The organism is Streptomyces thermoalcalitolerans (assembly GCF_039525155.1).
GTDB lineage: Bacteria > Actinomycetota > Actinomycetes > Streptomycetales > Streptomycetaceae > Streptomyces > Streptomyces thermovulgaris.
This window is the reverse complement of record NZ_BAAAHG010000007.1, coordinates 114,362-165,208: the sequence shown is the minus strand read 5'-3', so window position 1 is coordinate 165,208 and position 50,847 is coordinate 114,362. Positions and strand designations below refer to the sequence as shown.

Below are 50,847 nucleotides of genomic sequence, written 5' to 3'. Positions count from 1 at the left end.
CACGCCTCCGGGGGGCACGCCTCCGGGCGGGGCCCCCACGCCGCCTCCGCCCGGTGCGCCGGGTGCCGCGGGCGCTTATGTGCCGACCCAGCTCGTGCCGTCGCTCGGTCCCGGCGGCCCCGGTGGTGCGGGCGGCCCGACTCCGCCTCCGCCGCCGGGAGCGCCGAACCCGCCGGGCGGCACGCCTTCGGGTGGCGTTCATCACGCGGCCACGATGCTCGCGGATCCCGGCCGGACCGGCGGGGGGACACCTCCGCCCCCGCCGGCTCCGCCCAGTGCCCCTCCGGGCGCTCCGGGTGCCCCGGGGGCGCCGGGCGCACCTCAGCCGCCGGGCCCTCCGGGTGCCGTGCACCGTGCGGAGACGATGCTGGCCCCGCCCCCGCCGGGCGCTCCCGGCATGCCTCCGCCGCCTCCGGGGGCTCCCGGTGTGCCGCCGGGTGCGGTGCCACCGCCCGGCCCGCCGCCCATGCCCGGGCACTCCCTGCCCGGTCAGCCGCTCGCTCCCGGTCAGCCGCCCTCGGCCTACGGCTACCCCCAGCAGGGGCAGCCGATGGTCGGCCCCGGCTATCAGGCCGTGCTGCGCTACCGCGCGCAGGACGGTTCCGAGCAGCAGCTGATCCGGCGTTCCGCGCCGGGCATGCCGCATCCGGAGTGGCAGATCTTCCACGAGCTGCGGGCCATGAACGTGCCCCCGGACCAGGTGCTGGAGCTGCACACGGAGCTGGAGTCGTGCCGGCTGCCGGGCGCCTACTGCGCGCGGATGATCCGTGAGCAGTGGCCGCAGGCGCGCATCACGTCGATCGCGCCGTACGGCACCGATCACGCGAGCCGCCGGCAGGGCATCGAGCAACTCCTCGCCCACCAGGGCGAGCTGCACCAGGTGGCGGACGGGCCGGCCCGTCCGGGGCCGGTGCGTGCGCCGTTGCCGCCGGTGCAGCCGGCGCCGCCGGTCCCGCCGGAGGGCATCGCCCATGAGCTGGGTGCGGCCTTCGGGCCGGGCATCTTCCGGTTCGAGCAGGCCGCGGTCTCCCGGCAGGGCGTTCCGCCGATCGTGGCGCACACCTTGGTGGTGGCGGGGCTGCCGCTCGACATGGGGCCGTTCTTCTGGGCGCAGGCCCAGCCGGGGCGGCCGGTGCCGACGCTGGCGGAGCTGGCCGCCGAGCGCGGGGTGCAGGCGGCGCCGGACGCGGGCTCGTACCTCGTCGTGGGCAGTGACTTCGGCAAGGCGATCTGTGTGCAGTACGGCACGGCGAACATCGTGGCGGTGCCGGTGGAGGCGGGGCCGGGCGGTGGGCCCGTGCCGCCGCAGTTCGTGAACACGGGGCTGCCGGAGTTCGTGCGCTGTCTGGCGCTGCTCGGGCGGATGTGGCGGCTGCGCTACGGGCTGACCCAGGAGCAGGCGGGCCGCTGGACCGTCGACTTCCAGGCGCAGTTGGCGTCCTTGGACCCGGCGGCGCTGAGTTCGCCCGAGAGCTGGTGGTCGGTGGTGCTGGAGCAGATGTGGGACGGGCTGCTGTGAGGCGTCCCGGCTGACGGCCGCACCTCGTGCGGACGGGCCGGGCCCGGTTCTTGCGACCGGGCCCGGCCCTTTTTGCGCCTGCTGTGGGTCTGCTTTGTGTTCGCGTGTTCGTGCCCGCGTTCGGGTCCGTCCGTGTGTCCGCAGGTGTGTCCGCAGGTGTGTCCGCAGGTGTGTCCGCAGGTGTGTCCGTGGCCGTGCCCGTCGCCGGCGAAGCGACCCGCCGCGCGCCCGGAGTGTCGCGTTATGAACATCAACGCCCCATACATCAAGATATGCGCGAAATCATCATGTCGTATTCCGTTGGTGTTCCGTTCGTGCCGTCCGGCGGTGTTCCGGGAGCGTCCCGGCAGTGCGCCGGCGGTGTTCCGGCGGAGAGGGGTCCAGGATGAGCAGCGCACCGGGGTCGCCGTACGGCTTCGCGGTCGTACGGGGGCGCGGCTACCGTCCCGCCCAGGTCGACGCGTACATGGCTGCCCTCTCCGACAACCGGGACGCCGCGTGGGAGCGTGCGGCGCGGCTGACCGTCCTCGCCCGGGAGATGGAGACGGAGCTGGCCCGGCTGCGCGAGGCGGTGGAGGGGCTGGGCCCTCAGACGTACGAGAGTCTCGGCGAGCGCGCCGGGCGGCTCTTCGAGCTGGCGCAGGAGGAGGCGCAGGCGGTGCGCAAGAGCGCGCGGCGGGCGGCGCAGCGTCTGATGGAGACGGCACGGGCCGACGCGGAACGCGTCCTCGCCGCCGCCCGGGCGCAGGCCGACGCCGTGCGCACCCGGGCCGACGAGCAGGCCGAGCGGTGCCTCCTCGCGGCGCGGACGAAGGCCGACGAACTGCGGGCCACGGTCCGCCGGGAGGCGAAGGAACGCCGCGGCGAGGCGCTGGCCGTGCTGCGGGAGACGCGGCAGTACGCCTCCGGGATGCTCGCCGCGCAGGCCAGGGAGCACGCCGAGCGGTGGGCGGAGGCGGAGCGGGTGCGGGCCGAGCGGGAGGCCGCTCTCGAGGCGGAGCACGCCGCCCGCGCGGCGGCGGCCGAGGAGGCCCTGTACGAGGCGGTGCGGGCCCTGGCCGAGGCCGAGCAGGCGGCGCTGCGGGGGCAGCAGGAGGCACGGGCCCGGGCGGCGGAGGTGCTGGCCGAGGCCCGGCTGCGGGACGAGTGGATCGCCGGGGGGACGGAGCGGACGCCGCGCGAGCGCGGCGAGGGATGGGGCGACGGTGCGGGGGCGCAGGCCGGCACGGTGGCGCGGAGCGGTGTGACGGGACGCTGACCGGGCGGACGAGGGGCGGGCGGCCGACGACCGAGGGGCGGGCGGCCGACGACCGAGGGGCGGGCGGTCGGCGTACCGGGGGCGGGCGCTGCCCTGTGCGGGGCCTTTCCCGCGCGCCGGTTTGTCGTGGAGCGGCCGTGCGCTTGACCTTCACGCGGCGGGAGGGTGAAGACTTCCGGTGCGCCGATGGGGGGAGGCAACCCTGAGACGGGATCCGCCCTGCGGTGGAGAACCCCTAGGGGAAGCTCCGTACCCGAGGCTGGGGAGGGGTCGTCCCGCCGGATGACGTGCGGGGGCGGGAGTGTCCTTAACCTGGCTTTACACCGCAGGGGGGGCGGTGTGCCGCACCGACGGGGGTGGGGTTTTCCCCAGCAGAAGACTGCGCTGGGCACCAGCGCGCCAGGGGGCCTTCGCCGAGCAGACTCGACGGCGCAGCGATGCGCAGACGGCTGCGCACACCACTGCACAGACCACTGCACAGACGACTTCGCAGACCACGCGTCCGCAACCGACACGATCCACCGACCGACCGACTTAGGAGACTTGACGTGACATCGGCTGTGACCATTCCCAGGCACGGGGGTACTGGAAGGACTACGGCCGTTGCCGCGCGGGCGCGGCAGGTCGTGAAGGCCTACGGGGCCGGGGAGACCCGTGTCGTCGCCCTGGACCACGTCGACGTGGACATAGCCCGGGGCCAGTTCACCGCGATCATGGGGCCCTCGGGGTCCGGCAAGTCCACGCTGATGCACTGCCTCGCCGGTCTCGACACCGTGACCAGCGGGCAGATCTTCCTGGACGACACCGAGATCACCGGGCTGAAGGACAAGAAGCTCACGCAGCTGCGCCGGGACCGGATCGGTTTCATCTTCCAGGCGTTCAACCTGCTGCCCACGCTGAACGCGATCGAGAACATCACCCTGCCCATGGACATCGCCGGCCGGAAGCCGGACAAGGAGTGGCTGGACCGGGTGGTGGAGACCGTGGGGCTCGCCGGCCGGCTCAAGCACCGGCCCAACCAGCTCTCCGGCGGTCAGCAGCAGCGTGTCGCCGTGGCCCGTGCCCTGGCCGCCCGGCCCGAGATCATCTTCGGTGACGAGCCGACCGGGAACCTGGACTCCCGTGCGGGCGCCGAGGTGCTGGGCTTTCTGCGCCGGTCGGTGGACGAGCTGGGGCAGACGATCGTGATGGTCACCCACGACCCGGTGGCCGCCTCCTACGCCGACCGTGTGCTGTATCTGGCCGACGGCCGGATCGTCGACGAGATGGACAAGCCGACGGCCGATCAGGTGCTGGACCGCATGAAGGACTTCGACGCCCGGGGGCGCACGTCATGACCGTCCTGAAGACTTCCCTGCGCAACTTCCTCGCGCACAAGGGGCGCATGGCGCTGTCGGCCGTCGCCGTGCTGCTGTCGGTGGCGTTCGTCTGCGGGACGCTGGTGTTCACCGACACCATGAACACGACGTTCGACAAGCTGTTCCAGGCGACGGCGTCGGATGTGACGGTCAGCGCCAAGGACGCCTCCGACAGCGGTGAGACGACCTCCAGCAACGGCCGGCCGCCGGTGATACCGGCCTCCGTGCTCACCGAGGTGCGCGCGGTGGACGGCGTGAAGTCGGCCGAGGGCGCGGTGTTCTCGACCTCGGTGACCGTCGTCGACGGCGACAAGGACAGCCTTTCGCCGTCCAGCGGCGCGCCGACCATCGTCGGCAGCTGGAACGCCAACGAGGCCCGCACGATGGAGATCACCTCCGGTGCGGCGCCCAAGGGCGCGAACCAGGTGATGGTCGACGCCGACACCGCCGACAAGCACGGCCTGAGGCTCGGTGACGAGGTGGGCGTGATCACGGCGGTCGGCACGCACACCGCGAAGGTCTCCGGCATCGTCAGCTTCACCGTCACCAACCCCGGTGCCGCGGTCTTCTACCTGGACACCGAGACCGCCCAGCGGGTCCTGGTCGGCAGGACCGGTGTCTACACCGACATCAACGTCACCGCCGCCGACGGTGTCAGCGACACGCAGCTGAAGAAGAACGTGGTGGCCGCGCTCGGCGGCGACTACAAGGTGCGGACCGCCGAGGAGGTCGCCGACGCCAACCGGAAGGACGTCGAGAGCTTCATGAGCGTCATGAAGTACGCCATGCTCGGCTTCGCCGGGATCGCCTTCCTCGTCGGCGTCTTCCTGATCATCAACACCTTCTCCATGCTGGTCGCGCAGCGCACCCGGGAGATCGGCCTGATGCGGGCCATCGGCTCCTCCCGCGGGCAGGTCAACCGCTCGGTGCTGGCCGAGGCGCTGCTGCTGGGTGTCGTCGGCTCGGTGCTCGGTGTGGGGGCGGGCGTCGGTCTGGCGGTCGGGCTGATGAAGCTCATGGGCCTGATGGGCATGAAGCTGTCCACGGACGATCTGACGGTGGCCTGGACGACTCCCGTGGTCGGGATGCTGCTGGGCATCGTCGTCACCGTGCTGGCCGCCTATCTGCCCGCACGGCGGGCCGGCCGGATCTCCCCGATGGCCGCGCTGCGTGATGCGGGCGCCCCGGTGGACGCCAAGGCCGGCTGGGTGCGGGGTGTCGTCGGTACGGTCCTCACCGCCGCCGGAGGGTTCTCCCTCTACCTGGCGGGCACCGCGGACAAGGCGTCCGACGGCTCGCTGTGGCTGGGTCTGGGCGTGGTGCTGTCCCTGGTCGGCTTCGTCGTCATCGGCCCGCTGCTCGCCGGCGGTGTGGTCCGGGTCCTGGGCGCGCTCCTGCTGCGGGTCTTCGGCCCCGTCGGCCGGATGGCGGAGCGCAATGCCCTGCGCAATCCGCGCCGTACCGGCGCGACCGGTGCCGCGCTGATGATCGGCCTCGCGCTGGTGGCGTGCCTGTCGGTGGTCGGCTCCTCCATGGTGGCCTCCGCCACCGAGGAGCTCGACAAGGCGGTCGGCACGGACTTCATCGTCCAGAACGACATGGGCCAGCTGATCACCCCGCAGGCCGTGCGGGCGGTGGAGGCGGTGCCGGAGCTGGAGCGGGTCACCGAGTACAAGCTGGCCGAGGCCGCCCTCACCACGCCCGACGGCAGGACGCTGAGGAAGCAGACGCTCTCGGCGGCCGACCCGACGTACGCGACCGATCTGCGGGTGAAGACCGTCGAGGGCGAGCTGAAGGACGCCTACCGGCCCGGCTCGATGTCCGTCCCCGAGAAGTTCGCGAAGGACCACGGCATCGGCATCGGCTCGAAGATCAAGGTCGCGTTCGAGGGCGGCTCGACGGGCACGCTGACGGTCCGGGCGATCACCAGCAGCGAGGGCATGATCGACGCGGGGGCGAAGTACCTGTCGATCGACACGCTCGCCCGGCACGTCCCGGACGAGAGGATGCCGCTGACGGCGATGGTCTTCGCCTCGGCGAAGGACGGGCAGAAGGACGCCGCGTACCGGGCGCTGAAGGACGCGCTGCACGACTACCCGCAGTACACGGTGCGCGACCAGACCGACTACAAGGAGGCGCTGCAAGACCAGGTCGGCCAGCTGCTGAACATGGTCTACGGCCTGCTGGCCCTGGCGATCGTCGTCGCGGTCCTGGGTGTGGTGAACACCCTGGCCCTGTCGGTCGTGGAACGGACCCGGGAGATCGGCCTGATGCGGGCCATCGGCCTGTCGCGCCGGCAGCTGCGCCGCATGATCCGCATGGAGTCGGTCGTGATCGCCCTCTTCGGTGCCCTGCTGGGCCTCGGGCTGGGCATGGGCTGGGGCGCCACCGCCCAGCAGCTGCTGGCCCTGGAGGGCCTGAAGGTCCTCGACATCCCGTGGCCGACGATCATCGGGGTCTTCATCGGATCGGCGTTCGTGGGCCTGTTCGCCGCCCTGGTCCCGGCGTTCCGGGCGGGCCGGATGAACGTCCTGGAGGCGATCGCCACGGACTGACCCGTCATGGCGGGGGACGGGGCCGCGGCCGGGGCGGGCCGCGGCCCCGAGGACGGGCGGAGCAGGGGCGGCGGGGTGAGGCACCCCGCCGCCCCTCTGCGCGTCCGTTGTGTGTCCGTCTGAACGCCCCCTTGTTTGAATGTGTGTTCGACAGTGGTCGGGTGTGGGACGTTGTCCACAGCCCCCGCGACCACCGCCCCGGGCGTCGTACGCTGAAGGGACCCCGGCCCGCCGCGCGAGTCGGGCCCTTCGTGTTGCCCATCTCCGGACGGAAAACAACCCCCCATGACCCTGCACGGTCTGCTCGACGCCGTCGTCAAGGACCCCGCCCTCGCAGAAGCGATCACCGCCGCGGCGGACGGCAACCGCATGCACATCGACCTCGTCGGCCCCCCGGCGGCCCGCCCCTTCGCGGTCGCCGCCCTGGCCCGTGAGACCGGCCGCCCCGTGCTCGCGGTCACCGCGACCGGCCGCGAGGCCGAGGACCTCGCCGACGCCCTGCGCTCGCTGCTGCCCCCGCACGGCGTCGTCGAGTACCCCGCCTGGGAGACCCTCCCGCACGAGCGGCTCAGCCCGCGCAGCGACACCATGGGCCGCCGTCTGGCCGTGCTGCGCCGTCTGGCCCACCCCGACCCCGACGACCCGGAGACCGGCCCGGTCTCCGTCGTCGTCGCACCCGTGCGCTCCGTCCTCCAGCCGCAGGTCAAGGGCCTGGGCGACCTGGAGCCGGTGTCCTTGAAAAGCGGGCAGAGCGCCGACCTCGACGATGTCGTCGAGGCCCTGGCCGCCGCCGCGTACTCCCGGGTGGAGCTGGTGGAAAAACGCGGCGAGTTCGCCGTGCGCGGCGGCATCCTCGACGTGTTCCCGCCCACCGAGGAACACCCCCTGCGCATCGAGTTCTGGGGCGACGACGTCGAGGAGATCCGCTACTTCAAGGTCGCCGACCAGCGCTCCCTGGAGATCGCCGAGCACGGCCTGTGGGCCCCGCCCTGCCGTGAGCTGCTGCTCACCGAGGACGTCCGCGCGCGTGCGCGCGAGCTCGCCGAGCAGCACCCGGAACTCGGCGAACTGCTGGGCAAGATCGCCGAGGGCATCGCGGTCGAGGGCATGGAGTCCCTGGCGCCGGTCCTGGTCGACGACATGGAGCTGCTGCTCGACGTGCTGCCCGAGGGCGCCATGGCCGTCGTCTGCGACCCGGAGCGGGTGCGCACCCGCGCGGCCGACCTGGTGGCCACCTCCCAGGAGTTCCTGCAGGCCTCCTGGGCGGCCACCGCCGGCGGCGCACAGGCCCCCATCGACGTCGGCGCGGCCTCCCTGCGGTCGATCGCCGACCTCCGCGACCACGCGCGCGAGCTGGGCATGATGTGGTGGACCGTCTCGCCGTTCGCCGCGGACGAGACGGCCTACGACGGCGACGAGGACGAGGGCGCGGACACCCTCAAGCTGGGCATGCGCGCGCCCGAGACCTACCGCGGGGACACCGCGAGGGCGCTCGCCGACACCAAGGGCTGGCTCGCGGACGGCTGGCGCGCGGTCTTCGTCACCGAGGGCCACGGCCCGGCCTCCCGCACCGTCGAGGTGCTCGGCGGCGAGGGCATCGCCGCCCGCCTGGACGTGGACCTGAAGGAGCTGTCCGCGTCGGTCGTGCACGTGGCGTGCGGCTCCGTCACCCACGGCTTCGTCGACCCGGGCCTGAAGCTGGCGGTGCTCACCGAGACCGACCTGACCGGCCAGAAGACGGCCGGCCGCGACGGCGCCCGGATGCCGGTGCGCCGCCGCAAGAGCATCGACCCGCTGACCCTGGAGCCCGGCGACTACATCGTCCACGAGCAGCACGGCGTGGGCCGCTACATCGAGATGGTGCAGCGCACCGTGCAGGGCGCCACCCGCGAGTACCTGGTGGTGGAGTACGCCCCGGCCAAGCGCGGCCAGCCCGGCGACCGCCTCTACATCCCCACCGACCAGCTGGAGCAGATCACCAAGTACGTCGGCGGCGAGGCCCCCACCCTGCACCGGCTCGGCGGCGCCGACTGGACGAAGACCAAGGCACGCGCGAGGAAGGCGGTCAAGGAGATCGCCGCCGACCTGATCAAGCTCTACAGCGCGCGCATGGCCGCACCCGGGCACGCCTTCGGCCCCGACACGCCCTGGCAGCGCGAGCTGGAGGACGCCTTCCCGTACACGGAGACCCCGGACCAGCTCACCACGATCGCCGAGGTCAAGGCGGACATGGAAAAGCCGGTCCCGATGGACCGCCTGATCTGCGGCGACGTCGGCTACGGCAAGACGGAGATCGCGGTCCGCGCCGCCTTCAAGGCGGTCCAGGACGGCAAGCAGGTGGCGGTGCTCGTGCCCACCACGCTGCTGGTGCAGCAGCACTTCGCGACGTTCTCCGAGCGGTACGCGCAGTTCCCGGTGAACGTCAAGGCGCTCTCCCGCTTCCAGACCGACGCCGAGGCCAAGGCGGTCCTGGACGGGCTGCGGGACGGCTCGGTGGACGTCGTGATCGGCACCCACCGCCTGTTCTCCTCGGAGACCAAGTTCAAGGACCTGGGCCTGGTCATCGTCGACGAGGAGCAGCGCTTCGGCGTCGAGCACAAGGAGCAGCTGAAGAAGCTCCGCGCCAACGTCGACGTCCTGACGATGTCCGCCACCCCCATCCCCAGGACCCTGGAGATGGCCGTGACCGGCATCCGGGAGATGTCGACGATCACCACGCCCCCCGAGGAACGCCACCCGGTGCTGACGTTCGTCGGACCGTACGACGAGAAGCAGATCGGTGCGGCGATCCGCCGTGAGCTGCTGCGCGAGGGCCAGGTCTTCTACATCCACAACCGGGTGGAGTCCATCGACCGCGCCGCGGCCCGGCTGCGCGAGATCGTCCCCGAGGCACGGATCGCCACCGCCCACGGCCAGATGTCGGAGGCCGCCCTGGAGCAGGTCGTGGTCGACTTCTGGGAGAAGAAGTACGACGTGCTGGTCTCGACGACGATCGTCGAGTCGGGCATCGACATCTCCAACGCCAACACCCTGATCGTGGAGCGCAGCGACACCTTCGGCCTGTCCCAGCTGCACCAGCTGCGCGGCCGGGTGGGCCGCGGCCGCGAACGCGGCTACGCCTACTTCCTGTACCCGCCGGAGAGGCCGCTGACGGAGACCGCCCACGAGCGCCTGGCGACCATCGCCCAGCACACGGAGATGGGCGCGGGCATGTACGTGGCGATGAAGGACCTGGAGATCCGGGGTGCCGGAAACCTGCTGGGCGGCGAGCAGTCCGGGCACATCGCGGGCGTCGGCTTCGACCTGTACGTGCGCATGGTCGGCGAGGCGGTCGCGGACTACCGGCGGCAGCTGGAGACCGGTGAGATCAAGGAGGAGGAGCCGCCGCTCGAGGTCAAGATCGAGCTGCCCGTCGACGCGCACGTCCCGCACGACTACGCGCCCGGCGAGCGGCTGCGCCTGCAGGCCTACCGGTCCATCGCCTCCGCCAACTCCGAGGAGGACATCAAGGCCGTCCGCGAGGAACTCACCGACCGCTACGGCAAGCTGCCCGAACCGGTGGAGAACCTGCTGCTGGTGGCCGGGCTGCGCATGCTCGCCCGCGCGTGCGGAGTGGGCGAGATCGTGCTGCAGGGCACCAACATCCGCTTCGCCCCGGTGGAGTTGCGCGAGTCGCAGGAGCTGCGCCTCAAGCGCCTCTACCCCGGTTCGGTGATCAAGCCGGCCGTCCACCAGGTCCTCGTGCCCCGCCCCAAGACCGCGAAGGTCGGTGGCAAGCCCCTGGTCGGCCGGGAACTGCTCGGCTGGGTGGGCGAGTTCCTGACATCGGTCCTGGGGTCGTAGGCCCTGGGGGCGTACGTCCTGGGGGTCGTATGCCCTGGGGCGTGGACCGCACTGCATCCACACCCGGTTCGCGCCGCATCCGCGCCCCGTGCCCCGGTCCCCGTGCGGGACGAACATCACCCCGGTTAACGTGGGAAGTTGTGACAAGAGGACCGCACCAGAGGCGGGACCGGGCATATGAGGAGAGGGGCGCGGAGTGAGGCGACTGAGGTGTCCGAGGGGCGGGGCGGTCGTGGCCGCTGTCGTGGCACTGACCGTGACCGGCTGCACGGAGGACACCGGCGGCCCGGGCACACCCGAGAAGACGGCGGCCGGCGCGGCGCTCGCCGCCGTCGAGGAACTGCCCGTCAAGGGACGGGCACCGAAGACCGGCTATGAGCGGGAGAAGTTCGGCAGGGCCTGGGCGGACACCGACTCCAACGGCTGCCGCACCCGCGACGACATCCTCAAACGGGACCTGGAGCAGGTCAGGTTCACCGACGGCACCTGCAAGGTGTCCTACGGCGTCCTGGCCTCGGACCCGTACTCCGGCAAGGAGATCGTCTTCCGGCGCGGCCACAGCCAGATCGACATCGACCATGTCGTCGCCCTGTCGGACGCCTGGCAGAAGGGCGCCAAGTACTGGGACGCGAGCAAACGCATAGCCCTGGCCAACGACCCGCTCAACCTGCTCGCCGTGGACGCGCGCACCAACCGCGCCAAGGGCGACGGCGACACGGCGACCTGGCTGCCGCCCAACAAGGCCTACCGGTGCCAGTACGTCGCCCGGCAGGTCGCCGTGAAGAAGAAGTACGAACTGTGGGTCACCGCTGCGGAGAAGGCCGCGATGAAGAGGGTCCTGTCCACCTGCCCCGACCAGAAGCTCCCCTCCGGCGGCACCCCGACCAAGGCACCGGAACGGTTCCGCGCCCAGTGAACTGACACCACCCGCACACGGACCACACCGGAGCCCGCCAGGCCATGCCTCCACCACGGGCCACGGGCTTCGCCCGGTACCACGGCCTCACCTTACGGATTTACGGATGGCACCCCCGGCGGACACGCGCCGTGGTCGACCAGTCCCCGGAAACTCGGGCAGGACGTCACAGAAAAAAGCTCCGGCCGGAAAAGAGCTGCCGGCTGAGGATTTCCTCTGCGAGCTGCTCATGACCAGGAGTTCAAGGAGATACGGGGGATCGAAGGCTCTCTGGAATGCTGAGGTTGGACGATTCGAGGATGAACTGATGGAGTGCCTGTAGGTCCTCTGCAGACTCTCGTTCTGCGGGGCATCGAGGAGATGACGAGGTCGGCGGGATCTATCTGGTAGCAGACTGGGTGGCCGGCTTCGGGTCGACTGAAAAGGCCCTTGAGGGGTTGACTCTCGGGGTTGCGCCGACGGTTGCGGTGGAGGGGTAACAGCTGGATGGTCTGGTGCTGAGTGGCGGCAAAACGAAGGGCGATCAATGATGATCAAATACTTCGATCTGCAGGAGTGTGGGCACCGTGAACTGGCATGATGAGGCTCTGAACCAAGTGCAAAGCAGGGAAGACCTGGCTGACTACCTGGCCCGTATGGCGGAAATGGTTCGAAGTGGAGATATGCCGGCAGAGAACATTACTGCGGATTCTCTGATCGATGCTGCTGCGCGATGGACCAGGTCCATGGATGGATTCTTCAAAAACATCGTGAAGGAACCGGTTCCTGAGGAACCGGACTGGTCGATGATCGCCGCAATTTTTCATGCGGCCCTCATTTACGAGTAGATTCTGTTCGTGCTCGTTTGACGTCAGGCGGTTGGGGTTACAGCGGGCGTGACGAAATATCCGCCAGTCCTTCAGGCGGGTGAAGGCACGCTCGACCAGGCTGCGCAGGCGGACGTGCGGTTGACGGGTTTCCGGTGCACGGTGGGCCGGCGTCCGCAGTGCTGTTTGAACTGGGCCACCACGTTGTTGTGCGTGCCGGTCAGGGTCGGCACCGCCGTCGAGCCGCCCCTCACGCCCACCAGCGAGCCGTCCGGAGTGCGGCTGCAGGACGCCGCACCGTCGGAGGCCACGTCGTTTCCGGCGCCGCTGTACTTGAACGAGAAGACCTCCGTGCCCGTCTCGTCCTTGGCGTTCAGGACACGGTCCAGGCCGTCGTAGGTGTACGTCCAGTCGCCCTTGGTGATCACACGGTTGAAGGCGTCGGACTTGAGCAGTGTCTGCTCCCCGCCCTCGTCCCTGATCGAACGCAGCGTGCCACGCGGGATGTACGCGTACGTGGTCGCGGACGCCCCGCCGCGCAGGTCGTCGTCCTCGGCGTCAGAAGCTCGGCCGGACGCCGGCTGAGGACGCAGCGGGGGCGGTGACCCTCTGTGGGGGATGTATGGTACGGCGGTCCTGGTCGAATACATGTGCGTGTACGCGCGTTCCTGGGAAGCAAAGGTGAAGACTGTGAAGCACGACCTGGTCGTCGGGTGTACGACTCGAGCAACAGCAGACCCCGTGCCCAGGTTGTTCTTCCGGAGGGGCGCCGACGGCCGTATCCGCGGTGAGGCTCGGGTCGTTGGGCGCAACGCCGTCGCTTGCGCCGGACTTCCGGCGGGGCAGGCGCGCCGGCCGGCTGTCGGCGGTGGTCTTCGCCGCGGTCGGCACGGTGCTGCACTGATCGTCCGTCAGGTCGTCCGGGGCGGTGCGCGATGAAGAGTCGGCGTGACGAGCGCGATCGTGAGAAGAAGACCACCGCCTCCCCGGCCAGGATGCCGGTCGCCCGTGCGATGGCGGCGGCAGCCGGTGTGCTGCGAGGCCGTGGTGCCTGGGTGGCGGGCGGTGTGGCGGCAGCCGTGGCACTCGGGCTGGTGGGCGCGTGGTTGTTCACCGACGAGGAGAAGCCCGGCCCCCCTGATCCGCGGGCACGTCAGTACAAGGAGTTCGACGCGTGTCTGCTGACGGACGAGAAGGGCATCGCCCAGGGGACGCTCGCCGCCTCGGTGTGGCAGGGGATGCAGAAGGCGTCCCTGGAGACCAGGGCCCGGGTTTCCTATGTGCCGGTCATGGGGCCGCAGTCGGTGGCCAACGTGCGGCCGTTCTTCAACAGCCTGATCCAGCGTCAGTGCGATGTCGTCGTGGCGGTCGGTGCTCCGCAGACCCAGGTGACGAGAACCGACGCCGGCCAGCACGCCAAGGTGCGCTTCGTCGTGGTCGACGGAGGTTCGGCGGAGAAGGCAGGGAAAGCGGAGAAGACGGAGAAGGCGAAGGAAGCCGGGAACGTCACTGTCGCGCAGCCTGGTGAGGAGCTTGAGGCGACGGTGGCGGATGTGATCAGACATGCCGTGCGGGCGTCCGGTATGTGACCCAATGCCCTTACAGCGCAAGGCAGTTGGTAAAGATCATCTAAAGATGTGGATCTCGTGTAGATACTTTGTTTGACCCATGGAAAAGCTTTCGAAGCTTTGTTGGCTTCGCGAGTAAAGGCTGTCCATGCGTGTCCGCTGGGTCCGCGGCCCTCGCCTGTTCCCGCCGGGCCCCGGAGGCCGGCGCAGGGTGAGGGTCACGGCTCTGTCTGTCCTGGTCTCCTTCTCGTTCATGCTCACCACCGAGACGGCGGCGGCCACCGGTGCCACCCTGCCGGCGGTGAGCATGCCCGAGTGGTCTCTGTCCGGTTTGTGGAAATGGGCCAATGAGTCCCCGTTGAAGACGCCCGACCAGCAGGGCGGAACCGCGCGGGGCAAGAGCCACCACGCCTCGACCGCGGCCACCAGCGCCGAGGGAGGCGTCGGGCGCAAACCCGGCAAGGGCCGGGGCGAGTTGGACCCGTACAAGCGCCCGGTACGCCAGGTCGAGAAGACCACGACGGCCAAGGCCTCGGGCACGGCGGAGAGCTTCGACCCCCGGACCAGCAAGCGGGACGCCAAGAAGTCCACGGCGACGTCGGACTACTACGTCAACGCCGACGGTTCCACCACGATCCGGCACTACACGACCCGCACCAACTTCAAGGCGGCGGACGGATCCTGGAAGCCGATCGACGTCAGCCTGGTCGAGAACGAGCAGGGCCGGTTCGAGCAGAAGGCCAACTCCTTCGACATCGAGTTCGCCACGAACGCCACCGACCAGCGGCTGGTCTCCCTCGACTTCGGAGGCGGCCGTCGCCTGGCGTACACGCTGCGCGGCGCGCAGAACACCACGGCGGTCAAGGACGACAACGGAACTCTCCGTTACGCCGACGTGCTTCCCGACACGGACGTGCAGCTCGTCCCCATCGCCGACGGCGTCAAGGAGAACCTGGTCCTGCACTCCAGGGACGCGGCCAACTCCTGGGTGTTCCCGCTCGATTTGAAGGGCCTGACTCCGCACATCGCGGAGGACGGGAGCGTGAAGTTCACGGATGCCGACGGCAAGGTGGCCGCCGGCGTCCCTCACGCCTTCATGCAGGACTCCCGGATCGACCCCCGCTCCGGTGAGGGCGTCCGCTCTCAGCAGGTCTCGTACGAGCTGACCACGGTGGACGGCAAGCCGGCGCTGAGGCTGACCGCCGACCGGGACTGGCTGGACGACCCCGAGCGGGTCTATCCCGTCACCGTCGACCCGACGACCGTCGTCGCCAGTCAGTCGACGTACGTGCAGAACAACTACAGCGCCGACCGCTCGGCCGAGGACCAGATCAAGGTCGGCTCGTACGACTCGGGCACCAACAAGGCGAACTCGTTCCTGCAGTTCTCGTCGCTGAGCTCGAAGATCGCCGGCCAGAAGGTGTCCGCGGCGACCCTCAACGTCTGGGCGCTGTGGTCCTCGACGTGCACCGCCAAGCCGTTCTACGTGCACCCGGTGACCCAGTCGTGGTCCCCGTCGACGACCACGACGTACCCGGGTCCGTCCTACGGCTCCGCCATCGGCTCCGCCACGGTGAATCCGGGTGCCTCGTGCACCAACACCAGCGGCAGCACCAGCGTCGGGGTGAAGATGCCGGTGACGCTGTCGACATCGTGGTTCACCCAGGTCGCCACCGGCGGGCCCAACTACGGTCTCGCCCTTGTCGCACCGACCAACGACGCCCTGCACTGGAAGAGGTTCCACTCCGACAACTCGGCCACCGCCGCCTGGCGCCCCTCGCTGGACCTGACCTACGCGCCGAACACCAAGCCGCAGGTCACCGCCCAGTACCCGCCGGAGAACTTCCAGGCCAACACCCTCCAGCCCGAGCTGCTCGTCTACGCGCACGACGCCGACAAGTGGCCGAACTCCGCACTGTCGTACCTCTTCGAGGTGTACGACGCCGACAGCGGCAGCACCACCCCCGTCGCCACCTCCGGCACCCTGTCCAAGGGCAGATGGAAGATCCCCGCGGGCAAGCTCAAGTGGTCGAAGAACTACGAGTGGTACGTGGGGGCGAGCGACGGCTACGAGGAGGTGACGTACTCCAGCCGCTTCACCACCGCCGTACCGCAGCCGCCGGTCACCTCGGGTCTGGCCCAGAACACCGACGGCCATGACTTCGACCCCTCGGACGGCAACTACACCACCGAGGACACCGACGCGGACGTGGAGGTCATCGGCCCCTCGCTGGAGATCGACCGCTCGTACAACAGCCTCGACCCGCGCATCGACGGGGCCTTCGGCGCCGGCTGGTCGACGGTCGCCGACATGAAGGCGACCGAGGTGAAGGACCCGGCGGGCACGGTCACCAGTGTCGTCGTCACCTACCCGGGCGGTGAGCAGGTCGCCTTCGGCCGCAACAGCGACGGCACCTTCCAGCCCCCGCTCGGCCGGTACGCCCGGCTCCAGTCGGTGACCGGCGGCTACACGCTGACGGACAAGGACTTCACCGAGTACGCCTTCAAGCAGGCGACCGCCAAGGCGGGCACCTACGCGATATCCAGCATCAAGGACTACGCGGGCCGCACCGAGACGTTCACCTACAACGCGTCCAAGCAGCTGGTCAAAATCACCAACGAGACGTCCAGGCGGTCACTCAGCCTGACGTGGTCGACGCCCTCCGGCGCCACCGCCGCGCATGTCGCCACCGTCTCCACCGACCCGGCGGTCGCGGGCGATCCGTCCACGGTCCAGACCTGGACCTACGGCTACTCCGGTGACCAGCTCACCTCCGTCTGCCCGCCCGCGACCCCGACCAAGTGCACCACCTACACGTACGCCACCGGCAACCACTACCGCACCACGGTGCTGGACGCCGACCCGTACGCGTACTGGCGGCTCGGCGAGGAGGCCGGCGCGACCGTCGCCAAGGACAGCGTCGACACCAACCAGGGCCGGTACAACGGCCTCTACCACAATGTGACGCTGGGCAGTTCGCCCGTCCTCGCGGGCTCCACCCAGAAGACGGCCACCTTCAACGGCACCACGTCGTACGTGGAGATGCCGAGCGCCCCCGGCGCCACGCCCTCGTACATGACGGTGTCCTTGTGGTTCAGGACCACCAAGGCCGGAGGCGTCCTCTTCTACTACGGCGACAAGCCGCTGAGCGACCCCGACCCGGTGGGGAACACGACGAAGAACACCCCGGCGGTGTACATCGGGACCGACGGCAAGCTGCGCGGCTGCCTGGCCATGTCGCCCAGCTGCAACCCCACCATCGTCTCCAGCGCCACGGTCACCGACGGCCAGTGGCACCAGGCGGTCCTCACCGGCCAGGCCACCAGCCAGACCCTGTACCTCGACGGCGTGGCCCAGGGCTCGCTGAGCGGCACCATCAACGACTGGGACCAGCCCTACATCTCGCTCGGTGCGGGGGTGAACACCCAGGGCTGGCCCGCGATGAACCCAAACGACCCGCTCGGGCACTACTCCGGCCAGATGGCCGAGGTGGCGATCTACTCCGAGCCCCTCGACCCGTCGGTGATCACCGCGCAGTACCAGGCCGCCAAGCGGTCCGCCGGTCTGCTCAGCAAGATCACCACGCCCGGAGGGAGGGTCCACGCCCAGGTCGTCTACGACACCAGCGACGACCTGGTCCAGCGGGTCACGGACAGTGACGGCGGCACCTGGAAGCTCAACCCGCCCACGGTCACCGGTTCCTCGCAGGTCTACCGCTCGGCGGTGATGGGCTCCGCCCCGGCCGGCTACTGGCGTCTGGCCGACACCCTCGGCGCGCCGCAGGCCGCCAACGAGGTGAACACCGGGTTCGGCACGTACAACTCCGTCACCCAGGGTGTGGCGGGTCCGTTCGGCACCGGTGACGTCACGGCCGCGTCCTTCAACGGCACCTCCTCGTACGCCGAGATCCCGTACAGCCCCTGGCACGGCTCGCCGGAGCGTGCCGTCGAGCTGTGGTTCAAGACCGACAGCCCCGGTGTGATCCTGTCCGACCAGTCGCAGCCACTGACCGAGCCCACTCCGTCCGGCAGCTGGCACCCGCTGCTGTACGTGGGCGCCGACGGCAAACTGCACGGTCACTGGTGGAGCGGCTCGGGGACCGGCGGCAGCTCCTTCGGTTCGACGAAGACCGTCAACGACAACGCGTGGCATCACGCGGTCCTGTCCCTCAAGGGCACGACCCAGACCCTGTATCTCGACGGCGTCAAGCAGGCCGACTACACCGGTCAGGCGAACGACCAGACCAACGCCCACACCTACATCGGTGGCGGCTTCGCCAAGAACTGGTACAGCTCCCCCGGTGACGTGAGCTTCTTCAAGGGCTCCATCGCCGAGGTCGCCGTGTACGACCACCCGCTGACCGAGGATCAGGTCGAACAGCACTGGTCGGCCTACAAGGCGTCCTCCGGCATCGCTCCGGTGCGCACGGTCACGCTCACCGACCCGACCGACAAGACGCTGACGTACGTCTACGACGCGGAGATGGGCAACCGCCTGCTGGCCGCGATCGACACCAACGGCAAGCGGACGACGTACGGCTACGACACGGCGGGCTTCCTGCACACCGTGACCGACGCCAACGGAAACCGCAGCATCACCGGCCACGACATCCGCGGCAACGTGGTCTCCCAGACCGACTGCCAGGACACGGCCGCGAACAAGTGCTCCACCGAGTACTACACGTACTACCCGGACGCGACCACCGCGTTCCCGCCGATGGATCCCAGGAACGACCTGGTCCTGACCGAGCGGGACGGGCGTTCCACGTCGGCGACGGACGACACCTACCTGACCAAGTACACCTACGACACCCACGGCAACCTGCTGTCGGTGACCAGCCCGCCGGTGGCCGGTCACCCCAACGGCCGCACCGCCACCACGACCTACACCACGTCGTCGACTCCCGCGGCGGAGGGCGGAACGGCCACGGCGCCGCCGGGCCTGGTGGACACGGTCACGACACCGGGCGGCAAGAAGACGAAGTACGTCTACTACTCCAACGGCGACCTCGCGGAGACCATCGACGCCAACGGCGCCAAGGTGAAGTACACGTACGACAACCTGGGCCGGCGGATCACGCAGACGGAGATGTCCGACGCCTACCCGGACGGTCTGACCACCACGTGGACGTACGACAAGAACGACCAGGTGGTCACCGAGACCGGCCCCCCGGTCACCAACCGCGTCACCGGTGCGGTCCACCGGGCGAGAACCGCCACCGTCTTCGACGACGACGGCAATGTCCTCTCGCAGACCGTCACCGACCTGACCGGTGGTGACGCCTCGCGCACCACGACGATGACGTACGACGCCCACAACCGTCTCGCCTCGCGGACGGACCCGGGCGGCGGCACCACGTCGTTCGAGTACGACGTCTACGGCAACAAGGTGAAGGAGACCGACCCCGAGGGGAACGTCAACGTCTACACCTACGACGCCGAAGGGCGGCCGCTGACCACCAGCCTGCTCAACTACACCGGGGACCCGAACAACCCCCAGGAGCCGACCACGCTGGTCCAGGAGTCGCGGGCGTACGACCCGGCCGGCCGGCTCGCCTCCATCACCGACTCGATGGGCTGGGTGACGGCGTACACCTACACCGACAACGGCCTGCCGGCCACGATCGTGCGCAAGGACCCGGTGAGCGGCGAGCAGTTCGTCGAAGAGTCCAACACGTACGACATGGCCGGGAACCTGATCAAGCAGGTGTCCAACGACGGCCAGACCACGACCGTCTTCACGGTGGACGCGGCCGACCGCATCACGTCGACGGTGCTCGACCCGGCCGGACTCAACCGCACCACGAAGGTCTCCTACGACCCCGACGACAACGTCGTGTCGGAGACGGAGACCGATCCGACGACCGGTGAGGTCAGCACGACGGACACGCTGTACGACAACCTGGGCAACGTCACCGGCACCACGGTGCACGACGGAACCACCGCGCCCGTGGCCCGGTGGAAACTGTCGGAGACCAGCGGCCTTGTGGCCCAGGACTCCTCCGGCGGCAACCGCGAGGTGACCCTCGGCAGCGCCGTCACCCGCTCCACCGAGAAGGGCGGCTCCGCGGTCTTCAACGGCACGGCGAACGCCTACGGACAGGCGGACGGCCCGGCGGTGAACACCAGCGGCAGCTTCACCGTCGCGGCCTGGGTCAAGCTCGGCTCGACGAGCGTGAACAGCACCTTCGTCGCCCAGGACGGCAAGGCGGCCAGCGGCTTCCAGCTGTACTACTCCACGGCGTTCGGCTGGACCTTCAACCGCCACGCCACCGACACCGACGACACCGTGATCGTCCGGGCCTCCTCCGGCACGTCGGCGGTGACGACCGGCACCTGGACCCACCTGGCCGGCGTGTACGACCAGGCCGCCGGGACGCTGAAGCTGTACGTCAACGGAAGCCAGGCGGGGACCACGACCGCCTTCACCTCCCCCTGGGAGGCCACCGGCCCGCTGCAGATCGGACGGCGCCTGTACAAGGGCACCTACGGCGAGAACGCCCAGGGCTCGATCGCCGATGTCCAGATCTACAGTGAGGCGCTGACCGCGTCCCAGGTGTCCGCCGTGTACGGCGGCACCCTGCCGGCGGAGGGCAGCTCGGTCCGCACCACCACCTGGAAGCTGGACCAGCGCGGTCTGCCGGTGTCGATGACCGACCCGGACGGCAACACCACCGACTACGGGTACGACGAGGCCGGTCAGCAGACCACGGTCACCGAACCCGTCGTCAAGGCCGAGACGGGCGGGGGCGAGCCCGTCGACGTACGTCCGGTCTCGATGACGGGGTACAACACCTTCGGCGAGGTGACCGAGACCTCCGACCCGCTCGGCAACGTCACGGTTATTGCCTACGACGCCGACGGCCAGGAGACCTCGACGAGGCTGCCGAACTACACCCCGCCGGGATCCACGACGCCGATCACGGCCACGTCCTGGAACGAGTACAACAGGCTCGGCCAGGTCACGGCCGAGGTCGACCCGCTGGGCAACCGCACGACCTACACGTACACGCAGCTCGGCGATGTCGCCTCGGTCACGGAGCCCGGCGGCGGCAGGACGACGTTCACGTACGACACCAACGGCGACCTGCTGTCGACGACCCGGCCCAACGGGGCGCGCGAGGAGTCCACATGGGACTACCTGGGGCGTGAGCTGACCAGCACGGACATCGTGCGTCAGCCGACCCAGCGGGCGTACACGACGATCAACGAGTACAACGCGCCCGGCGGCGAACTGTCCCGGACGGTGAGCCCGACGGGTGTGTCGGAGTCGTACAAGTACAACGCCCTCGGCGAGCTCATCGAGGTGACCGACGGCGCGGGCAACGTGTCGAAGTTCACCTACACCATGGACGGTGAGGTCCTCACCGCGACGGACCCGGACGGCACCAGCACCAGGAACACCTACGACGGTTACGGCCAGCTGATCGCCACCAGCGACCTGGACAAGACCGGCATGGTGCTGCGCACCAGCCGTGCCGGCTACGACCGGATGGGCAACCCGGTTTCGGTGACCGACTACCGCGGTCACACCACCACGTTCACCTACGACGCGACGGGCCTGGTGACCAAGGCGGTTCAGCCGGTCTCGGCGACCGAGTCGATCACCACGACCTTCGGCTACGACGCGGCGGGCAACCGTACGCGCTTCACCGACGGCCGGGGCAACCCGTTCATCACCACGTACAACAGCTGGGGGCTGCCCGAATCGCTGATCGAGCCGTCCACTCCGGCCCACCCGGACCTGGAGGACCGCACCTTCACCACGGTGTACGACGCGGCGGGCCGGGTCAAAGAGCACCGCTCCCCGGGCGGTGTGGTCGTCACCAACGAGTACGACGCCAAGGGCCGGCTGATCCGGCAGACCGGCAGGGGTGCGGAGGCCGAAACGGTCGACCACACCTACCAGTACGACTCCGACGACCGTGTCACCGCCGTCGCGGGGACGGGTGAGGATCTGAACACCTTCACCTACGACGACCGGGGTCTGCTGCTGTCGACGTCCGGTCCGTCGGGCACCTCGTCGTTCACCTACAACGGCGACGGGGCGATGACGTCGCAGACGGATGCGTCGGGCACGTCGACCTACGCGTACGACTCGGCGGGCCGGCTGAAGACGGTCAACGACGGGGCGACCGGCTCCACGATGACCTACAGCTACGACGCCAACAGCAATGTCACGGAGATCGACTACGGCGCGGGCAAGTCCCGGCGGACGTTCTCCTACGACGCGCTGGGGCGGCTGACCAGCGACAAGCTGCTCTCGCCCACCGGCAAGGTGCTGGCCTCCTTCACCTACGGCTGGGACGCCAACGACAACCTGACGTCGAAGACGACGACCGGTGTGGCGGGGGCGTCCGCGAACACGTACACGTACGACTGGGCGAACCGGCTGACCTCCTGGAACAACGGGATGACCCTGGAGGTCTACGGCTACGACGCCTCCGGCAACCGCACACGCGTGGGCGGCGACACGTACACGTACGACGCGCGCAACCGTCTCACCTCGGACGGGCACAACACGTACACGTACACCCCGCGTGGCACGCTGCGTTCGATCACGGACGAGGGCGGGGAGCAGACACTGCTCAAGGCCGACGCCTTCAACCGTGTGATCAGCGAGGGCGACCGGACGTACACCTACGACGGTCTGGACCGTGTGCTGAGCGCCAAGGACGAGACGGGCACGGAGGTCTTCTCGTTCAAGTACAGCGGCGCCGGAAACGACGTGGCCTCCGACGGTGCGGCGTCCTACAGCCGCACTCCGGACGGCTCGCTGGTGGGCGTGAGGGCCGGCTCGACGGCGGTGCTGGCCCTGACCGACATCCACGACGACGTGGTGGCCCAGTTCACCGACTCCAGTGAGGTGCTGACCGGCTCGACGACCTACACGCCGTTCGGCACGGTCGTCCTCTCGGCCGGGATGCAGGGGCATCTGGGCTACCAGTCCGGCTGGACCGACCCGGCGACGGCGAAGGTCAACATGGCCGCGCGCTGGTACTCACCGCAGACCGGCCAGTTCAACAGCCGGGACACCGTCAGCAACGACCCGCTGCCGGCGTCGGTGAACGCGAACCAGTACGCGTACGCCAACCAGAACCCGATGACGGGTGTGGACCCGACCGGTCACTTCTTCAGCTTCGCGAAGAAGGCCCTCAAGAAGGTCACCAAGAAGGTCAAGAAGGCCGCCAAGAAGGTCACGAAGACCGCCAAGTCGGCCTGGAAGAAGACCAAGAAGGTGGTCAAGAAGGCCGCCAAGAAGGTCAAGAAGACCGTCAAGAAGGTCAAGACCGCGGTCAAGAAGACCGTCCGCAAGGCACAGCGCACGGTCCGCAAGGCGGTGCGCTATGTGAGCGACGGCGTCAAGAAGGTCAAGACATACGCCAAAAAGACCTATAAGAAGGTCAAACGCACGGTCCACAAGGTCGTTAGCCACGTCAAGAAGACGGTGAAGAAGGCCGCCTCGGCCGCCAAACATGTGGCAGGGAAGGCGGTCAAGGGCGCCAAGAAGGCGGCCGCGAAGATCCGCAGCGGTGCCAAGAAGGCGGTCAAGGCCACGGCCAACTTCGTCAAGCAGCACGCCGCGACCATCGCCTCGGTCGCGGTGGGCGTGGCGGTCTTCGCCGGCTGCACGGCAGCTACGGCCGGTGCCGGTGCGATCGGCTGCGCGGCCCTGGCGGGCGCGGCAGCCAACGGCGTGGGCTACCTGATGAGCGACGGTCCCAAGACCGTCGGCGGCTTCGTCGGCGCGGTCGCCCTCGGCGCCGCCACTGGTGCCGCGGGCGGCGCGATCGGCGGGGCGGCCTCCGGCGCGGTGGGCCGCCTGCTCGCCAACGTCGGCGGCAAGGCCGCGCAGGGTGCGGCCATGGGTGCCGCAGGTGGCGCCGCGGAAGGCGCGGTCGGCTACGGCATCTCCTGCGCGGCCAGTGAGGAGGGCTGCAGCGCGAGCGGGGCGGCGAAGGCCACGGCGGTCGGTGCCGCGACGGGCGGCGTCTTCGGCGCGGCGGCCAGCAAGTTCGGCCGCAAGGGCTGCACGCCGCACAGCTTCACCGGTTCCACCGGCGTCCTGATGGCCAACGCCACCACCAAGCCGATCAGCGAGGTCAAGGTCGGGGATTACGTCCTGACTGCCGAGCCCGGCAAGAAGAAGAAGGAGAAGCACCGGGTCAAGGCGGTAATCGTCACCAAGACCGACCGCGACTATGTCGACATCGTCGTCGCCACCAAGGCCGGTCCGAAGACGATCCAGACCACCAAGCACCATCAGTTCTATGAGGTCAGCCGCAACACCTGGACCCAAGCTGGCGACCTCAAAGCTGGCCACACACTCCAGAACGCCGACGGTGGCCCGACCAAGATCGTTGCAGTCAAGGCATACACGGCGACCCGTGTCACCTACGACCTGAGCATCGATGGCCTGCACACATACCATGTGGAGGCTGGCACCGTTTCGGTGCTCGTACATAATCGCAACCCGGACGTCTGCCCAACTAATATCACGATTAGTTGGGAGCCAGATATGCCCAGGTCTCAGTTCAAGATCAAGGCAAACGCACTTAAGCAACTCAGTGACGAAGGGAAGCTTTTCAAAGCCCCTAATCCGCTTCCGCCGCGAGCTGGCATTGAGCGGGGGTATAAGCAGGAATTCTTCAGGAAGGTTTATGCCCTGTATAAAGATAGGAATCCGGAGTTTGTTGCAGCGGCCCGCCGGAGGATCTTCGGTAGAATGAACCCAGATCATGTCTGGGAACTTCAGCTGGGCGGTCCTGATACTGTAGACAACCTCCATATGCTTGATGCCACCACCAATCAAGCCATAGGTAAGCAGATTAGACTACAGATCATGAATCTGCCGGATTATACGCCCATAACTATTACTATTCAGGGGCCCCAGTGATTGCGGATGAGTTCAAGCGGACTCTTTCGAGGGTTCGTGAGGCCATTGATTCCAACAGTGAGTTGAGTATCTTCAACTCTGTTCCGGCTGGCGTTTCTCGGCGGCCGGAGTTGGATGCTCCGGAGGAGTACCTGGACTTCCTGATGGTTGCCGATGGAGCCATCATGGGAGCAGTAGTGATCCTTGACAGGAAGTCTGTCGTGCAGGCGCAGAAATGGATTTCGCCAGGCATGGTCGAGGTTCCTGAGGATCCAGGTAGCTGGTTCGTCGTCGGAAAGATCAATGAGAACCCTGTGCTGATCAACCGGCAAGACGGATCGATCTGGGCCTACCCTGACATGCTGACCACCTGGTGGGAGAGTCGTCGATTCGAGAGAATGGCGGACAACCTTGCTGAGTTTGTACTGCGGTACGGGCTCGGCCCTGACTACCTGAGAATCACAAATTCCCCGGAGTCTGATGAGTGGTGGCAGCTGTTGCGTCAGTTGGGGTATGTGTAAAGGCTCCACGGGACTGGAGGTCGCAGGTTCTCTCCCCTTCTGGTCCTTGTCAGGGTGTGAGCAGGCCTTCAGATAATGCCGGGAGCTGAGTGATCCTGTTCCAGCAGCGGCGCCTAACGCCAAGGCAGAGCCTTGGTAGTAATATTTGCGGCATCGCTGCAGGCAATCCGTTGTTCACTGCCTTCTTGACGTAGCTGCCAGGAGGTTTGGTAAACCTTCCTGACCTTCGCCTTGGAATGGCCCGTCGGTTTCATCGGCGGGCCATTCGGGTTACTTAGGTTGAACTCGTGGAGTCTGTCGGTAGCTCGTGACGGTTCTTGATCGCTGCAGTATGACGTCAGCATGCGGTACGTACATGGGGCAGACCGAAGCTCGGGAACAGCAGAAGTGGGAACGGGTGCCCCTTTAGGCGGCTGAGCGGTCTTTCCGAGGTCTTCCCAGCGCAGGTTGAGGGGTTTGTCCTTGCAGAGCGCGGCGTGAAGGGCGAGTTCGAGCAGGGCGTGCAGCCTGTGGCCTTGGGGCGTGGTGAGGAGCCTGCGGGGTTCGTCGACGGTGAGGGAGCCGAAGCACTGGGGCTGCGGGGTGCCGGCGCGGACGTTACGAGTGACGTTGGAGGGGATCTTTTCTTCGCGGACGGCCTGTTCCAAGGCGGACTTGAGCACGGAGTGGATGTGGGTGAGCGTCAGTGGAGAGCAGCTTGCAGCAGCACGCTCCGGCAGCACAGCAGCGGGGCTCATCACGCCGGGCGTCGCAGCGGTGGATGCAGCACTGGCGGGTGGCGCGCAGCTGACGAGTCAGGTGCTGACGTCTCTTGGAGGTGAGCTTGGCCCGGGTCTCCTTCCGGCTGCTGCCGTAGAGACCACTAGACGCGGCGGACGGGTGTTGCTGGGGCGAGGACGTATTCGGTGGCTTCTTGACGGCTGTCCTTGCGCTGGCAGACGGTCCCGTCACTGTTTGTATGGCTGTGCGGCGGGATGCTGAGGAAGTTCGCGCGAGGAAACCCACGCACCAGTGCGTGGCCGGAGTCATTCGGCAACCTTTGTCGAAAGTTTTGCCGATCCGTGCGCCTTCTGTGATCATTTGTTCGAGATGATCACGCATCGCCATCCGTTCGCACGCCGATCCGAAAGCGACGCAAGCCATGTCCCCTGAGCTCCTGGACATTTTTGGCATCCTGGGAACCCCCGTCATCATCTGGGTCCTGTGGAGTGTCACCCGGTTGGCCAAGGCCAACCGGAAGGGAACGGCCGGGGTCGACGTCGCCGCGTACGGGCTTCTGCCGCGTGCGGAGCTGGATCCGACACGGGACAGCCCGCCTGTGCCGGAGGTGGTCGAGGCCGTGAAGGCGGCCCGGGAGGGCGACTGGCGCCCGGGTGCGGATCTGCTCGCCGCAGCGGGCCAGGAGTGGGATCTGCGGTGGGACCGGCTCTGCGCGCTCGCCTCTGTCGCCTCCCAGGACGACCGGTGGCTGAGCGCCTGGCGGGCCGAGCGGCCCAAGGATCCCGACGCGGCGGCCGTGTACGCGCAGGCGCTGCTCTATCGGGCCGGGGACGTCCGTGGTGCCGGCCTGGCCAAGGATGTCCCCGCCGAACGGATGGCCCAGTTCAAGCAGTTGCTGCCGGCCTCCCTGTACGCCGCTCAGGAGGCCGCCGCACTGGCGCCGCACGACCCGTCCCCTTGGGTCACGATGGTCGCCGCAGCCCGCGGACTCGTCCTGCCGCACGAGGAGTTCCGCCAGCTGTGGAGCGAGCTGACCGCCCGCGCCCCGCACCACTTCTTCGGGCACCTCGAGGCCCTTCAGTACTGGTGCGCCAAGTGGTGCGGCTCGGACCAGCTGGCCTACCGTTTCGCGAAGGAAGCCGCAGCCTCCGCCCCCGCGCACACACTCTTGTCCGTGCTGCCGCTGATGGCCTCTTTCGAGCAGGCGCTGCAAGGCCCCGGCCTCATGCCGTTCGCGGGCCGGAACTCGAAATCCACGATCAACGCCCTTCTGGACGCGGTCTCCGCCGCACCCGCCGACGACCCGCGGCTGCCGCTGGCCCGGCATACGCTCGCCGCCGCCTTGGCCCAGGCCGGGCGGGGCCGTGAGGCCCTCGAGCAGTTCCGGCTGCTGGAGCCGTGGGTGGGTGCGCAGCCTTGGACGTATCACAGGGATCCCGTCGCCGCCTTCGACCGCGCCCGCGCCATCGCCATCCTCCGCGCCGGCAGGCGGTCCGCGACCGCGGCCCGCAGCGCGTAGCGCGAACTGGCCAATCAAGCTGCAGGGTTGGCGCAGCCCTCATGGACTGGTCAGTCGTGGGATCCGGTGAGGTCGGTCCCCGTCGAGAGGCTCTGGTCCTTGAGGGCTTCGATGAAGGTGGTGAAGGCTCCGGCCTGGAAGGTGAGGACGGCCCTGGCCGGGGCCTTGGAGTCGCGGATGGCTATGTGGGTGGAGGAGTTCGCGATCTCGACGCACTCGTTGCCGTCGCCGGGTCCCGAGTAGGACGACTTGCGCCAGCTGCCGGTGGTGCCCATGGGTACCTCACAGCTCCTTCGCCAACCTGTGGATGAAGTCGCGCGACTGTTCGGGGTTGAGTGACGCGGCCTCCACCTTACGGAAGCTCGTTCGATAGATGTTGAGTTGAGCCTCGGAATCGATGAAGGCTGAGCCGTGCGGCGCGTCGCGGACCACGGTGTCAAGCTTGGGCAAGGGGCCGCCCACGTACGTCATCGTGCTTGACGCGCTGGCGAAGCCGTCCAGGTCGAAGGGGATGACGCGCACGGTGATGTGGTCCGCTTCGGAAAGCTCAAGGAGCCGGGTGAGCTGGGCTCTTGAGGCGACACGGTCACCGACCCTGATCCGAAGTGCCGCCTCATGGATCACCGCTTCGTACGGGACGGTGAACCTCTGGCGCGCCTTTCGGTGCTGGATGCGCAACTCGAGTTCTTCATCGGTCAGTTCCGGAAGCCTGGAGGAGAAGACGGCGCGCATGTAGGCCTCCGTCTGCAGCAGGCCCGGCACGTACAGGATCGCCACGTGGCGCAGGAACCGGGCGTGGTGCTCCAGCTCGGACAAGTCCAGGAATGACGTGGGGAGGAGGCCCCGGTACTCCTCCCACCAGCCACGTGTCCGGTCGGTGGCCATGGCCACCAGGGCGTCGATGAACTCGGCGTCGGTACAGGCGTAATGAGAGGCAAGGCGGCGGAGGCGCTGCTCGCTCACGCCCGCGAGCGCGGACTCGATGTGGGTGATCTGGGTGGGGCTCACGCCGAGCAGTCCGGCTGCCTGGCGGGAGCTGAGACCTGCGGCTTCACGCAGTCTGCGCAGTTCAGTTGCCAGTCGCATCTGACGTGCTGTCGGTTCGCGCCTCTTCACCATCGACTGGTTCTCCTCACGCGCTTGTGGGCGCGACTCGTTCGGGGTCAGATTACGCGACCAGCTTGCCGCGTCCCTAGATTTAGATCTACCGTCGGTGACGCGACGCACACGCTGCGGAATCCCGGGACCCCGGAAGCGCACCGCTCCGTCCTGCCATGACGGCTGCGGCAGGCCACCGCCCGCATCCGCCGCTCATCACCGTTACCTCTCTCAACTCGCCTCATGGAGCTGAGTCATGTCCGAAACCGGCATCACGACCGACCCCTGGGAGTACTGCCTCTCCATCCCCAACGATCCACGTGCCGTCACGGTCAGCCGTCGTACCCTCCGTCTGATCCTCACCCTGCACGGCCTGATCCGTCTGGTCGACGTGGCCGAACTGCTCGCCGCCGAGCTGGTTTCCAACGCCGTACGGCACACCAAGGGGCCCGCCGCGCTCCGTGTCCGCTGGTCGGCCGGTGTCCTGCGGATCGGGGCGTGGGACGCCGACCCCGCGCCGCCGGAGCCGCCCGTGCCCCTGGAGCAGGCCGCCGACCTGGAGGAGGGGCGGGGGCTGGCGCTGGTGCGGGCCTGTGCCGACCTGTGGGGGTGGCAGCCGCTGGCGAGGGAGGGCAACCGGGGCAAGGTCGTCTGGTGCGAGCTGGCCACCGCCTGACCGACAGGGCGGCGCGTCACCGGAAAAACGCCGCCGCGCACCGCCCGGCCTGCGGGCTTCCCGTCGGTGGCACTGTCACAGGTCTCCCTTAGGATCCGCGCATGTCGTTCACCTCCTCCGCGTCCTCGCTGCCGTCGCCCGACTTCGAGGTCGCCTCCGCCTTCCCCGAGGCCGTCCGACTGCGGCAGGACGCCGCCGCGGGGGACTGGGCCTCGGTGCGTCAGTACGTCGACTCCCTGCCGCAGGGCACCGACCGGTCCTTCGCGACCAGCGTGCTGGCCGAGATCCCGGGCGTCGAGCAGTCGTTGCGCGAGCTGGTCGCGGCCGATCCGGACGACGTGTTCGCCCTGACCGTGCTCGGCGCCCGTGAGATCGAGGCCGGCTGGGAGATCCGCACCGGAGCGCGTGCCAAGGACGTCAGCCGTGAGCAGTTCGCCGCCTTCCACGCGCATCTGCGGGAGGCCGAGAAACTGCTCATACGGGCCACCGCCCTCGACCCGTCCTACGACGCGGCCTGGGCCGAACGGCTCAACACCGCTCGTGGACTGGAGCTCGGGCAGAACGAGGCGCGGCGCCGGTACGACCGGCTGGCCGCCCATCATCCGCACCACTTCACCGGCCAGGCACGTCTGCTCCAGCAGCTGTGCCCCAAGTGGGGCGGAACCTGGCAGGCCGCCCACGGCTTCGCCCAGGAGTGCCTGCGGAACGCTCCGGACGGAGCGCTGAACGGCGGCCTGGTCGCGGAGGCGCACCTGGAACACTGGGCGGATCTGCGCACCAGTCAGGAACGCGCCGCGTACCTGCGGCAGCCCCATGTCCACGCCGAACTCGTCGAGGCCGCCGAGCGCTCGGTGCTCCATCCGGACTTCCGGCCCGCCCACGCCTATGGGTGGGTCACGGTCCAGGGATGCTTCGCCGCCCTCTTCTCGCTGATCGGGGACCGTGCACGGGCCGCCGTGCACTTCCGCGCGCTGGGCAACCTGGCCTCGGAGTACCCGTGGAGCTATCTGGGCAAGCCGGCCGACGCCTACGTCAAGTACCGCGACGCCGCCCTCGCCGGGGGCTGACGGCCCGCGCCACCGGGCACACCGGAGCCGCCCCCCTCGCGCCCATCAGGCACCCCCGGAGCCGCCGGGCACCCCTGACCTCGCCAACGTGACAAACACCCCGAACAGGGACCGACGATGAACCCACAGGCCACCGTCCGCCTCACCGAGACCGACGGCATACCCACCCTTTTCGCACAGGCCGCCGGACCGATGCGCGCCGGACTGGTCTTCCGCGTCGGCATCGCCGACGAGACGCTGGCCCGCGCCGGCGTCACCCACCTGGTGGAGCACCTGGCCCTGCACCGCCAGGGCCTGGCCGACTACCACTTCAACGGCGCCACCAAGGCCGCCTTCACCCACTTCCACGTGGAGGGCACCGAACACGAGGTGGTCGCCTACCTCCAGGGCGTCTGCGACTCCCTCACCGCTCTGCCCATGGAACGCCTGGAGACCGAGAAGGAGATCCTGCGCACCGAGGAGGCGCGGCGCGAGCTCCCTCTCCTGCCGCTGTGGCGCTACGGCGCCCAGGGATACGGTCTGGTCAGCTACCCGGAGTGGGGCGTGCGGAACCTGGGGCCGCAGGAGGTGGAGGCCTGGGCACAGACCTGGTTCACCCAGGGCAACGCCGTGCTGTGGGTCGCCGGTGAGCGCCTGCCGGAGGGGCTCACGCTCAAGCTGCCCGCCGGTCAGCGCCGTTCCCTGCCCGCCGTCACCTCCGCCCTTCCCACCACCCCCGCCTACTTCTCCGAAGGCACGGGCGGCGTGCTGCTGGACGCCGTCGTGACCGACAGCGCCGCCGCCCAGCTGTACGCGGGTGTCCTCGAGAGGGAGCTGTCCCGTGCCCTGCGCCAGGAAGGCGGCTTCTCGTACACGGCGGCAACCGACTGCACCGCGCGCCGTGACGGATTCGCCGTGGTGACGGCCTTCGCGGACGCCCTGCCGTCCAAGCAGGACGCGGTGCTCGGCGGCTTCGTCGACGTCCTCGCCGCGCTCCAGGTGGGCCGGATCGGCCAGGGTGACCTGGACGCGGTCCGCACCCGCGCCGACAGTGCGCTGACCGCGCCCGACGCGGCCGTACGGCGGCTGCCCGCCATGGCGGAGGACCTGCTCACCGGGCGGCCCCTGCGCACCCTCGACGAACTGCGCGCCGAGCTGCGGGCGGTGACGACCGAGGACGTGCACAAGGTGGCCCTGGAGGCGGCGGAAACGGCTCTGATGCAGGTGCCCGGTGGGCACAGCGCGGACTGGGCCGGGTACACGGCGGCCCCGACGGGCTCGCCGCACGCCGTGACCGGACGGCGGTTCGCCTCGAAGAGCAACGACGGCTCGGCGCTGATCGTGGGGGAGGAGGGGGTCAGCGTGACGGCGCGTGCGCAGGACGGCACGGAACGCGCGGTGACCGTGCTCTACCGTGCGTGCGCGGCCGTGCTGAGCTGGCCGGACGGCGGCCGCCGGTTCATCGGCACCGACGGCCTGATCGTCGACGTGGAGCCCAGTCTGTACGGCGTCGACGCACCCACCATGGCGGCCGTGGCCGCCGCCGTGCCGCCGGACGCGGTGGTGTGGCTGCCGCCCAGGGAGCAGCCGCCCGTGCCGAAACCGGGACCGGCCCCCGACGGAAGCGGCGCGGCCCACGCCGGCTCGTCGCAGCGGGCCGCGCTTCCCCGGCGGACCGTCCTTCAGACGGTGGCCGTGGTCGTCTTCGGGCTGCTCGGCGCTCTGTGCGCCTTCCTGGCTCTCTCGTTCACGGTCTTCGAGGCCGAGGATCCCGAGCTCAGCACAGGTGAGTGGATCGCCATCTCGGCCTTCCTGTGGGGGTTCACCGCCCTGGTGAGCTGGCCGGCCATCAGCATCCTGCGCCGCACCCGGCGGAGGTGACCGGTACAGGAGAGCCGGTACAGGAGAGGGGGCTGCCGTCACCGTCCGTACGGGTATCCGTACGCCGGTCCCTGGGCAGGCGCCGGGTGCACGTCCTGCGCCGGCCGCCGCCTGTCGAAGACGGCGAACAGCAGCATCGCCGTCGCCAGCAGCAGGGACAGCAGGACGACGATGCCCAGGACCGGATCGCCGTTGCCGTCGCTTCTGGAGGTGGCGAGCCCCCAGAAGAACGTCACGCACTCGTAGAAGGCGAATGCGGCGAACGCCCCCCAGTCCGAGCCCCGGCCGCGGCGGATCGCCACGTACAGGAACGGAACCCACACCAGCAGGCCCAGGGTGACCCACACCAGGGCCGACCAGGCGATCCGCTGGAGCCAGCCGGCCTCCAGGCGCTTTTCCATCTCCACCCCCAAGGCAGTGTGAGGGGCAAGATTAAGCCATCCGGGCGGCGCGGACGAACTCCGGTCAGGAAGCCTTCTTCAAGGACGCGACGATCCGCTCCGTCAGCTTCTTCGCCGTCGCCGCCCCGTTGTCGCGGCCGTCCGTCGACAGCACGCTGACGACGTTGGTGCCGACCCGGGCCGCGATGAGGGTCGTGCCGTTCTCCCAGGCCGGGTTCGTGAGGGTGATCGTGTAGGCGCCGTCGCCCAGGCCGGGCGTGGAGCGGCCGGTGACCTTCACCTTGGTGCTGGTGTCGGAGTCGGTGAAGCTCTCGCAGGCCGCGGCGGCCTTCTCCACTTCCTTCAGGACGGTCTCCGCCGTCGTGCCCCGGTAGGCGTCGATCTCCTGGGCGATCTGCTCGGAGGTGTTCTTGTTGATGTAGTCGTTCTGCGCGAAGGACACCCCGGTGATTCCGGTGATCTCTATCCAGGCGGTGCCGCCCAGCCTGGTGCAGTCGGGCTTGTCCGCCGGGGCCGTCGAGGGGGGTATGTAGGTGTCGCCGGTGTCCCTGGCCCCGCTCGGGTCGACGGCGAAGCCGGAGGGGAAGAACGACGCCGGGGCGAGGGCCTTCTTCAGCTGGGTGCCGGTGAGCAGACCGGCGTTCGGGTCCTTGGAGGGAGAGGAGGACGCCGTGGCCTTGGCCGACGTGTCGCCGGCCGCCGTGTCGTCGGACGAGCCGCAGGCCGCCAGGGTCAGGGGAAGCGCCGCCAGGACGAGGACACGGGCGGCGCGGGACGTGAAGTGCATGTGAGCTGCTGCTTTCTCGGGCTGGGCCGCGGATGGGGAGTGCCCAGTGGATCTTATGGGGCCCGAGCAGACCCGATGACGCCTGGGCCGCACCTGTGGCGATCACGGGCCGGCTCGGCGGGCCGCCGCCCGGCGGGACCGGGGCGGCGGTGCCCGAAGTCGCGGTGAATCGTTGGTCCAATGGCTTGGCCGGAGCACGGCCGCTGCCTACCATCGATCACCGCAAGACCTTGTGCACCACCGCACAAACTCCTCGGGAGGTTTCCTTGCACCGCCGCCGTCGCACCGCGCTTGTCCTGTCCGCCGCGATCGTTGCGGCGGCCCCTCTGCTCACTGCCTGCGGAAGCGACGCGCATCCCGGCGCGGCGGCCGTCGTCGGCGGACAGCGGATCACCGTGGCGCAGCTGCAGAACAGGGTGAACGAGGTACGTGAGGCGCAGCGGTCCGCGGTGGCCGACGAGGCGCAGTACCAGCAGGTCGTCGCCAGGACCGGCACTCTCACCCGGGACACCCTGCACCAGATGGTCCTCGACCGGGTGCTCGACCACGCCGCCGACAGCGCCGGCATCAAGGTCACCCGCCGCGAGGTCCAGCAGCTGCGCTCCGAGATGGAGCAGCGGACGGGCGGGGCCAAGGCACTGGAGAACGCCTGGCTGAACCAGTACGGGGTGCCGCCGCAGCGCCTCGACGAGAACCTGCGTCTGCAGCTGAAGGCGCAGAAGCTCGCAACCCGGCTGGGGACCGACACCAGCCAACCGGACTTCTGGAAGGCGCTGTCCAAGGCCTCCGCCGAACTGGACATCGACCTCAACCCGCGCTACGGCACCTGGGACAGCCGGCAGCCCAGCCGGGTGGAGGCGAAGACGCCGTGGCTGAAGGACGTCTCGGCCATCAGCTGATCCGGGGCTGATCCGGGGCCGACTCGAGGGCGACCAGCGCCGACCGGTGCCGGCCGGCTTCGACCCTGGTCGGCCCTGACCGACCCGGGCTGTCCCGGGGCGGTGTCGGCCTGGTGCGTTACGTTCGGAGCGTGAACACCACCAGCGCGACCACCCCCGAAACGGCCCCGGGCCGGATCGTCCTGCTCACCACCAGCCACCGGGTCGCCCCCGGACTGCTGTCCTGGCCCGCCTGGCAGGCGCTGCGCACGGCCGACCGAGTGCTGTGCGCGGACGGGGCGCATCCGCAGCTGCCGTACATACGGGAGGCCGGGGTGGCGGTCGACGAGGCGTCCCCGACCGCCGAGGAGCTGGTCGAGGCGTGCGCCGGCGGCCGTACGGTCGTGGTCGTGGCCACCGGCGAGGGCGAGCCCGCCCTGACCGACGGCCTGGCCCGCCTGGCCGGTTCCGGCCGGGTGAGGATGCCGGAGCTGGAACTGCTGCCCGCCTCCTACGACCTGCCGGGCGCCCGTCTGCTCGACCTCGTCCAGGTCATGGACCGCATCCGCGCCGAGTGCCCCTGGTCGTCGCAGCAGACCCACAAGGGCCTGGCGAAGTACGGCATCGAGGAGGCGTACGAGCTGGTCGAGGCGATCGAGGACGGCAGCCGGGAGGAGCTGCGCGAGGAGCTCGGCGACGTACTGCTCCAGGTGGTCTTCCACGCCCGTATCGCCGAGGAGGACCCCGAGGAGCCGTTCTCCATCGACGACGTGGCCGGCACCATCGTCGACAAGCTGATCCACCGCCACCCGCACGTCTTCGGCGAGGAAACCGCGAAGACCCCGGAGGAGGTCAGGGCGCACTGGCTGCGCACCAAGGCCGTCGAGAAGCGGCGCACCTCCGTCACCGAGGGCATTCCGCTCGGCCAGCCCGGCCTCGCCCTCGCGGCGAAGCTGGCGTCCCGGGTCCGCACGGCGGGGCTGGACGTTCCGCTGCCCCCCGTCGAGGGCATCGGCCACGACCTGCTGGCGCTGGCGGTCCGGGCCGAGGCGGAGGGCGTGGACCCGGAGGCGGCGCTCCGGGCGGCGGCACGGGCCTACCGGGACGCGATCCGGGCCGTTGAGGAACAGAAGGAGCGCAAGGGACTCAAGGTGCGCGAGGAGTTCGAGGAGCCCGAGGAGCCCGAGGAGTTCGAGGAGCCCGAGGAGTTCGAGGAGCCCGAGGAGTTCGAGGAGTCCGAGGGCTACGAGGAGAAAGGCGCCTGAGACCGATCAGGCCGATCGGGCCGGCCGAGGCGATCAGAGCCCGGCGGACGCACGAGCCGCGGGAACCCGCCCGGAAACGGCTGTGCGCCCCGAAGCCACAGCCCCGGGGCGCACGGCCGTCAGAGGCCGGCCCGATCGGTCAGGTCAGTGACCGGTAGCCGGACAGGCCCGAGCCGACGACATTGCCGCCGCCCTTGATCTGCGGGTAGAACAGCAGGTTCCCGGAGGCGTCGGTGGCCCAGACGGACGGCTGGCCGTCGCCCTGGACGTCCGGCACCGAGGTGACCAGCGGCCGGTTGGCCGGCGTCCAGGAGGTGCCGATCTGGACGCGGCCGGGGCCGTACCCCAGGCCCTCGCCGTTCGGACCCGTGCCGGCGTAGCGGTACAGGGCACCGTCGGTCGTGTCGCGGCCGATCATGTCGACGCGGCCGTCACCGGTGGCGTCGCCCGGTGCGAAGATCTCGAACCGCGACCAGCCGCCGTTGCCGATCAGCACGGGGGGCTGCTCCAGGTACTCGTCGAGATAACCGGACGGCGACCCGAAATACAGCCACAGCTGGTCGCCCTTCTTGACGAGCAGGTCGGGGTGGCCGGGGCGGTCGTCCGGGCCGATCGTGCCGTCGCCGTCGAGGTCGAGCGGGCCGTCGACGTCACCGATGGCGAGGATCTGGTCCGCGCCCTGCCAGTGGTCGTTCTCCGGCTCCCAGACGTTCAGCTCCCGCACGTTGGCCGGGTCGATCCCCCCGGTGCCGTCGTTGGCGTGGACCCACAGGCGGTCACGCTGCTCGGTCGCGTCGTGCTTGAGCAGGACCAGGTCCTCGAGGCCGTCGTCGGTCCAGTCGCCGCGCCGCGTGGTCTTCGCGTCCGCGTACTGCCCGCTCGCCGAGGCCGCCTGGGACGCCTTGACGGCCGTGCCGGTGCCGTCGCCGAAGTACCGCTGCAGGGTGCCGGTGCCGTCGACCGCCCACAGGTCGGGGTGGCCGTCGCCGTTGAGGTCGCCCGGCTTGTCGGGGACGGTGGCGCCGTTGACGTAGAAGAGGTAGGCCCGCAGGTCGGACTTGTTCTGTGCGCGGTCGACGCTGCGCACGTACAGGTAGTGCGCGCCCGCCTTGGTCGGGGTGAGCTCGATGGTCACAGTGCCGTTGAGCGTCGCCGGTGTGGCGGTGCGCACGGTCGGGTCCTGGGTGGACCAGTACTCGTAGGCGGCCACGTCCGTGGCGGCGCCGGGCGTGACGACGAACTGGCCCTTGGTGCGCACCGGGCTGGTGTTCACCGGCCAGCCGTCGTCACCGCTCGGGAACTGGACGGAGCTCACGGTGGGCGGGGTGCTCGGGCGCTCCGGGTCGAAGATGAAGCGGCAGCCGGGCGAGCTCTGGTTTGGCGTCCAGTCCGAGGAGAGGGAGCCGTCGCTCGCCTGCGCCCTCCACGAGAAGTTGCCGTCGGCCGTTTGGATGTGGGGAAGCAGTGTGCTCTTGGGGACCTTGAGCTTGGCGACCGCGCCCGAGGCGACCGACACGGTCTGGTTGACGATCAGGACACCGTTGGGATCGCTGTCGGGGTGGTGTCCGGTCGCCCACAGATGGAACCTGACGGTGACCGTGCCTCCGTCGGGGTCGCTGGCCGTGGCGGTCAGGTGGATGTCGGTGTCACCGATGTAGCCGTACGGGGCGGTGTCGCCGCAGCCCGCGCTGTTCCTGGTGCTGGGGATGGTGTCGAGCGCGGACGGCGCGGCCGGCGGGGTGTTGTACTCGGTGGAGAGGACCGCCGTGGAGGCGTCGAACTTCTTCCAGCCGTAGGTGTCGCTCTCGTTCGCCTTCAGGCCGAGGGTGATGGTGTTCCACTTGTTCGCCGAGGCCTTGGTGGCCGCGTCGAGTGTGGAGAACTCCAGGTTTCCGGCCGGGCAGGAGGACGACCAGCCCTTGGCGTCGGTGACGGTCGCCTGTGCCGTGCTCCACGACGGCTGGTTGTTCCAGGTCGTGGAGGAGCTGATGGCGCCGGTGAGGTGCAGGGTGACCGGCTTCTTGGTGCACGACCAGGAGTGCGTGTTCTTGATCCGGAACGTGGACTTCACGATCTTCTTGCCGTGCAGGTTCCGGGAGTCCATCGTGAAGAAGGACCGCCAGGTGGTGCCGTCCTGCGACTCGTAGCCGACCCGCGCGACATTGTCGGACTTGTTCCAGTACGCGGTGTTCGGGTAGTTCTTCGCGACGGCGGCCCAGTTGTTGCGGCCTCCGGAGACGTACGGGTCGATGTGCACCGGGTACACCGTGTCGGGCGAGGTGAGCAGATCCTCGTCCGGGGTGAGCTTCAGGGCGCCGTCCTCGACCCTGGCCGGCAGCGCGGCCTGCTTGGCGCCGACGGCCGGGTCGAAGCCGTTCGCCGCGGCGGCCTTCGCGCTCTGGGTCTTCCGCGGGGCGGCGAGTGCCTCGCCGGCCGAGCGCAGCGTGCTCGGCGCGGCCCCGTCGGGGGCGCCGGAGCTGTCCCACATGAGCGGGGTGGGCGCCGTGAAGACCTCCTGGCCCGCCGGGTTGACGGCGGTCAGGTTGCCGGCCTCGTCGGTGCGGGCCCGCACGCCGTCGGTCCTCAGGCTGTAGCTGAGCCTCCTGAGCTTGGGGTGGGCGGCGGCCTCGCGGGACTTGACGACCAGGACCTGCTGGAAGCCCGTGACGCTCGCACGCAGCTTGAGGTCGACGCCGGGCAGCACCTCGGGGTAGGTGGCGGTGTCGCCGTCGAGGACCGGCTCGGGAAGCGTGCCCGGCCAGCCCAGCGACATGCTGCGGCCGTCCCGGGTGATGGTGGCCATGGGGGCGTCGGCGGGTGTGCCGCCGCCGGAGAACTCGATGCCGACGGCGCTCGCCCGGGGACGCACGACGCCGTCCTTGCCCTTGACCAGGGTCGGGTCGGCCATGACCAGCCGCCCGTTCCGGCGGACGCGGATCGGGACGGCGTGGGTCTCCTGGGTGAAGGTGCCCTCGGGGTTGGCGAATGTGGTGGAGTACTCGGTGCGTTCCGAGACCACCTCCACTCGCCGTCCGGTGTCGGCGGCCTGTTTCAGGGCGCGCTCGGCCGGTGTCCGTTCCGCCTGCGGAATAATTCCTTCCGCGGCTGTCGACGATGTGGCGGGCAGGACTGCGCCCGCCAGGCCGGCAGCGATCGCGCAAGCGAAAAGCCGGCGTATTTCCCCCGGTCTGCGGCCGCGTGAAGGCGGTTGCTTTCTCAAAATTCTCCCCTCCCGAGACCCCTACCCGATGCTCTGACATGTAGTCAAGTAGGGGAACAACGACGCAGCTTGATGCCGTGTCGGACGGATCGGCAAAACGGCATAAGGGTAAACGCTCGCGCGCCCGGCTCGCCCTTCACCTTCACCTGATTACATGTCAGAAACTTTTCCCGGCCGTTGATCACGATTGCGTGGTAGTTCCTTTTATGTGCGCTTTATGTCGCGTAAAGCGCCAGTAATATGCCCCCGTTTTATTGAACGCAGACAGGGGGAGGAAGTGTTCAATCCCTTGGGCGTCGCGGTGGGGAAGCGGCGCAGAAAACCGCCCGTGACTCAGCGGCGGTGGATACGGGCGACGGCCGTCACCGGAGCGGCCGTCATGCTCGGCGGAATCCTGGGAACCGACATCGCGGCGGCGGCCGGGAAGCTGTCGCTGCCCCGGCTCGACGAGGTCAAACCGGTCCCGGTCTCCAAGGTGAGGGCCAAGAAGGCAGCCGGCCGTGACGACGCGGCCCGGGACGCCCGCAGGGGCGCGCCGAAGGTGAAGTGGCCCGAGGCCGCCACCGCCGAGGCCGAACTGCCCGAGCGGCGGGGAGCGACCCGGAGGGCGGGCACGCTGCCGGTCCTCGTCGGCCTTCCGGAAAGCGGCGGAAAGGTCAAGGCGGCCAAGGACACCGCGCCGCCCGAGAGCGCCGAGATACGGGTCCTCGACCGTGCGACCACGAAGAAGCTCGGCGTCGAGGGCGTCGTCCTCGCGGTGCGCGGCACCGGAGGCGGCGAGGACGGCCGGGTCCGCGTCACCCTCGACTACTCCGGCTTCGAGCACGCCTACGGCGCCGGCTGGGCCTCCCGGCTCTCCTTCGTCCGGCTGCCGGCCTGCGCGCTGGAGAGGCCGGACGACCCCACGTGCGCCCGGACCGAGCCGCTGGCCACCGACAACGACACGGACAGCCGGACCCTGACCGCCGACGTCCCCGTGGACGGCACGGCCGGACCGTCCGGCGACGCGGCGGGAGACGGCCCGAAGACCATGCTCGCCCCGGCCGCCGCCCCGGCCGCCGAGGGCGTCACCCTGCTCGCCGCGACGGCCGCCCCCTCCGGCGCCGGCGGCGACTACAAGGCCACCCCCCTCAACCCCTCGGGCCGCTGGACGGCCGGTTCCTCGTCCGGCGGCTTCACCTGGTCCTACGAGATCCAGACCCCCGAGACGCCCGGCGGCCTCGAGCCGGAGCTGTCCCTCTCCTACAACTCCCAGTCCCTGGACGGCCGTACCGCCGCCACCAACAACCAGGCCAACTGGGTGGGCGACGGCTGGTCGCTGACCGAGAACTACATCGAGCGCCGTTACACGTCCTGCAACGACGACAAGACCGGCGGCAACAACACCGCCAACAACGGTGAACTGTGCTGGCACAGCGACAACGCCACGATGTCCCTCGAGGGCCAGTCCCACGAGCTGGTCAGGGACGACGCCACCGGCACCTGGAAGCTCAAGGACGACGACGGCACCCGGATCGAGCGGCTGAAGGACACCGGCCGGGGCAACGGTGACAACGACGGCGAGTACTGGCGGATCACCACCACCGACGGCACCCAGTACTACTTCGGCTACAACCGGCTGCCCGGCTGGACGTCCGGCAAGCCGGAGACCGGTTCCACCTGGACCGTGCCGGTCTACGGCAACCAGTCCGGCGAGCCCTGCCACCAGACCGCCTTCGCGGACTCCTGGTGCACGCAGGCCTGGCGCTGGAACCTCGACTACGTCGTCGACACCAACGGCAACGCCACCGCCTATTACTACGCGTCCGAGACCAACCGCTATGCGCGCAACGCCAATGCCGCCACCGGCCTGGGCACCGTGACCGCGTACGAGCGCGGCGGACATCCGCTGCGCATCGAGTACGGTCTGCGCGCCGACAACGTCTACGGCACCGACGCGGCGATGGCGAAGGTGGAGTTCACCGTCGCCGAGCGCTGCCTGCCGGACGACTCCTTCGACTGCGCGCCGTCGAAGATGACCGCGGCCAACGCCAAGCGCTGGCCCGATGTGCCCGTGGACCAGTACTGCCGCGAGGGCGAGGACTGCAAGGGGAAGATCGCCCCGACGTTCTGGACCACCAAGCGGCTGACGAGGATCACCACCAAGGTGCTGGCCGGCGGCACCTACGCGCCGGTGGACAGCTGGGAGCTGCGTCACGAGCTTCCCGACCCGGGCGACGGCTCCACTCCCACGCTGTGGCTGGCGGGGATCACGCGCGCCGGTCACACCGCCGGCTCCCCGCAGAAGCTGCCCGAGGTCACCTTCCTCGGCCAGCAGCTCGCCAACCGCGTGGACACCACCGGTGACGGCATCCCGCCGATCGTGCGCTACCGGGTCCGCCAGGTGAACACCGAGACCGGCTCCGCCATCGACGTCACCTACTCGGAGCCCGAGTGCACCCCGGGCGACCTGCCCGCGGAGGCCACCAACACCAAGCGCTGCTACCCGGTGTACTGGTCGTCGGCCGACTCCCCGGCCGCCGACTACAAGCCGGTCAAGGACTGGTTCCACAAGTACGTCGTCACCCGCGTCCTGGAGAACGACCTCGTCGGCGGCTCCCCGGCCCAGCAGACCGACTACACCTATGTGGGCGGCGCGGCCTGGGCCAAGAGCGAGGACGAGCTCACCAGGCCCGAGCACCGCACCTACAGCGACTTCCGCGGCTACGGCGAGGTCCGCACCCAGGTCGGCAACGGCACCGACGGGCCCAGGCTGGACACCCGCACTCGTTACTTCCGCGGCATCGAGGGCGCGAAGGTCGCCGACTTCGAGGGCAACGAGGTCGACGACCACCCGGTCTTCGCCGGCATGGAGCGCGCCGAGGCCGAGTACGACGACGGCACGCTCATCAGCGAGAAGACCACCACCCCGTGGCGCAAGGGCCCCACGGCCAGCCGCGCCCGCCCCGGCCTGCCCGCGCTCGCCGCGTACATGACCGACGTGGCGGTGGAGACCACCCGCAGCCCGCTCAAGGGCGGAGGCTGGCAGCGGACCAGGTCGGAGCGGACCTTCGACGAGTACGGCATGCTCGCCTCGCAGACCGATCACGGCGACACCGCCAGGACCGGTGACGAGACGTGCACCACGATGACGTACGCCCGCAGCACCGGGGCCAACATCCTGGAGCTGGAGGCGTCGGAGAAGACCACGGCCGGCACCTGCGCGGACCCCGGTGAGCTGATCTCCGAGGAGCGCACGTACTACGACGGCTCCACCACGCTGGGCGCGGCACCCACCCGGGGCAACGCGACGCGTCAGGACGAGAACGACGACAAGGGCACGGGGTTCATCACCGTCGCCACCACGTCGTACGACGCCTACGGGCGGCCGGTGAAGGTGACCGACGCGCAGAACCGCGCCATGACCACCGAGTACACCCCGGCCACCGGGCTGCCGACCAGGATGGTCGTCACCAACCCGCTCGGGCACACGCTCACCACCGAGATCGACGCCAGGCGCGGTGTGCCGGTCGCCGAGATCGACGCCAACGGCAAGCGCACGGACATCGCCTACGACGCTCTCGGCCGGGTGACCAAGGTGTGGGAGCCGGGCCGCAGCAGGAGCCAGTACCCCGACTCCCCGAGCGCCGCGTACGAGTACCGCATCTCCCGCACCGAAGCACCCGCGATCACCACGCGGGAGCTGCGCGGCGACGGCTCGACGGAGACCAGCTACACGCTCTACGACGGTCTGCTGCGCGAGCGCCAGGTCCAGATGCCCGCGCTCGGCAGGTCCGGCCGGGTGCTCACCGAGACGCTCTACGACTCGCGCGGTCTGGAGTGGAAGGTCTACGACGACTACTACGCCACCGGTGACCCGGAGCCCGTCCTCGTGGCGGGCGACGACACCAAGGCGCCGGCGGCCGTCCGGACCGAGTACGACGGGGCGGGCCGCCCGACCACGGCGATCGCCCTGAAGTACGGCACCGAGACCCGCCGGGTCACCACGGTGTACGACGGCAACCACACCACCGTCATCCCGCCGAAGGGCGGCACGGCGCGGACCACGGTCACCGACGCGCTGGACCGTCCGATCGAGGAGATCGAGTACACCAACGAGGCCCGGACCGCCTCGCAGTCGACCACGTACGCGTACAACGCCCGGGGCCTGCTGGAGCGCGTCACCGACCCGGCCGGCACCGTGCGCACGTTCGCCTATGACGCGCGCGGCCGGGAGATCCGCATCGACGACCCGGACCAGGGCCGTACCACCTTCACCTACGACGTCCTGGACCGCCGGGTGTCCGCCACCGACGCCCGGGGCGTGACCCTGACGACGGTCTACGACGCGCTGGGCCGCATGACCGCCGTGAAGGAGGGGTCCACGCTCCGGTCCGAGTGGGTGTACGACACGGTCGCCAAGGGCGAACTCACCGAGGCCCGCCGGTATGTGGACGGGCAGGTCTACACGCACAGGGTCACCGGCTACACGGACGACTACCAGCCCACCGGCATGCAGGTCACCGTCCCCTCCGCGGCGGGCGCCCTGGCGGGCACGTACACCTGGGAGTTCGGCTACAACGACAAGACGGGGCTGCTGACCCGGATCGACCAGCCCGCCCTCGGCGACCTGCCCGCGGAGCGCGTGGTCACCCGCTACGACACGGACGACCAGGCCCAGGGCCTGACCGCGGGCGGCCGGATCCTGGTCAACTCGACCACGTACGACCCCTTCGGGCGGCCGTTGCGCACCGAGTACAACGACCAGCTCCGCCGCATCTACCGCAGCTGGTCCTACGACGAGCACACCGGTGAGCTGCTGCGTGTCACCACCGACCGGACGCAGGCGCCCCAGCGGGTCGACGACACGCACTACACCTACGACCTGGCCGGCAACATCAAGCGCATCAAGACGACCACCGGTCAGGGCGAGGAGCAGCAGACCGACACGCAGTGCTTCCTCACCGACGCGCTGCAGCGCCTGACCGAGGCGTGGACCGCGACCGACGACTGCGCGCAGGACCCGTCCCGGTCGACCGTCGGCGGTCCGCGGCCCTACTGGACGTCGTACACCTACGACGCCCTGGGCAACCGCACCAAGGAGGTCCACCACGACACCGGCGGCGACCCCGCCAAGGACACCGTGCGCACCTACACCTACGGCGGGCAGGGTGAGGGCAAGGGCGGCCCGAACGCCCTGACCTCGGTCGAGACGACCAGGGACGGGAAGACGGAGACCGACTCCTTCACCTACGACGAGACGGGCAACACCGTCACGCGCACGACGGGCGGCCGCGACCAGACCCTGACCTGGGACGCGGAGAACCAGCTCGCCAAGGTGGAGGAGCCGGGCAAGGCCACCACCGAGTACGTCTACGACACCAACGGTGAGCGTCTGCTCCGCAAGGACGGCGAGGGCACCACGCTCTACCTGCCCGGCGGCAACGAGCTGGTGCTCCAGCCGGACGGCAAGAAGACGGGGGTCCGCTACTACGACTTCGACGGGGAGACCGTCGCGGTGCGTACGGGCGGAGACCTGGAGTTCCTCTTCGGCGACCACCACGGCACGGGCACGACGGCGATCGACGCGACGACCCAGGAGGTCGTCCACCGCTGGCTCGACCCGTTCGGCGTCGAGCGGGGAGCGCTCTCCGGCACCTGGCCGGTGGACCGGGGCTTCGTCGGCGGCATCATGGACGGCACGGGCCTGACCCAGCTGGGCGCACGTGCCTACGACCCGGCGCTGGGGCGGTTCATCAGTGTGGACCCGCTGGTCGACTACACCGAGACCCAGCGGATCAACCCCTACGCCTACGCCAACAACAACCCGGTCACCTTCTCGGACCCGGACGGCCTCTTCTTCGGCAAGCTCAAGGACGCCTTCAAGAAGACCGTCAAGAAGGTCACGAACAAGGTGAAGACGACCGCCAAGAAGGTGGTTAAGACGGTCAAGAAGGTCGTCAAGACCGTCAAGCAGGTCGTCAAGAGAGTCGTCAAGAAGGTCAAAAGGGTTGTCAAGACGGTGGCGCGGACGGTCAAGAAGGTCGTCAAGCGCACCGTACGGGTAGTGAAGAAATACGCCCAGAAGGCCTACAAGGCCGCAAAACGCACCTATGCCAAGGTCAAGGCCAAGGCGAAAGCCGTGGCCAAGAAGGCCGTCTCGGTCGCCAAGAGGGCGGGGAAGGCCATAGGGGAAGGTGCCAAGAAGGCGTGGAAGGCGGCCACCAGTGAACGGGCCGCGGAGATCCTGGGCCATGTCAGCACCATCACCGGAACGCTCGCGGGCGTTGCGGCGATGATCCCCGGAGGCCAAGGAGCCGCCGGTGTCCTCGCCGCCGTCTCCGCAGGCACCGGCCTCGCGTCCGCCGGGATCTACGCCCTCAACGGCCAGCGTGACAAGGCGGGCACGCAGCTCGCCGGCACCATGGCGGCCATCATGCTGACCGGCGCCGGTTCCGCGGCCAACCTGATCAGGGGCAGCGGAGCCGTGGCGCGGGGATTCCGCGCGGCGGTCGGTGACGGCATGAACTGGACCGGTGTCTGGCTCGTCCGCAATGGGGCGACCGCGGTGGAGCGGGGGATAGGACAGGGGTCCATCGCCCTGAAGACCGCGGCTGCCAACATGGGCGGCTGGATCGGCCTGAAGGAGGAATTCTCCAAGTGATCACCTCTTGATCACCGTCGGCGAAGCCGCCGAAGCGGGGTGCCCGGAGATCTCCGGGCACCCCGCCCCCGCATCCTGGGAGGGGCCGCGGCCCCCTTCTGCATCTGATTCACCCATCGCATCACACAGTCGAGGACTCACACGATGTCTCACGCGTCCAGCGAGGTCGCCCTCGTGGCCTTCGTCGTCGGCATGGCCGTCTTCGCGCTCGTCTACTGCGCGGTCACCGTCAACTGGCGGCAGCGGGCACCCTTGGTGTGGATACTCCTCCCGCTCGCCGGCGGCATCGGCATCGGGCTGTTCAAGGGCGAGTCGCTCGACATGATCCTGTTCAGCCTCGGCGGAGCCATGGCCCTGCTCAGCCTGATGCTTCTCTTCCCGTGGGGGCGGCGCAAGGAGCTCAACCGGAGGAAGGCGGCCGGGGAGAAGATCGACTCCAAGGAGTACGAGCCCCCGTCCTGGGTCGTGGGGACCCTGCTGGTCGGCATCCTGGCCTGGACCGGCCTGTCCTTCGCCCTGTTCGGCGGGTGAGCATGACCGGGCCTCCCGGGAAGAGCCGGACAGACGGACCGGAGGAGAGCCTGTCCGTGCGCCTCGCCTGCGCCTTGCTGCCGTACCGGCCGAACGGGGAGAGAGTTCCCGTGAGCTACCTCGAGCACCGGCTGGGTATGTGCATGCCCATATATGGGCTGGGTGGGCCGGCTCTCGGGATTGTGGGGGCGCTGGACCGCTGGTGGCTGTTCGCCGTTCCGGCCGGCGTGGTGGGGGGGCGTGGCCTCGGTGCTCAGTGTGCTCATGGGCAAAGGACTTCTGGAGCTGCGCGGACGGCGCAGGCGTGCGGGGTAGCTTTTGATGGAGCGGCGTTCGTCCGGGGGAGCAGAGGTGTCCGGGGTTTCCGAAGAGAGGCCGAGCAGGAGCGGGGAAAGCCTCGCCGTGCGCGTCACGTGCAGCCTGTTGCCCTTCCGGCCGAACGGGACCGGGTACCGGTCAGCTACATGGAGCATCGCCTGGCCGGCGCGATCGTCGGCGTGACGCCCGTTGTGCTCGTCGTGGCCGTGCTCGCCGTGCTGCGGCGCGATTGGGCGGTCTTCCTTCCCACGGCGGTGCTGGGGATCACGGGATCGGTGTTCGTCGTTCTCATGGTGCAGGGGATGCGGACGCTGCGGAAGCGGCGTCGTGCCCGTGCGGAAGGGATGTGCCCGGGACTGCCGGATACCGTCGAGGAGTAGCCGAGCGGCCCGGCTTTCCGGCACCGCCTCGAACACTTCGTCCACGAGTTCGCTTTCTTACTGCCCTCCGTCCCGGAGAAGCCTGAAAGAACCTGGGGACAACCCCGGAAAACTTCAGAAGGTCCAGAAGAGAGGGAAACAGTGGCCCACCGTCCCGGAGCATTGAACGCCCCGTCCGAGGAACGGCTGGAGTTCCTGACGCCGGACCGGACGCGCACGCTGGTGTTCGTCGTCGTCTGCGTGGTGCTGGGTGCGTTCGGTCTGGCCCGGGTCGCGCTGGGGCACATGACGTTCGTCGAGACGCTGGGCATCGCCCTGCTCGCTCTGGCGCCTTTCCTTCTCAACGTGGCCTTCGGGAAGACCGTCGTGGATCAGGAAGGCATCCGCACGGGCCGCCCGCTGAGGAGGTGCTTCGTACCGTGGCCGGACATCGAGTCCGTCGCGGTGGAGGAGAAGGCCGGCCGCGGCTACGGCGCCCACCGGGTCCGCCTCCGTACCGGCCGCGGCCGTACCGTGTGGCTGGCTGCCCCCTATGTCGAGATCAGGTGCAGCGAGCAGCAGTACGCCCGCTTCTCCGAACAGGCCGACCGGATCATCCAGCGCTGGCACCAGGCCCGAGAACCGCGCTGAGGACTGTGACGGCCGGCCGGCGCGGGCGCGCGGCGCGGTCGGGTGAGGGAGCAGAGGTGACAGGTTCGGCGTGAGGGGGCCTGCGACCTGCGGCGCTCTCGGTCCGGCCCCCGCGAAGGCACGTGCCCGCGGCTGCCGGATACCGTCGAAGGGTGACCGACCAGCCTCACCCCTCCAGCACCGTCCCCGAAGCCCCCGAGCTGTTCACCTGGGAGTTCGCCGGCAACCCCTACCCCGCCTACGCCTGGCTGCGCGAGCACGCGCCCGTGCACTGGACGCGACTGCCCAGCGGGGTCGAGGCCTGGCTGGTCACACGGTACGCCGACGCCCGGCAGGCCCTCGCCGACAACCGTCTCTCCAAGAATCCGGCGCACCACGACGAGCCCGCCCACGCCCGGGGCAAGACCGGCATCCCCGGCGAGCGCAAGGCCGAGCTGATGACGCATCTGCTCAACATCGACCCGCCGGACCACACCCGTCTGCGCCGGCTGGTGAGCAAGGCGTTCACCCCCCGCCGCGTCGCCGAGTTCGCCCCCCGGGTGCAGGAGCTGGCCGACGGCCTCATCGACGCCTTCGCCGGGCGCGGCACCGCCGACCTCATCCACGAGTTCGCCTTCCCGCTGCCCATCTACGCCATCTGCGACATGCTCGGCGTCCCGCGCGAGGACCAGGACGACTTCCGTGACTGGGCGGGCATGATGATCCGGCACGGAAAGGGGCCCCGCGGGGGAGTGGCCCGCTCGGTGCAGATGATGCGCGGCTATCTCGCCGACCTCATCCACCGCAAGCGCCAGGCGCTGCCTCCCGAACCCGCCCCCGGCGAGGACCTCATCTCCGGTCTCATCCGCGCCTCCGACCACGGGGAGCACCTCACCGAGAAGGAGGCCGCCGCCATGGCCTTCATCCTTCTCTTCGCCGGCTTCGAGACCACCGTCAACCTCATCGGCAACGGCACCTACGCCCTGCTCACCCACCCCGAGCAGCGCGACCGGCTGCAGGCCTCCCTCGCCCGGCAGGAGACGGACCTGCTGGAGACGGCGGTGGAGGAACTCCTGCGTTACGACGGCCCCGTGGAGATGGCCACCTGGCGCTTCGCCACCCGGCCGCTCACCATCGGCGGGCAGGAGATCGCCCCCGGCGACCCGGTCCTCGTCGTCCTCGCCGCCGCCGACCGGGACCCGGAGCGCTTCACCGACCCCGATGTCCTCGACCTCGGCCGACGTGACAATCAACACCTCGGGTACGGGCACGGCATCCACTACTGCCTCGGCGCCCCGCTCGCCCGCCTGGAGGGCCGGACCGCCCTCGCCACCCTGTTCAACCGCCTCCCGGATCTTCAACTCGACGCGGAACCAAGCGATGTGCGCTGGCGCGGCGGGCTCATCATGCGAGGGCTGCGGACCTTGCCCGTGCGGTTCACTCCGCGCCCCCACGTCCGGACAGAGGCGGACAAGAGGCCGTGATCACGGTCTCCCCGGCCGCGTGACCGCGCTCATGGCGCACGCAAAGATGACGTGTGCTCAACTATGTGATCTGCATGTGATCTGCGCGGCATTGACTTGTGACAAGTGATCGACACCCGCTACCTTCACCCATCAACGTCGCGGTCACTCGGCCGGGTGAGCCGCCTCGGGATCGCTGCTGTCGGTTGAAAGGGCTCCGTATGCTCTCCGGGAATGGTCGTCATCGTCGCCCCCGTCAGGCTCCGGCTTTTCTCGTCGCCGCCGGAGTGACCGGGTCCGCCATCGCCATCCCGCTGATGGGTGCCTCCGGCGCCAGCGCGGCGGACGGTACCACGTGGGACAAGGTGGCGGAGTGCGAGAGCGGCGGCTCCTGGAGCGCCAACAGCGGCAACGGCTACTACGGCGGGCTGCAGTTCACGCAGGAGGACTGGGAGAAGTACGGCGGCCTCGACTACGCCCCGAGCGCCGACCAGGCCAGCCGGTCCCAGCAGATAGCCGTGGCCGAGAAGATACTCGCCGACCGGGGCCCCGAGGCCTGGCCGAACTGCGGGCCGGCCTCCGGGCTCGTCAAGGAGTCCGCCGCGGCGAACGTCGACACCGGTGTGGGGAACGGTACGTCCGGATCCTCCGCCTCGCCCGAAACGCCCGCCCCCGCCCTGTCGGGCGGTCTCGGCCTGTCCAACCCCGCGCAGGGGGCGAGTGATTCGCCCGAGTCGTCCAGCTCGCCTGATTCGTCCACTCCGTCTGCTTCGCCCTCCACTACGCCCGAGCCGGCGAACTCGCCGAGCGCGACTCCGGCACAGCCGTCCTCCTCGGCCTCCCCGTCCGGCACGGAGAAGGAGCCGGCCGGGCCCGAGGCCTCGCCCGAGGAGAAGGTGGTCATTCCCGCACTTCCCAGCTTCCTTCCTCCCATTGCTCCCGAATTGGGCTACGCGGGCGGCCCCGTGTACGTCGAGGGCGATTCGGCACTGGTCGACACCGGCACGCTCGACGCCGGCGGCTCCGCCTCGGGCGGCGGCAACGATGTGCGCACCAACTCGGCCGCCCCCTCCACTGCCGGCCACTACGGCTCCTCCCCCGAGTCCAACGCCGACTACTACGGCCTCCAGGGCGGCTGGGGCGTGCCGTACGGCGCGAGCCGGTAGACGGCCGGCGCCGGCCTGCCCGGCCTCACCGTCGGTCAGATCCCGGACATCCCTGTCGAAACCTCCTGAAAGGGGCAGGAGTTCATGCCCGCACTTTCGTCGAATGTCTTTTTCGGTGAAAGTGTGGGATGAGTCTCACAAGCCCCGATCGTCTTTGAATTCGGCAGAACGCGTGTCTACGGTCATGACCGCTCGCCACCGCGAGCCCCGGCTGCCGCGAACGCCGAATCCTGCCGCCGGCAGCCCGGGAACGGTCGTCGCGTCAAGCGCCGCGGGCAGGAGCGGGGGACCCAAGGTAAGTGCCGCTGCGGACTGTTGACGGAGCGGCTTGGGGTGAAGCCGTGCCCTGCGCAAGCCGTGCCTTGTGCGGGAAGCACGGCCGGGCAACCCAACCGGCCCGAACCCGACAGCTCACCTCGCAGGCGTCGGTGAGGGGATCCCGTCATGCTGTTCTCCGGCAAGGGCAGACACCGTCGCCCGTCCAGGCCCACCCGTGCCGTCAGGCTCGCCGGCGTCACCGGCGCCGCCGTCGCCGCGCCGCTGCTGGCCTCCGGCAACGCCTCCGCCGCCACCGCCTCCGAGTGGGAGGCGGTCGCCCGGTGCGAGTCCGGCGGCAACTGGTCCATCAACACCGGCAACGGCTACTACGGCGGCCTGCAGTTCGCCGCCTCCACCTGGGCCGCGTTCGGCGGCACCGCCTACGCCCCGCGCGCCGACCTGGCCACCAAGGAGCAGCAGATGGCCGTCGCCGAGAAGGTCCTCGCGGTCCAGGGCAAGGGCGCCTGGCCGGTCTGCGGCAAGGTGCTCTCCCGCACCCCCTACAACGGCGGCGCCTCTTCCGGTGCCGGCTCCCAGGGCAGCGGCTCCGGCGGCTCCGCGAAGAGCGGCACCACCAAGCGCTCGGCCGAGCAGCGGGCCGACCGCTCGGCGGCGCGTCCGGCCCCGCACAAGCAGGCTCCTCACAAGCAGGCTCCTCACAAGCAGGCCCCGCGGAAGAAGGCCGTCACCGCCCCGGCCGGCAAGAAG

The 50,847-nt window shown here is 69.5% G+C and carries 29 protein-coding genes, 1 pseudogene and 1 riboswitch (1 of these 31 running past the window's edge); of the genes and pseudogenes, 23 read left to right on the top strand and 7 right to left on the bottom strand.

Translation table 11 applies throughout. The annotated features are described in order from the left end of the window. The 7 genes from ABD224_RS07185 to ABD224_RS07155 all read left to right on the top strand — a co-directional run. A partial coding sequence (locus tag ABD224_RS07185) for an SUKH-4 family immunity protein (protein WP_344048052.1) occupies nt 1-1,519 on the top strand: 1,519 nt, incomplete at its 5' end. Between the two features lie 385 nt (nt 1,520-1,904). Then, a complete protein-coding gene (locus tag ABD224_RS07180; RefSeq protein WP_344048050.1) occupies nt 1,905-2,777 on the top strand; it encodes a cellulose-binding protein in 873 nt (290 codons plus the stop codon). Between the two features lie 548 nt (nt 2,778-3,325). Continuing rightward, on the top strand, nt 3,326-4,114 hold the full coding sequence (locus ABD224_RS07175) for an ABC transporter ATP-binding protein (RefSeq protein WP_344048048.1): 789 nt from the start codon (nt 3,326-3,328) through the stop codon (nt 4,112-4,114). Further along, nucleotides 4,111-6,690, top strand: a complete 2,580-nt coding sequence (locus ABD224_RS07170; protein ID WP_344048046.1) for an ABC transporter permease — start codon at nt 4,111-4,113, stop codon at nt 6,688-6,690. Before ABD224_RS07175 ends, ABD224_RS07170 begins: the two co-directional genes overlap by 4 nt. A 285-nt stretch (nt 6,691-6,975) precedes the next feature. Then, nucleotides 6,976-10,533: a transcription-repair coupling factor gene (gene mfd / locus ABD224_RS07165; RefSeq protein WP_344048043.1), complete on the top strand. Its 3,558-nt coding sequence runs from the start codon at nt 6,976-6,978 to the stop codon at nt 10,531-10,533. Between the two features lie 205 nt (nt 10,534-10,738). Beyond that, entirely contained in the window at nt 10,739-11,449 is a 711-nt protein-coding gene (locus ABD224_RS07160; protein WP_344048066.1) for an HNH endonuclease family protein, read from the top strand. Nucleotides 11,450-12,015: 566 nt separating this feature from the next. Continuing rightward, entirely contained in the window at nt 12,016-12,276 is a 261-nt protein-coding gene (locus ABD224_RS07155; RefSeq protein WP_344048041.1) for a DUF7660 family protein, read from the top strand. 71 nt (nt 12,277-12,347) lie between these two features. On the opposite strand, the gene ABD224_RS07150 is transcribed toward ABD224_RS07155, so the two are convergent. After that, on the bottom strand, nt 12,348-12,905 hold the full coding sequence (locus tag ABD224_RS07150; protein ID WP_344048039.1) for a hypothetical protein: 558 nt from the start codon (nt 12,903-12,905) through the stop codon (nt 12,348-12,350). A gap of 285 nt (nt 12,906-13,190) precedes the next feature. On the opposite strand from ABD224_RS07150, the gene ABD224_RS07145 reads away from it, so the two are divergent. The 3 genes from ABD224_RS07145 to ABD224_RS07135 all read left to right on the top strand — a co-directional run bounded on the left by ABD224_RS07145 (nt 13,191) and on the right by ABD224_RS07135 (nt 25,220). Further along, on the top strand, nt 13,191-13,844 hold the full coding sequence (locus tag ABD224_RS07145; RefSeq protein WP_344048037.1) for a type 1 periplasmic-binding domain-containing protein: 654 nt from the start codon (nt 13,191-13,193) through the stop codon (nt 13,842-13,844). A 232-nt stretch (nt 13,845-14,076) separates the two neighbouring features. Next, a complete protein-coding gene (locus tag ABD224_RS07140; protein WP_344048035.1) occupies nt 14,077-24,720 on the top strand; it encodes a LamG-like jellyroll fold domain-containing protein in 10,644 nt (3,547 codons plus the stop codon). Then, the gene (locus ABD224_RS07135; RefSeq protein WP_301478249.1) at nt 24,717-25,220 is read left to right on the top strand and encodes a hypothetical protein; all 504 of its coding nucleotides are present in this window, start codon (nt 24,717-24,719) and stop codon (nt 25,218-25,220) included. Before ABD224_RS07140 ends, ABD224_RS07135 begins: the two co-directional genes overlap by 4 nt. 428 nt (nt 25,221-25,648) lie before the next feature. Here the strand turns inward: ABD224_RS07135 and ABD224_RS29545 are convergent. Continuing rightward, nucleotides 25,649-26,196 (bottom strand): annotated as a pseudogene (locus ABD224_RS29545) (site-specific integrase); the annotation flags it as partial. 165 nt (nt 26,197-26,361) lie between these two features. On the opposite strand from ABD224_RS29545, the gene ABD224_RS07125 reads away from it, so the two are divergent. After that, nucleotides 26,362-27,459, top strand: coding sequence for a hypothetical protein (locus ABD224_RS07125; protein ID WP_344048031.1), 1,098 nt, complete (start codon nt 26,362-26,364; stop codon nt 27,457-27,459). A gap of 50 nt (nt 27,460-27,509) precedes the next feature. On the opposite strand, the gene ABD224_RS07120 is transcribed toward ABD224_RS07125, so the two are convergent. Both ABD224_RS07120 and ABD224_RS07115 read right to left on the bottom strand, forming a co-directional pair. Next, a complete protein-coding gene (locus ABD224_RS07120; RefSeq protein WP_301478246.1) occupies nt 27,510-27,734 on the bottom strand; it encodes a DUF397 domain-containing protein in 225 nt (74 codons plus the stop codon). A 7-nt stretch (nt 27,735-27,741) separates the two neighbouring features. Further along, on the bottom strand, nt 27,742-28,578 hold the full coding sequence (locus ABD224_RS07115; RefSeq protein WP_344048026.1) for a helix-turn-helix domain-containing protein: 837 nt from the start codon (nt 28,576-28,578) through the stop codon (nt 27,742-27,744). 235 nt (nt 28,579-28,813) lie between these two features. Here ABD224_RS07115 and ABD224_RS07110 point away from each other — a divergent pair, with 235 nt between their 5' ends. From ABD224_RS07110 to ABD224_RS07100, 3 genes are all read left to right on the top strand, one after another. After that, the gene (locus ABD224_RS07110) at nt 28,814-29,233 is read left to right on the top strand and encodes an ATP-binding protein (RefSeq protein WP_344048023.1); all 420 of its coding nucleotides are present in this window, start codon (nt 28,814-28,816) and stop codon (nt 29,231-29,233) included. A 101-nt stretch (nt 29,234-29,334) separates the two neighbouring features. Next, entirely contained in the window at nt 29,335-30,300 is a 966-nt protein-coding gene (locus ABD224_RS07105; protein WP_344048021.1) for a tetratricopeptide repeat protein, read from the top strand. 117 nt (nt 30,301-30,417) lie between these two features. Further along, nucleotides 30,418-32,160, top strand: a complete 1,743-nt coding sequence (locus ABD224_RS07100) for a peptidase M16 family protein (RefSeq protein WP_344048019.1) — start codon at nt 30,418-30,420, stop codon at nt 32,158-32,160. Nucleotides 32,161-32,198: 38 nt separating this feature from the next. On the opposite strand, the gene ABD224_RS07095 is transcribed toward ABD224_RS07100, so the two are convergent. Beyond that, the gene (locus tag ABD224_RS07095; RefSeq protein ID WP_344048017.1) at nt 32,199-32,561 is read right to left on the bottom strand and encodes a hypothetical protein; all 363 of its coding nucleotides are present in this window, start codon (nt 32,559-32,561) and stop codon (nt 32,199-32,201) included. 64 nt (nt 32,562-32,625) lie between these two features. After that, nucleotides 32,626-33,348: a hypothetical protein gene (locus ABD224_RS07090; RefSeq protein WP_344048015.1), complete on the bottom strand. Its 723-nt coding sequence runs from the start codon at nt 33,346-33,348 to the stop codon at nt 32,626-32,628. 266 nt (nt 33,349-33,614) lie between these two features. Between ABD224_RS07090 and ABD224_RS07085 the strand changes: the two genes are divergently transcribed. Both ABD224_RS07085 and ABD224_RS07080 read left to right on the top strand, forming a co-directional pair. Beyond that, a complete protein-coding gene (locus ABD224_RS07085) occupies nt 33,615-34,247 on the top strand; it encodes a SurA N-terminal domain-containing protein (protein WP_344048013.1) in 633 nt (210 codons plus the stop codon). Nucleotides 34,248-34,378: 131 nt separating this feature from the next. After that, on the top strand, nt 34,379-35,491 hold the full coding sequence (locus ABD224_RS07080) for a nucleoside triphosphate pyrophosphohydrolase (protein WP_425580926.1): 1,113 nt from the start codon (nt 34,379-34,381) through the stop codon (nt 35,489-35,491). 139 nt (nt 35,492-35,630) lie between these two features. Here the strand turns inward: ABD224_RS07080 and ABD224_RS07075 are convergent, their stop codons facing one another. Further along, entirely contained in the window at nt 35,631-38,510 is a 2,880-nt protein-coding gene (locus ABD224_RS07075; protein ID WP_344048011.1) for an FG-GAP-like repeat-containing protein, read from the bottom strand. Nucleotides 38,511-39,039: 529 nt separating this feature from the next. Between ABD224_RS07075 and ABD224_RS07070 the strand changes: the two genes are divergently transcribed. The 7 genes from ABD224_RS07070 to ABD224_RS07040 form a co-directional block, all read left to right on the top strand. Further along, entirely contained in the window at nt 39,040-45,354 is a 6,315-nt protein-coding gene (locus ABD224_RS07070) for an RHS repeat-associated core domain-containing protein (RefSeq protein WP_344048008.1), read from the top strand. A 144-nt stretch (nt 45,355-45,498) separates the two neighbouring features. After that, a complete protein-coding gene (locus ABD224_RS07065; RefSeq protein WP_344048006.1) occupies nt 45,499-45,885 on the top strand; it encodes a hypothetical protein in 387 nt (128 codons plus the stop codon). 464 nt (nt 45,886-46,349) lie between these two features. Further along, nucleotides 46,350-46,583, top strand: coding sequence for a hypothetical protein (locus ABD224_RS07060; protein WP_344048004.1), 234 nt, complete (start codon nt 46,350-46,352; stop codon nt 46,581-46,583). A gap of 162 nt (nt 46,584-46,745) precedes the next feature. Continuing rightward, complete coding sequence (locus ABD224_RS07055; RefSeq protein ID WP_344048002.1) at nt 46,746-47,213, top strand: PH domain-containing protein; 468 nt, start codon at nt 46,746-46,748, stop codon at nt 47,211-47,213. 152 nt (nt 47,214-47,365) lie between these two features. Beyond that, on the top strand, nt 47,366-48,676 hold the full coding sequence (locus ABD224_RS07050; RefSeq protein WP_344048000.1) for a cytochrome P450 family protein: 1,311 nt from the start codon (nt 47,366-47,368) through the stop codon (nt 48,674-48,676). A 266-nt stretch (nt 48,677-48,942) separates the two neighbouring features. Beyond that, nucleotides 48,943-49,821, top strand: coding sequence for a transglycosylase family protein (locus tag ABD224_RS07045; protein WP_425580925.1), 879 nt, complete (start codon nt 48,943-48,945; stop codon nt 49,819-49,821). Between the two features lie 257 nt (nt 49,822-50,078). Then, a riboswitch (cyclic di-AMP (ydaO/yuaA leader) is annotated at nt 50,079-50,261 on the top strand. Between the two features lie 4 nt (nt 50,262-50,265). Next, nucleotides 50,266-50,847 carry the 5' portion of a transglycosylase family protein gene (locus tag ABD224_RS07040; protein WP_344047996.1) on the top strand. 168 nt of this gene lie beyond the right edge of the window, so the window shows 582 of its 750 coding nt (coding positions 1-582); its start codon is at nt 50,266-50,268; the stop codon falls past the right edge of the window.

Bases quoted from the DNA above. Each gene is read 5' to 3' on its own strand.
- ABD224_RS07180 (WP_344048050.1), top strand. From the start codon at position 1,905: ATGAGCAGCGCACCGGGGTCGCCGTACGGCTTCGCGGTCGTACGGGGG.
- ABD224_RS07170 (WP_344048046.1), top strand. From the start codon at position 4,111: ATGACCGTCCTGAAGACTTCCCTGCGCAACTTCCTCGCGCACAAGGGG.
- mfd (WP_344048043.1), top strand. From the start codon at position 6,976: ATGACCCTGCACGGTCTGCTCGACGCCGTCGTCAAGGACCCCGCCCTC.
- ABD224_RS07150 (WP_344048039.1), bottom strand. From the start codon at position 12,905: ATGTATTCGACCAGGACCGCCGTACCATACATCCCCCACAGAGGGTCA.
- ABD224_RS07145 (WP_344048037.1), top strand. From the start codon at position 13,191: ATGAAGAGTCGGCGTGACGAGCGCGATCGTGAGAAGAAGACCACCGCC.
- ABD224_RS07140 (WP_344048035.1), top strand. From the start codon at position 14,077: ATGCTCACCACCGAGACGGCGGCGGCCACCGGTGCCACCCTGCCGGCG.
- ABD224_RS07125 (WP_344048031.1), top strand. From the start codon at position 26,362: ATGTCCCCTGAGCTCCTGGACATTTTTGGCATCCTGGGAACCCCCGTC.
- ABD224_RS07120 (WP_301478246.1), bottom strand. From the start codon at position 27,734: ATGGGCACCACCGGCAGCTGGCGCAAGTCGTCCTACTCGGGACCCGGC.
- ABD224_RS07115 (WP_344048026.1), bottom strand. From the start codon at position 28,578: ATGGTGAAGAGGCGCGAACCGACAGCACGTCAGATGCGACTGGCAACT.
- ABD224_RS07110 (WP_344048023.1), top strand. From the start codon at position 28,814: ATGTCCGAAACCGGCATCACGACCGACCCCTGGGAGTACTGCCTCTCC.
- ABD224_RS07105 (WP_344048021.1), top strand. From the start codon at position 29,335: ATGTCGTTCACCTCCTCCGCGTCCTCGCTGCCGTCGCCCGACTTCGAG.
- ABD224_RS07100 (WP_344048019.1), top strand. From the start codon at position 30,418: ATGAACCCACAGGCCACCGTCCGCCTCACCGAGACCGACGGCATACCC.
- ABD224_RS07095 (WP_344048017.1), bottom strand. From the start codon at position 32,561: ATGGAAAAGCGCCTGGAGGCCGGCTGGCTCCAGCGGATCGCCTGGTCG.
- ABD224_RS07090 (WP_344048015.1), bottom strand. From the start codon at position 33,348: ATGCACTTCACGTCCCGCGCCGCCCGTGTCCTCGTCCTGGCGGCGCTT.
- ABD224_RS07065 (WP_344048006.1), top strand. From the start codon at position 45,499: ATGTCTCACGCGTCCAGCGAGGTCGCCCTCGTGGCCTTCGTCGTCGGC.
- ABD224_RS07060 (WP_344048004.1), top strand. From the start codon at position 46,350: ATGGAGCATCGCCTGGCCGGCGCGATCGTCGGCGTGACGCCCGTTGTG.